Source organism: Nocardia beijingensis NBRC 16342, from assembly GCF_001612785.1.
GTDB lineage: Bacteria > Actinomycetota > Actinomycetes > Mycobacteriales > Mycobacteriaceae > Nocardia > Nocardia beijingensis.
Map to the genome: position 1 here is coordinate 1 of NZ_BDBC01000036.1, position 52,223 is coordinate 52,223.

Sequence of the window (52,223 nt, forward strand, 5' to 3'; positions counted from 1 at the left end):
ATTGGGGACCCAGAATCTGGGTCCCCTTTCGTCGTTTGAGCACCTGATGGAGCTCCGGCGAAGTCGCCGTGACCGCACCCCACCGCAGGTGCGTGATTCAATTTGTGGCGAATACCGACTTTTCGCGGAACAAAGAAAGGGAGCACCGTGCCGGAACAAAACGACGATCGGAAGCCCTTCCGGCGCGGCGCTCCCGATTCCGGGTCCGGCCGGCGAAGCGATAACCAGGACGCGGACCGCCGCGGTGGGGGATTCAACCGTCGAGGTGACTCCGGGGAACGCGGCGGCTACAACCGTCGCGGCGAAGCGGGCGGTTACGGCGGGCGGGAAGGCTCGTCCGACCGGGGGAGTTCTCAGCGCCGCGACAATTCCAGTGGCTTCGATCGTCGCGGAGACAGCGGCGGCGCCGACAAACGCGGCGGCCAGCGCGGTGGATTCGGACGCCGGGACTCCGGCGACCAGACCGGTGACACCGGTGGCTTCCGCCGCGGGGGCGACGCGCCCAAGCGCGGTGGTTTCCAGCGTCGGGACGAGCCCGCGGGCCGTGGTGGGCCGGGAGAGCGCGGCGGTTTCCGACGGTACGACGATTCCGGCGACCGTGGCGGCTTCAAACGCCGCGGCGATTCCGAAGAGCGGCGCGACGAATCGCGCGGTGGTTTCCGTTCGGGCGGTGACTCCGGCGCGCGTGGCGGATACCGTGACGAGCCCGCTGGCCGTGGTGGGCCGGGAGAGCGCGGCGGTTTCAGACGGTACGACGATTCCGCCGACCGGGGTGGCTTCAAACGCCGCGGCGATTCCGAAGAGCGGCGCGACGAATCGCGCGGTGGAAACCGTTCGGGCGGTGACTCCGGCGCTCGCGGCGGGTTCCGTCGTGGTGACTCCCCCCGGGGTGATTCACCACGTGGTGGGTTCGACCGTCGCCGTGACGATTCCGGTGACCGGGGTGAAGCACGCCGCGGTGAGGCGGGCGAGCGCGCTGGATTCAAGCGTCGTGGCGACTTCGATGATCGCGGTGACGCGGGGCGGCGCGGTGAGTCCGGATTCCAGCGGCGCGACGACGATCGCCGTCGCCAGGGATCGGACCGTGACGGCCGGCGCGACGACGATCGCGAAGGTTCGACATCGCGTGGCGAGGATCGGCGCAGGGGCGGCGAAGGAGCCCGGGTGGGCGCGGGCCGTTCGCTCGACCGCCGACCGCCGCGGCCGGAGGAACCCGACCTGCCGGACGAGGTGCAGGCTGCCGATCTCGACTCCGCCGTGCGGCGCGATCTGCTCAGCTTGGACAAAGGCAACGCGGAGACGGTCGCCAGGCACCTGGTGATGGCGGTGCGCCTGCTCGACGACGATCCCGGGCTCGCTCTCGCGCATGCCAGGGCCGCGCGGCAACGGGCGGGGCGGATCGCGGTCGTGCGTGAGACCGCGGGAGTTGTCGCCTACCACGCCGGTGAATGGGCGGAGGCCTTGTCGGAACTGCGGACCGCGCGCCGGATGTCCGGTGGCTCCGGGCTGCTGGCCGTCATGGCGGACTGCGAGCGCGGCCTCGGGCGTCCCGAACGCGCGATCGAACTCGGTCGCAGTGACGAGGCGCGCGCTTTGCGTGGCGATGAGGCCGCCGAACTGCGCATCGTCGTGGCAGGCGCGCGCATGGACCTCGGTCAGTACGACCAAGCCGTCGTCACTCTGCAGACCTCGGATCTCGACCCGTCCCGCACCGGATCCGCCGCGGCTCGCCTCTTCTACGCCTACGCCGATGCCCTCGTGGCGGCGGGGCGCACCGACGAAGGCCTCACCTGGTTCCTCAACGCCGCTTCCGCCGACTTGGACGGAGAGACGGACGCCGAGGAACGCGCCGCCGAACTCACCGGGGACAGCGACATCTGATCGATCCGTGACCCGATTGGCCGCCGATGCCTGATGCGTCGGCGGCCTCGACCGAAAGGGTCTTCCTGGCGGGCAGGTCCGCACCATACGCCGATGCCCCCTTGGCGACGGAACGTGCCGAAGGCCTCACCCGGTTCCTCAACACTGCCTCCGGCGACTTGGACGGAGAGACGGATGTTGAGGAACGGGGCGCCCAACTCACGGGGTACGGCGGCGTCTGTTTTCCGTCGACGGCCGAGGTCCGCCCGCCGCCGCGACGATGGTTATAGAGACCAGGTGACGCACGTGGTGTGCGCGTGCGGTCGATGGTGATTGCCGACCCCGAGAGGGCGGAACAGCGAACGTCGGGTGCACGACGGCCGGACGCAAGTTGGTCGGCGGGCCAGGCCTTGATGAACCTTTCGCTAGAAGCGTGTTCGGTGGCGTGGACGGTGCGGACCATACGCCGATGCCTCGTGGCGGCGGAACGTGCCGACTGAGGCCTCACCTGCTTCCGCGACACTGCCTCCGTCTGTTCGCTGCCCGCTCCTCAGCATCCGTCTCTCCGTCCAAGTCGTAGAACATGTTCGACATCCTGTGAAGGGGTTGCCGACCCGGGGAGCAACAGCGAATGCCGGGCGGACTGTGTGGCCCTTGCCCAGGTGCTCCTGGTCGGGGCACGACGGCCGGACGTGGGTTCGTCGGCGCGCCATGCCTCGATGACAACCTGTGCGGCGAGCGAGGCGGTCGATTTCCGCGCTGATGTGTGCGGAGGTACCGAGGCCGGACCTCTCGGCAGAGCGGGCGCGACAAGCCATCGGTGATCCGGGAACCGCCGTGCGGCGCTTGCACTCCGCTGCCGCGGGAGTGGCTGACGCCACGTCTTTTCGGTCCGCTCGCTGGCGTAGTGTCGATGTCCCGGACTCGGCGGGTCCGGCGGTGACGAGTCGGCACGGCGCCGAACGGTGACACGGAGTGAGAGTGGTGTGACGCGACTACGAGATCGCTACCGAGCCCTGCTGCTGGATCTGGACGGAACGCTGTATCGCGGTCACGAGGTGATCGAGGGGGCGCCGGAAGCGCTGACCGCGGACGGGCAGGCGGGCCAGCGGCTGGTGTATGTCACCAACAACGCCAGCCGCGGGCCGCAGGTAGTGGCCGCCCATCTGTCCGAGCTCGGGTTTCCCGCGTCTGCCGATGAGGTGGTGACCAGCGCGCAGGCAGCGGCGCGGCTGCTGGCCGAGCGGCTCGACCCGGGTGCGCCGGTGCTGGTGGTCGGCACCGACGACTTGGCCGCCGAGGTGGACGGTGTCGGGTTGCGGCCGATCCGGCGCTTCGACGGCGCCGCGCCGGCCGCTGTGGTGCAAGGACATTCGCCGCAGACCTCGTGGCCGGACCTAGCCGAAGCCGCCTACGCTCTGCGCGCGGACGCACTGTGGGTCGCGGCCAACACCGACCGGACCCTGCCGAACGAACGCGGCCTCGCGCCGGGCAACGGTGCGATGGTCGCCGCCCTGCGGGCCGCCTCCGATCGCGAGCCCATCGTGGCGGGCAAACCCTACGCGCCGCTGCTGGAGGACGCGCTCGTCCGGGCCGGTTCCCGCGCCGCTTTGGTGGTGGGCGATCGTCTCGACACCGATATCGAGGGCGCCAACCGCGTCGGTCTCGACTCGTTGCTGGTGCTCACCGGTGTCAGCACGCTGGATGAATTGCGCAAGGCCACGGACGGGCAGCTCCCGACCTATGTCGCCGACTCGCTCGACGCGCTCAATCACGCCGCCGTAGCCGTCGAGCCGGACGCCGATCTCGGCGAATCGCTCCAGCGCAATCCGGGACGAGCTGTGACGGTCCGCGCGTCCGATTCGGAAATCCGATAGCGTTGACGCCACGATGACTACTGCTACGCCTCGTCCGAGCGGCCCCGGTGCACCGGGGCCCCGTCCGGGAGTGCCCCTGCCCGGCCAGCACCTGCCGGGCGCGCACGGACACCAGGAGCCTGCCGACCCGGATCGCATCCGCGGCGAGGTCGACAACTTGCTCGCCGAACTCGACTTCCCCGGCCGAACCGGGGTCGCGACCGACAGCGCCGAGGCCGGAGTCGACATCACCCGTCGCGCTCGCATCCTGGAGCAGGCACATGACGTGCTGGTACAGGCCTTGGCCACGGTGGACAAGATCTGAGGTGGCCAGACGCGCGCGGGTGGACGCGGAACTGGTTCGCCGCGGGTTGGCGAGATCGCGGGAACACGCGGTCGAGCTGATCGGCGCGGGCCGCGTCCTGATAGCTGGAACGGTCGCGGTGAAGCCGGCGACCGCGGTCGAGGCGGGCACGCCGCTGGTGGTCCGCGAGGAGCCGGACGAGGTGTCGTGGGCCTCGCGGGGTGCGCACAAACTGCTCGGCGCGCTGGAGCGGTTCGAGCCGGAAGGGCTGTCCGTAGCGGGCAAGCGCTGCCTGGACGCGGGCGCGTCGACCGGCGGTTTCACCGACGTGCTGCTGGCGCGGCAAGCGCGGGAGGTCGTCGCGGTCGACGTCGGCTACGGCCAGCTGGTCTGGCGCCTGCGCAACGACGAGCGGGTCAGGGTGTTCGATCGGACCAACGTGCGCAACCTGACGCCCGAAACGATCGGTGGCACGGTTGAGGTGGTGGTGGGCGACCTGTCGTTCATTTCGCTGAGCCTGGTGCTGCCCGCGCTGGCCGCGTGCGCCGCGCCGGGCGCCGACCTGCTGCCCATGGTGAAACCGCAGTTCGAGGTCGGTAAGGAACGGGTCGGCTCGGGCGGTGTCGTGCGTGATCCCGCGTTGCGTGCCGACGCGGTGCGCGCGGTGGCGGCGGCGGCCGCGGAGCTGGGCCTGCGCACCGCCGGTGTCGTGGCGAGCCCGTTGCCGGGCCCGTCGGGCAATGTCGAATACTTCTTGTGGCTGCGCAACGACGGGCCGTTCGAGTACGACGGCGAGCGGGTCGCCGCGTTGGTCGAGCGCGCGGTTGAGGAGGGTCCACAGTGAACGCGCCGGCTCAGCCTTGCGGCCGGGAGATTCTGCTGGTGTCGCATCCGGGGCGCGCGGAGATCATCGAGACCGCGCACCGGGTGGCGAAGATCTTCGCGGAGGCGGGGATCTGCCTGCGCGTGCTCGCCGATGAAGCGGACAGCACGCGGTTCGAGGAGGAGCCGGGCGGTTTTCCGGTGCGCGTGGTGGAACACAGCCCGCAGGCCGCGGTCGGCTGCGAGATGGTGCTCGTGCTCGGTGGCGACGGAACGTTCTTGCGCGCAGCCGAGCTGGCCCGCCCGGCCGGGGTGCCGGTGCTCGGCATCAACCTCGGCCGCATCGGGTTCCTCACCGAGGCCGAGGCGGAGCACTTGGACGAGGCGCTCGCCCAGGTGGTCCGGCGCGACTACACGATCGAGCACCGGATGACCATCGATGTCACGGTGCGGATCGAGGACGAGGTCGTCGAGAGCGGTTGGGCGTTGAACGAGGCGAGCATCGAGAACGCTTCCCGCATGGGCGTTCTGGAAGTGGTGCTGGAGGTCGACGGCCGCCCGGTGTCCTCGTTCGGCTGCGACGGCATCCTCATCTCCACTCCGACCGGGTCGACCGCCTACGCCTTCTCCGCGGGCGGGCCGGTGGTGTGGCCGGAACTCGAAGCCTTGCTGGTGATTCCGAGCAATGCCCATGCCCTGTTCGCGCGACCGCTGGTGACCAGCCCGGATTCGCGGATCGCGGTCGAGTCGGTAGCGACCGGACACGATGCGATAGTTTTCCTGGACGGCAGGCGCACGCTCGCACTGCCCAGCGGTGGCCGGGTCGAGGCGGTTCGCGGCGCTCGACCGGTGCGCTGGGTGCGGCTGGACTCCGCACCGTTCGCCGACCGGATGGTGCGCAAGTTCCAATTGCCCGTGACAGGCTGGCGTGGCCGACGGCGAACGGAGAGCACAAGTGCTGACAGAGATCAGGATTGACGGGCTTGGCGTCATTTCCACGGCGACCGCGCAGTTCCACGCGGGACTGACCTGCCTGACCGGCGAGACCGGCGCGGGCAAGACCATGGTGGTGACCAGCCTGCATCTGCTCAGCGGTGCGCGCGCGGACGCGGGGCGGGTCCGGCTCGGGGCGTCCCGCGCCGTGGTCGAGGGCCGGTTCACCATCGACGACGTGAACGACGCCGCCCGCGCCGAGGTCGCGCAGGTGCTGGAGGCGGCCGCGGCCGAGCAGGACGACGACGGCAGTGTCATCGCGATCCGCACGGTCGGCAGCGACGGACGCTCACGTGCGCATCTCGGCGGTCGCGGCGTGCCCGCCTCGGTGCTGGCCGATTTCACCGCACCCTTGCTGACCGTGCACGGCCAGAACGATCAGCTGCGTTTGCAGCGTCCCGACCAGCAGTTGTCGGCACTGGACCAGTTCGCCGGCGACGCGGTGGGCGCGCTGCTGCGGAAATACCAGGTGCTGCGCCGATCGTGGCTCGACGCTCGCACCGAGCTGCTCGAACGGACCGCGCGCAGCCGGGAATTGGCGCTCGAGGCCGAACGGCTCGAGCACTCGCTGCGCGAAATCGACGCGATCGCGCCGGAACCCGGCGAAGACGTGCGCATCGTCGACGAGGTGCGCAGGCTCAGTGACCTGGACTCGCTGCGGGAAGCGGCGGCCACCGCGCACGAAGCGCTGGCCGGGCCCGCCGACGCTCCCGGAGACGGTGCCGGCGCGCTGGAGGCGCTCGGCGCCGCGCGTGCCCGCATCGAGGCCGCCGACGATCCGGCGCTGGTCGCGCTCGCTCCGCGCGTGGCCGACGCCATCGCCGTGGTGGTCGACGTGACCACCGAGCTGAGCGGGTACCTGTCGGATCTGCCTTCGGACCCGGGTGCGCTGGATTCGCTGCTCACCCGCCAGGCCGAATTGAAGACGCTGACCCGCAAGTACGCACCCGACATCGACGGGGTGCTGGCCTGGGCGCAGGAGGCCCGCACCCGGCTCGGGTCGCTGGACGTCTCCGAGGAGGCGCTGGCGAAGCTGGCCGCGGAGGTGGACACCGCCGCCGAGCGGGTGCGGGAGGCGGCGAAGAAGCTGAGCGCGGCGCGGGCCAAGGCGGCGGGCAAACTGGCGGCCGCGGTGAGCGCCGAACTCGGTGGTCTGGCGATGGGCAAGGCGCGTCTGGAGGTGGAGGTGCGGCCGGTGCCCGCGGGTGCGCAGGACTCGGCGCCGCTCACCGTCGACGGCAAGGAATTGCACGCCGGGTCCGCAGGCATCGATGAGGTCGAGTTCCGGCTGGCGGCGCATTCGGGCGCGCAGTCGTTGCCGTTGAGCAAGAGCGCGTCCGGCGGTGAGCTGTCCCGGGTGATGCTGGCGCTGGAGGTGGTGCTCGCCGGGTCCGAGCACGGCGCGACCATGGTGTTCGACGAGGTCGACGCGGGCGTCGGCGGGCGAGCCGCGGTGGAGATCGGTCGCAGGCTGGCGCGGCTGGCGCGCACGCATCAGGTGATCGTGGTGACCCATCTGCCGCAGGTCGCGGCGTTCGCCGACACGCACCTGGTGGTCGACAAATCCGACGACGGCAAGGGCACGGTCAACAGCGGCGTCCGGGCGCTGACCAACGACGAGCGGGTGGTCGAGCTGGCGCGGATGCTGGCCGGTCTCGACGATACCGAGACCGGCCGGGCGCACGCCGAGGAACTACTGGCGACGGCGCGCGCCGAGAAAGCGGGCGCCGAGGTGGCCACGCGCTGAGCGCGCCGGTCAGCGCACCGCCTTCTGCGCGCCCTTGATGAACACGCCGATCAGGTTCTTCAGACCGAATTCGAGCACCTTGGCGGGCACCGGAAGCGACGGGTCGGACTCCATCGTGTAGGAGACCCGGGTGCCGTTGTCGGCGTCGGCGAAGGTGACGATGCCGACGTGCCGCTTCACCGGCGCGCCCTTGACGACCTTGTACTCCATCCGCTCACCGGGCACCAGCTTGGTGATCTCCTCGGTGATACCGACCGGGCCGAGGCCGATCAGGTGCTGCGCGCCGACGCCCTCCCGCTCGGTCAGGCCGGGCTTGACCAGCTTGACCTGGGCGGGAATGTAAGGGCTGATGCTCTCGCGGTCGGCGAAGAGCCGGTAGACGACCTCGCGCGGGGCGGCGATGACGGCGTCGACGGTGGTGCTGGCCATGAATTCTCCTCTTCCAGTTACGTGTGACCGGCAGCATATAGCTACACCGGGCGCGGCTCGGTGATCGTGTCGTCCGCATCACACTCGGGGGCGAGCCGTCCGGGTTGCCGGGTTGTTCCGGCCGCTGCCGCGCTTGCGTGCGGTGTCGAAGTCGATGCTCGGTGGTGCCGCAGGTCAGGCGCACAAAGGTCCGTTCTACTGAGAGTATCCGTGGAAAATTCTGTCCGGTGTGTTGTCTGCTGTGGTCTGACGTGTTCGTCGGAGGTGTGCCTGGGTAGTTCACGGCGGCAAAGCTCGTAACGACCAATGGTTTTCGCGCTCAGAGCTGACACCGTATCCAACTCGTGTCCGTAATGTCCGGTTCATCTTCTACTATTGAAATCAGTAGATTAACGGCGGGTGAATTCCGCCCGCCAGCGGGAAGTGCCGATGCAAAGGGGCCATCATGCGCAGTGTTCTTCCGATGACGTTCGAGACGAGCGGAGCGCGCCTTCGCGGATCGGCGACGGGGCGAGACCGGGGGCGATCGAAGAAGGGCGCGTTCGCGCTGATCATCACCGGGCTCGCCGCGGGAACGGTCGCCGCGGCGGGTGGCGCCGCGGCGGAGTCGTTGTCTCGTTCGGACCACTCGGGACGCTCGGGTTCGCACGGCGACTCGACGGGCTGGCACAAGATCGATCCGTACGGATATCAGCACTCCGACCCGAATCCGTTGCGGCAGAACGAGCATCAGCACGCGTTGCGGGAGTACCACCGGCAGGGCAAGCCGAGGTCCGGCGAGGGCGACGCGGGCAATGGGGCGGGGGAGGCGGCATGGACGCGCACCCAGCGTCCGGACGGCAGTGGCTGGACCGTGTGCCGTCCACGGGCCAAGTGGTGCTGACGATCTCGCTCGATCGAGCCGCGCTCGTGGGCGCTCGGAGTCGCGCCACCTAGCTGATCGCTTCGGCCGCTAGGGTAGCTATCAATTCGCCGTCGGCTGCGAGAGGTGCCGGGATCGACCGCGAATGAGATTCGAAGAGGAATTCGCGAATTGATTGCTGCGAACGGTCATATGGTCGCGGGCGAAGTCGGTGTTCAGTCGAATCGCGTGGAAATCTCCAGATCGGTATATGAGGTCGGGGATCGAACTGCGGAACAAGGCAGGGCTGATCGTTGAGCGGGTTTGATTGCCACGATGTAGCGGTATTTCGAATCGGGTCTCTCGGTGACGGCGCGCCTCCATCAATGGTTGAGAGTTTGCGGTCATCATCGCTCCATGAAGATGCCGGCGCTGTTGTCGCGGAACACCGAAACGCTTCCTGGTCTGATCGGGACGGCCCGGGTGGATCGCAACACCCGGCGGCTGCTCGGCCGGGTCGGGCCGGGGGACATCGTCGTCCTCGACGAGATGGACCTGGACCGGATGACCGCCGACCGGCTGGTCGAGGCGCGCGTCGGCGCGGTGATCAACACCTCGCCGTCCATCTCCGGCCGCTACCCGAATCTCGGCCCCGAGGCGCTGGTGTCCCACGGCATCCTGCTGCTGGACACGGTGAGTTCGGATGCGTTCAAGAAGATCAAGGACGGCGTCAAGGTCCGCGTCGACGGCGGCGTGGTCTACGCCGACCGGCTGATCAAGAAGGACCCCGAGGTGCTCGTCGAAGGCATCGAACTCACCGAGACCGCCATCGCCGAGCGGATGATCGAAGCGCGCAACGGCCTCGCCGATCACCTCGAGGCCTTCGCGGGCAACACCATCGAGTTCATCCGGACCGAGAGCGCGCTGCTCATCGACGGGTTCGGCGTTCCGCAACTGGACCTGGTGATGAGGCAACGGCATGTGGTCGTCGTCGCCGACGGTCCAGACCACGCCGAGGACCTACAGCGGCTCAAGCCGTTCATCCAGGAGTACGCCCCCATCCTGATCGGCGTCGGCCGTGGCGCGGACACCCTGCGCAGGCGCGGGTACCGGCCCGACGTCATCGTGGGCGACCCGGAGGAGATCACCACCGCGACGATGAAGTGCGGCGCCGAGGTGATCCTGCCCGCCGACACCGACGGTCGCGCCAAGGGGCTCGAACGCATCCAGGATCTCGGCATCGGCGCGACCACGTTCCCGTCCTCGGGCTCGGCGGCCGATCTGGCGTTGCTGCTGGCCGACCATCACGGCGCCGCGCTGATCGTCACCGCGGGAGCGCCCGCCTCCCTCGACGACTTCTTCGACCGGGGACGCCGCGACAGCAACCCGGCCACCTTCCTGACCCGGCTGAAGGTGGGCACGAAGCTGATGGACGCCAAGGCGGTGGCCACCCTGTACGGCAACCGCGTGTCCGGGGTCGCCGTCGCGCTGGTGGTGCTCGCCGCGCTGGTGGCGGTGATCGTCGTGGTGCTGGCCTCCAACAGCGGCGGGGACGTCCTGGACTGGGGTGTGGACACCTGGAACCGCCTCGCGCGGTGGGCGCAGGGGCAGATCACAGCTCGGGAACTCTGAAGGAGAACGATGATTTCGCTGCGCCAGCACGCCATCTCGATCGTCGCGATCTTTCTCGCGCTCGCGATCGGTGTGGTGCTCGGATCCCAGACCCTCGCGGCCGATCTGCTGTCGGGGTTGCGCGCGGACAAGGCGGATCTGCGTCAGCAGGTGGACACTCTGACCGAGCGGAACCGGCAGCTCGACGAGCAGACCGCGGCGGCCGACCGTTTCATCGCCGGCTCGTCGGGCCGCATTCTCGGCGGTACGCTGGCCGACCGCGGCGTCGTCGTATTCACGACCCCCGACGCCGACCCGGCGGACGTCGAGGCGGTGAGCAGAGCGCTCGCGGCGGCGGGCGCCGCCGTCACCGGCCGGATCGCGCTCACCGAGGCGTTCGCCGACGCCACCGAGGGCGATCGGATGCGCACGGCCCTGACGAACGTCATCCCGGCCGGGGCGCAGCTGCGGACCGGCGCGGTGGATCAGGGCAGTATGGCCGGTGATCTGCTCGGCTTGGTGCTGCTGCTCGATCCGGCCAGCGGGCAAACTCGGAGCACCCCGGAGGAGCTCGGGCTGGCACTGGAGACGCTGCGCGGCGGCGGCTTCCTCGCCTACGGCGACACACCGGTGCGGCCCGCGCAGCTCGCGGTCGTGATCACCGGGGACGCCGCCGCGGCCGGGGACGGCGCGGGACCGAACATCGCGCGCTTCGCGGGCGCGCTGCGCGGCCGCGGCGCGGGAGTGGTGCTCGCCGGTCGCGCCGGCGCCGCCGACGGGCAGGGGCCGATCGCCGTGGTCCGCGCCGACGCCGCGCTCGCGGCCCAGGTGAGCACGGTCGACAACGTCGAACGCGAGCTCGGCCGGGTCACCACCGTGCTCGCGCTGGGCGAGCAGCTCAACGGCGGCGCCGGGCGCTACGGCACCGGCGCGAAAGCGGCCTCGCTCACCCTGGCCGTGGTGCCGGGCTGACCGGTCGCCAACGGCATCGCCGGTCGACCCGCAGGGTTCCAGCCCCTGGCCTCGAACGATCGCTGTCGCGGCGCCGACTCTCGACGCACACCGGCGACCGAAGAGACCCGCCCCACACTCCGGACGCGCGGGCTCTCATCGACCTCCCGCGATCGGCGGGCAAACGCGCGTGGCAGTCGAACGGACGGGCGGATTCGTGTTACCGTGAAGACCCGTGGGTCAAACACGGATTCAGGCGCGAACGGACACGAAGCACATCTTCGTCAGCGGTGGTGTCGCCTCCTCATTGGGTAAAGGTCTTACCGCCTCCAGCCTCGGTCAGCTGCTGACGGCGCGTGGGCTGCGCGTCACGATGCAGAAACTCGACCCGTACTTGAACGTCGATCCCGGCACGATGAACCCCTTCCAGCACGGCGAGGTGTTCGTGACGGAGGACGGCGCGGAGACCGACCTCGACGTCGGCCACTACGAGCGTTTCCTCGACCGGGACCTGTCCCGCGACGCGAACGTGACCACCGGGCAGATCTATTCGTCGGTCATCGCCAAGGAGCGCCGCGGCGAGTATCTCGGCGACACGGTGCAGGTGATCCCGCACATCACCGACGAGATCAAGCACCGGATCCTCGCGATGCGCGGCCCCGATCTACAGGGGCAGACCCCGGACGTGGTGATCACCGAGATCGGCGGCACCGTCGGCGACATCGAGTCGCAGCCGTTCCTGGAGGCCGCCCGCCAGATCCGCCACGACGTCGGCCGCGACAACGTCTTCTTCCTGCACGTCTCGCTGGTGCCCTACCTGGCGCCCTCCGGTGAGTTGAAGACCAAGCCGACCCAGCACTCGGTGGCGGCGCTGCGCAATATCGGCATCCAGCCCGACGCGCTGATCCTGCGCTGCGATCGCGAGGTCCCGCAGTCGCTGAAGAGCAAGATCGCGCTGATGTGCGACGTCGAGGTCGACGCCTGCATCTCCACCCCGGACGCGCGGTCGATCTACGACATCCCGCGCGTGCTGCACCGGGAGGGCCTGGACGCCTACGTGGTGCGCAGGCTCGGCCTGCCGTTCCGCGACGTGGACTGGACGGTGTGGGGCGATCTGCTCGACCGGGTGCACTCGCCGCGCGAGACCGTCGAGGTCGCGCTGGTCGGCAAGTACGTCGATCTGCCCGACGCCTACCTCTCGGTCACCGAAGCGCTGCGCGCGGGCGGGTTCGCCTCGCGGGCCAAGGTGAACATCCGCTGGGTGCCCTCCGACGAGTGCGAGACGCCCGCGGGCGCGCAGCACGCGCTGCGCGACGTGGACGCCGTCTTGATCCCCGGCGGCTTCGGCATCCGCGGCATCGAGGGCAAGGTCGGCGCGATCCACTACGCGCGCACCCGCGGCATTCCGCTGCTCGGCCTGTGCCTCGGGTTGCAGTGCGTGGTGATCGAGGCGGCGCGCCGGGTGGGGCTGGTGGAGGCCAACTCGGCCGAATTCGAGCCGGACACGCCGCACCCGGTCATCTCCACCATGGCCGACCAGGAGCAGGCCGTGGCCGGGGAGGCCGATCTCGGCGGCACCATGCGGCTCGGCGCCTACCCGGCGACCCTGGAGAAGGGCTCGGTCGTCGCCCAGGCCTACGGCAGCGAGCACGTCTCCGAGCGTCATCGCCACCGGTACGAGGTGAACAACGCTTACCGCGACAAGATCGCCGAGAGCGGCCTGAAGTTCAGTGGCACCTCGCCGGACGGCCACCTGGTCGAGTTCGTCGAGCTGCCCGCCGACGTGCATCCGTTCTTCGTCGCCACGCAGGCGCACCCGGAGTTGAAGAGCAGGCCGACCCGCCCGCATCCGCTGTTCGCGGCGCTCATCTCGGCGGCGCTGAAATACAAAGCGGCCGAACGTCTTCCGGTGGACATTCCCGGCGAAGAACTGGCGGGTGCGGCGGAACAGGCGTAGCGGCATGAGCAACGGGGGCGCTGCCGAGCCGGGCAGCCACGATTTCCGGATCGAATCCAGCAGGACCGTCTACAGCGGCGCGATCCTCGCGCTGCGGCTCGACCAGGTGCGCATGCCGGGCGGCAAGGTCGTGGAGCGCGAGGTGATCGAGCACCACGGCGCCGTCGCCGTCGCCGCGATCGACGACGACGGCAATGTGGTGCTGATCAACCAGTACCGCCACCCGATCGGCAGGCGGCTGCTCGAACTGCCCGCCGGGCTGCTCGACGTGCCCGGCGAGGACCCGCTGGTCGCGGCGCGCCGTGAGCTGGCCGAGGAGACCGGGCTGGCCGCGCGGGACTGGGCGGTGCTGGTGGACGTGGCGCTCTCGCCCGGGTTCACCGACGAAGCGCTGCGCGTCTACCTGGCCCGCGGGCTGTACGAAACCGAGCGTCCCGACCCGGAATTCGAGGAGGCGGACCTGGAAGTGGTCCGCATGCCGGTCGACGCGGCGGTGCGCGCGGCGCTGAGCGGCGAGATCGTCAACGCCACCGCGGTCGCGGGCGTGCTCGCCCTGGCGGCGGCGCGGGCGGGCGGCATCGAACCGCGGCCGCCGGACGCGCCATGGGACGGGCAGCCGACGACCTTCCTGCGCCGCAAGGCGGCCGCGAAGTCAGAAGACTGACCGCAGGTGCTCGGTCGCGAACTCGACACCTATCTCGACCACCTCGCCGTCGAGCGCGGCGTCGCGCCCAACACCCTGGGCGCCTACCGGCGTGACCTCGGCCGGTATCTGGAGTTCCTGAGCGGCCGCGGCATCGAATCGCTCGACCGGGTCGACGAGTCCGACGTCGCGGAGTTCACCATGGCGCTGCGCTCCGGCGGTCCAGGACGCCCGCCGCTGGCGGCGAGCTCGGTGGCCCGCGCGCTGATCGCGGTGCGCGGCTGGCATCGCTTCGCCGCCGCGGAAGGGCTCACCGACACCGATGTGGCGCACGCGGTGAAGCCGCCCGCGCCGGGGCGCAGGTTGCCCAAGGCGCTGCCCTACGACCAGGTGCTGAAACTGCTGGAAGCGGCAGGCGGTGGTCAGGGCGACCCCGCCGCGGGCGTGGACGGCGGACCGCGCGGCCTGCGCGACCGCGCGCTGCTGGAATTGCTGTATTCCACCGGCGCGCGGATCTCGGAAACGGTCGGGCTCGACGTCGACGATCTGGACATCGAAGAGCGCGCGGTGGTCCTGCGCGGCAAAGGCGGCAAACAGCGTCTGGTGCCGATCGGACGACCCGCGCTCGCCGCCGTGGACGCCTACCTGGTGCGCGGGCGGCCCGTGCTCGCCGCGCGCGGAAAAGGCAACGCCGGAGCCCTGTTCCTGAACGTCCGCGGCGCGCGGCTGTCCCGACAGAGCGCCTGGCAGGTCCTGCACACCGCCGCCGAACGGGCGGGCATCGCGGCGGCGGTGTCGCCGCACACGCTGCGCCACTCCTTCGCCACCCATCTGCTCGACGGGGGCGCCGACGTGCGGGTGGTGCAGGAACTGCTCGGCCACGCCTCGGTGACCACGACGCAGATCTACACGCTGGTCACGGTCAACACCCTGCGCGAGGTGTGGGCTACCGCGCATCCCCGTGCGCGGTAAATCGTTGCGGATTCGGGGGCTTCGCGCGCGGGCAGGGAACGGAACAAAATGGACTGCGGTCCGGTTGTGCTGGTCGCCGGGTGTGCGACGCTGTCGCCGACGGCCCGGTTCCCGACCACAACGCGAGGTGAATTGCATGGCAAAGTCTTTCATCGTCCACGAGGCCGACGTCGAAGCTATTCCGCTGCCCGGCGGCGGTTCCTTCCGGCTCCTGGAGGACAGCGAGAATTCCGAAGGGCTCTTCGGCGCCAATCGGCTGACCCTGGCCGCGGGTGCGGACGGCACCCGGCCACACCACCACACGAAGTCGACCGAGATCTTCTATGTGCTCGGCGGCACAATGGATTTCCTCGTGGACGGCACCCGCAGCTCGGTGGGCGAAGGTGGCCTCGTGGTGGTTCCGCCGGGCGCGGTGCACGCCTTCGGAGCCGCCGCCGACGGCCCCGCCGAGTTTCTGGCTGTGCTCACACCCGGTATCGTCCGCTTCGAATACTTCCGGCAACTCGGCCGGATCGCGCGCGGGGAGGCGGACTGGGACAGTATGAACGAGTTGCACGACCGGTTCGACGTTCATTTCGATGGCGGACCGCACTGGCGCTGACCAGCGCGGCACGAACACGCCGCGCGGAGGCGCGACACTCGAGTGCCGTCAAGCGGTAGCGTCTATCGAGAGCTGGACCGCACGAAAGCGAGGTCGGCCCATGATCGGCCTCGCTACGCTCGGCGAGGCAACGGGCAGGAACGTATAAGGAGCAGCGGATCGTGACGACAGCCGGCGCGGCAGAGCCGCCGATGGGTGCTGGGGCGGAGCCGCTTACGGGCTCGCGACCGGGTCCGTACTCGCCCGCCGCGGCGGAAACGCTGTGGGGCCACGGAGTGGAACCGGTCCCGGAGGACGCGACGCTCGGCCCGACCGGACGGCCGTTGCGGCTGGTGCCCGACCCGCCGCCGGTCGGCCAGCACGGTGACGCGCTGATCGTGGCCATGTGCAATCAGAAGGGCGGCGTCGGCAAGACCACCTCCACCATCAATCTCGGTGCCGCGCTGGCCGAATACGGCCGTCGCGTCCTGCTCGTCGACCTGGACCCGCAGGGCGCGCTGTCGGCCGGGCTCGGCGTCGCCCATCACGATCTCGACCTGACCGTGCACAATCTGCTCATCGGCTCCAAGGTGTCGATCGACGACGTGCTGATGCAGACCCGGGTCCCGAACCTGGATCTGCTGCCCAGCAATATCGATCTCTCCGCCGCCGAGATCCAGTTGGTCAACGAGGTGGGCCGGGAACAGTCGCTCGGCCGCGCGCTGGAGCCGATCCGCAACCGCTACGACTACATCCTGATCGACTGCCAGCCGTCACTCGGCCTGCTCACGGTCAACGCCTTGGCCTGCTCGGACGGCGTGATCATCCCGATGGAATGCGAGTACTTCTCGCTGCGCGGGCTCGCGCTGCTCAACGACACCGTGGAGAAGGTGCGGGACCGGCTGAACCCGCGGTTGAGCCTGTACGGGATAGTGGTCACCATGTTCGACTCGCGACTGCTGCATTCCCGCCAGGTGATGGCGCGCGTGGTCGAGGTGTTCGGTGACCTGGTCTACGACACCGCCATCGCGCGCACCGTCCGTTTCCCGGACGCCAGCGTCGCGGGCGAGCCGATCACCACCTGGGCGCCGAAATCCAGTGGCGCCGAGGCGTATCGGTCGATGGCTCGGGAAGTCATCCACCGATCGGGCCGGTGACCGGCCGCTCCGACCCCTCGTCCGCGTCCGACCACGACCCGTCCGGCCAGGGGTCTTCCGCGGCCGGACCGACTCCGACGCCGGACGATCAGGCACCCGAGGCCGGTGAGCGGCGCGAATCCAGGCCGGCCGCTCCCGCGCTCGGAAACGCGGCGGCGGCGTTCATCGCCGCGGGCCGCGACGCCGCCCCCCGTCGCCCGAACCCGGCCATCGCCGGAGGTTCCACCGGACGAACCGCGCCGGAGACGGCGGCGGACACCCCGCCTGCGCGGGACCGTGGGGACGAAACCGCCACGAAACCACCCGCGCGGCCTGGTGAGACGATCGTCCCGGAGAGACCGGACGATCGGTCCGTCGACGCACCTGATGTCCCTTCCGCGGCTCACGATGCGGCGGAGGCACCCGGCGATGCACCCGCCCCGCTGAAGGAACCAGGCTCGACGCCCGATGTGCGGGACGCTCGCGGCTCCGCGCCGGATGAACATGGTCTTGCGCGGGACGTGCTGGATGCACGTCGTTCTTCGCCCAGTGCGCCGGATATGCGCGGTTCTTCAGCCAGCGCGGCGGATGAGCCCGGCTCCGAACGGCTGGCGTCGGAACCAAGCGGTGGTTCCTCGCCCAATGCGGCGGATGAGCCCGGCTCCTCGCCCGGCCCGCTGGAAGCACCGGCCCTCTCGCAGAACGCGCCCGGCGCACCGGAGGCCGGAGCGGCACCGTCGCCCGAGCCGCAGGCGACCGGGTTCCGCCTGCGGCTGAGCAACTTCGAGGGCCCCTTCGATCTGCTGCTCACCCTGATCAGCTCGCGCAAACTGGACGTCACCGAGGTGGCGCTGCACAAGGTCACCGACGAATTCATCGCCTACACCAAGGCGCTGACCGCGAACATGGCGCGGCAGAACACCTTGCGGGCGGACAAGATCCTGGACCAGACCACGGAATTCCTGGTCGTCGCCGCCACGTTGCTGGATCTGAAGGCGGCGCGGCTGCTGCCGTCGGGGGAGATGACCGACGCGGAGGACCTGGAGCTGCTCGAGGCGCGCGACCTGCTGTTCGCGCGGCTGCTGCAATACCGCGCGTTCAAGCAGGTCGCCGAACTGCTCGGCGAGCTGGAGGCGGCCGCGCTGCGCCGCTATCCGCGCGCGGTCGGCCTGGAGGAGCGCTACGCCGGACTGCTGCCCGAGGTTAGGCTGGGTGTCGGGGCGGCCGAGTTCGCCGCGATCGCCGCGGCGGCCTTCCGGCCCCGTCCGGTACCCAAGGTCGGGCTCGACCACTTGCACACGCACGCGATCTCGGTGGCCGAGCAGGCGGCGCTGGTGCTGGAGCGGCTCAGACAGCGTGGTGCGGGGGCGTGGACCTCCTTCGGCGAGCTGGTCGCCGATTGTGAGGTTCCGGTCCAGATCGTCGCCCGCTTCCTGGCGCTGCTCGAGCTGTATCGCGGCAAGACGATCGAGTTCGACCAGCCCGATCCGCTCGGTCCCTTGTCGGTGAGCTGGATCGGCGACGAGGCCGCGCAACAAGTGGACACCGTGACGATCGAGGAGGACTACGGGTGAGTGAGCAGAGCGCGAGGGAGCCGAGGCGCGGTCATGAGTGAGGCAGTGGTGGAACTCACCCCCGAACCGCTCGCCGACGCCGATCTCCGTTCGGCGCTCGAGGCCATGCTGCTGGTCGTCGACTCGCCCGCCCCGGCTGACCAGCTCGCGGCCGCTCTCGGCGACAGCGTCGAGCGGGTGGAACGGACCCTGCGCGAGATGTCCGCCGAACTGTCGGCGCGGTCCAGCGGGATAGATCTGCGTTTCGTCGGTGACGGCTGGCGCTTCTATACTCGCAGCGAGTACGCGCCGTATGTGGAGCGGATGCTGCTCGACGGCTCCCGATCGAAACTGACCCGGGCGGCCTTGGAGACCCTGGCGGTGGTGGCATACCGTCAGCCGGTGACCAGGACCAGGGTCAGCGCCGTGCGCGGCGTGAACGTCGACGGGGTGATGCGCACACTGCTGGCCAGGGGCCTGATCGCCGAGGCAGGCGTCGACCCGGAGACCAACGGAACGCTGTACCGCACCACCGAGCTGTTCCTGGAACGGATCGGACTGGCTTCGCTGAGCGATCTGCCGCCGCTGGCGCCCTTGCTTCCGGGCGTCGACCTGATCGATGAGATCAACGAGAGCCTGGAGACGGACCCCCGCTACACCAGGTCGAGGAAACCCGCCGAGGCCGACTTGGACCTCGGCACCGAAGAGTGACAGGACATCATGAATACGCCCGCTCGCCGAGATGGCACACCGGATCGTAGGAAACGCGGCGCACAGCCCGAACGCGGCGGCGCGAGCCGCGGCTCGAGTTCACGCGACGCCCGTTCGGCCCAACGGGGCATCGCCGCCCGTGGCGCCCAGCAGGGTGGTGCGGGCCGGTCGGCCCAGCGCGGATCCGCCGCCCCAAGCCCGCAGCGCCACACGGCCGCAGCGGGCAAGAAGAAGCCCAAACCGCAGCGGCAGGTCGCGCCGCCGCCGCTGCTGAGCAACGCCAAGCCCGCGCGCCATCAGAACGTGGAGCCCGCCCCCTCCGGCGGCCACACCAAGCTGCCCTGGGGTGAGGGGGAGCGGTTGCAAAAGGTGCTCGCCAAGGCGGGCGTCGCTTCGCGCCGGGCCGCGGAGGAGATGATCGCGCAGGGCCGCGTCGAGGTCGACGGCATGATCGTGCGCGAGCAGGGCCTGCGCATCGACCCGCAGCACGCGGTGGTGCGCGTCGACGGCACGCGCGTCGTGGTGCGCGAGGAACTGGTGCACGTCGCGCTGAACAAGCCGAAGGGCTGGCAGTCGACCATGTCCGACGATCTCGGCCGCCCGTGCGTCGGCGACATCGTGGCCGAGCGGATCGCCGCGGGCCAGCGGCTGTTCCATGTCGGAAGGCTCGACGCCGACACCGAGGGCCTGCTGCTGCTCACCAACGACGGCGATCTGGCCCACCGGCTGATGCACCCGTCCTACGAGGTCTCCAAGACCTATCTGGCGACGGTACAAGGCGAGGTCAACAATCGCGCGGTCGGCAAGCGGCTCAGAGAAGGCGTCGAGCTGGAGGACGGTCCCGCGAAGGTCGACCGCTTCCAGGTGCTCGAACTGGGGGAGGGACGTTCCCTGGTGAAGGTGGTGTTGCACGAGGGGCGCAAGCACATCGTGCGCCGCCTGCTCGACGCGGTGGGTCATCCGGTCGTCCGGCTGGTCCGCACCCATATCGGCCCGGTCGCGCTGGGCGACCAACGGCCAGGCACGCTGCGTGTGCTCGGCCGCGATGAAATCGGCAAACTCTACGAGGCGGTGTCGTTGTGAACGGTGTGGAGATCCCGGTGCAGGCGCCGGCGCGGATGGCCGGTACGAGCCCACTGGTGGTCGCCATGGACGGGCCATCGGGTACCGGGAAGTCGAGCGTGTCACGGCGCCTGGCCACCCGGCTCGGCGCCCGCTACCTCGACACCGGCGCGATGTACCGGGTGGCGACGCTGCGCGTGCTGCGCGCGGGCATCGAACTGACCGACACCGCGGCCATCGCCGCCGCGGTCAAAGAGCTGCCACTGTCCATCGGCACCGACCCCAGCCGCGAGGTGATCGAGCTGGACGGCGAGGACGTGCGAGCGGAGATTCGCGGCGACGCCGTCACCAAGGCGGTCTCGGCGGTCTCGGCGGTGCCGGAGGTGCGGGAACTGCTCGTCGCCATGCAGCGCGACATCACGGCGGCCGCGGGCCGGATCGTGGTGGAGGGCCGCGACATCGGCACCGTCGTGCTGCCCGACGCGGACGCCAAGATCTATCTGACCGCTTCCGCCGAGGCCAGGGCGCACCGGCGCAATCAACAGAACATCGACGAGGGGCGCGGCGACGACTACGCGGGCGTGCTCGCCGACGTGCAGCGCCGCGACACGCTCGACTCGACCCGCAAGGTGTCCCCGCTGCGTCCCGCCGAGGACGCGGTACCGGTCGACACCAGCGAACTGTCCATGGACGAGGTCATCGACGAGCTGTATGGCGTGGTCGCGCAGCAGGTCGCCGTGTACGGAGCCGGAGGGGACCGATGAACGGGGACGTGCTGGCGGGCGACGGCGTCTGGAGCGACGAAGCCGACTGGGAACTGACCGACCTCGAGGGCGAGTTCGAGGACTCAGCGCACGTCGCGATGCCGACGCTGGCCGTGGTCGGCCGCCCGAACGTGGGCAAGTCGACGCTGGTGAACCGCATTCTCGGCCGCCGCGAGGCGGTCGTGGAGGACATCCCGGGAGTGACCCGCGACCGCGTGTCCTACGAGGCGAACTGGGCCGGTCGCCGGTTCCTGGTGCAGGACACCGGCGGCTGGGAGCCCGACGCGAAGGGGTTGCAGCAATCGGTGGCCCGCCAGGCCGAGTTGGCCATGCAGACCGCCGACGCGATCCTGCTCGTGGTCGACGCCGTGGTGGGCGCCACCGCCACCGACGAGGCGGCGGTGAAGAAGCTGCGCCGCTCCTCGGTGCCGGTGATCCTGGTCGCCAACAAGGTCGACGACCAGCGGGTGGAAGCGGAAGCGGCGGCGCTGTGGTCGCTGGGACTCGGCGAGCCACGCATGGTCAGCGCCGCGCACGGCCGCGGCACCGGTGACCTGCTCGACGACGTGCTCGCGGTGCTCCCGGAGACCCCGCGCGAAGGGACCGGCGGCGTCGGTCCGCGTCGGGTGGCGCTGGTCGGCAAGCCCAATGTCGGCAAGTCCAGCCTGCTCAACAAGCTGGCCAACGACGAGCGCTCCGTGGTGCACGATGTCGCGGGAACCACGGTCGATCCGGTCGACTCCCTCGTCGAACTGGGCGGCAAGGTCTGGAAGTTCATCGACACCGCCGGGTTGCGCCGCAAGGTGGCCAATGCCAGCGGCACCGAGTTCTACGCCTCGCTGCGCACCAAGTCCGCGCTGGAGGCGTCGGAGGTGGCGATCATGCTGATCGACGCCTCGCAGCCGATCACCGAACAGGACCTGCGGGTGATCAGCATGGTCGCCGATTCCGGGCGGGCGCTGGTGCTGGCGTTCAACAAGTGGGACCTGGTCGACGAGGACCGGCGCCTGCAACTGGAACGCGAGGTCGACCGCGAGCTGGTCCGGGTGCCGTGGGCGCAGCGGGTGAACATCTCCGCCCACACCGGGCGCGCGGTGCAGAAGCTGGTGCCCGCCATGGAGACCGCGCTGGAATCCTGGGACAAGCGCATCCCGACGGGCAGGCTCAACACCTGGCTGAAGGACGTGATCGCCGCGACGCCGCCGCCGATGCGTGGCGGCAGGTTGCCCCGCGTGCTGTTCGCCACCCAGGCGACCACACGACCGCCCACGTTCGTGCTGTTCACCACCGGCTTCCTGGAGGCGGGCTACCGGCGTTTCCTGGAGCGCAGGTTGCGCGAGGAATTCGGTTTCGACGGCTCGCCGGTGCGGATCTCGGTGCGGGTGCGGGAGAAGCGGGACCGCTCGAAGAAATAGGCGACGGCGGCGAGGCCGGGGCATATCCCGGCCTCGCAAGCTAACTATTGGCTCGTAACTCTTCTTCACCGATAATTCGGACAAAAAGCCTAGTCGAGGCCGTAACTTCTCGTATACGTGACGATATGGCCAGTCCTCTTCGCAACCACGGCAAACACCTGGCATCATCCGGGCATGGTCATTCCCAGCGTCCTGCCGGAACCACCGGCCGTCCTGACTCCGTTCGAGACGGGATGGCCCGTGCGCCTCGCCGACACCGATCGTGACCAGCGTCTGCGCCTGGACGGTGTCGCCCGCTACCTGCAGGATGTCGGCTACGACCACCTCGACGTCCTGGAGGACGGCGATATCCATCGCCTCTGGGTGATCCGCAGGACGGTGATCGACGCGCTCAAACCGCTCGGCTTCGGCGAGCGGGCGACGTTGCGGCGGTGGCCGTCGGCGACGTCCACCCGCTGGTGCACGATGCGGGTCCAGATCGGCGGCAGTGCGGGCGGGCTGGTGGAGACCGAGAGTTTCCTGATCCATTTCGGCACCGAATCCGGGGTGCCGACCCGGATGAGCGACCGGTTCCTCGCGCCCATGCTGGCCTGCACGACCGAGCACCGGCTGCGCTGGAAAGCCGAACTCACCGATCCCATGCCCGCGGCGGGCGAGCCCGGCGTGCAGGTGCGGCCATTCCCGCTCCGGGCCACCGACATCGACCTGCTCGACCATATGAACAACGCGGTCTACCTCACCGCGCTCGAAGAAGTACTCGCCGATCACGCCGAATTGAAATCGGGCCCGCACCGCGTGGTGGTCGAGTACGGGAAACCGGTGCGGTCGGGTGAGGACGTCGAACTGGTCGCCCGCCGCACCGACGCGAGCTTGGACGTGTGGTTCGCCGTCGGCGCGGACTGCCGGGCCGTCGCCCGGGTCACCTCACGCTAACCGGCCAACTGTTCGACGGTGGCGCGCGCTCCCCGGCTGCGCAGGCTGTCCAGAGCCGCCAGATAGGCGGTCACGAACCGAGGATGGTCGATCAGGTCGCCGAACAGCGAGCGCTCGCCGAGGAACGCGGTCGGCTGCTCCCGTTGCCGCCGGGCCAAGGGAACCAGCCGGTCGCGGAGCCGGTCCACGACCTCGATCGGTTGCCCCTGCTCGTCGACGCCCTCGGCATAGCGGGCCCAGCTCGCGACCACCGCCGCCGCGCAGTCGATCGGGCCGCCGGTGGCCAGCTGCGCCCGCGCCACCGGTAGCAGCCACTTCGGTATCCGGTCGGAGGATTCCGCGCACAACCGGGCGATGGTGTCGCCGATCGCGGGGTTGGCGAACCGGTCGAGCAGCGTCCGCTTGTAGTCGTCCAGGTCGACGCCGGGTACCGCGCGCAGCGTCGGCGTCGCCTCGGCGTCCATGTAGCGCGTCAGGAAGCGCCGGAAGGCCGGATCCTGGGCGGCTTCGTGCACCAGCCGGTAGCCGCTCAGGTAGCCGAAGTAGCACAGCGCCTGATGGCTCGCGTTCAGCAACCGCAGTTTCATCAGTTCGTACGGGGTGACGTCGGCGACGATCTGCACGCCGACCTCCTCGAAGGCCGGACGCCCCAGTGAGAAGGAATCCTCCAGCACCCACTGTGCGAACGGTTCGGTCACCACCGGCCAGCGGTCGGTGAGCCCGTAGCGCCGCTCGATCTCGCCGGTCGCCCCCGGCGGGGTCACCGGGGTGATCCGGTCCACCATCGAATTGGGGAAGCGCACCTCATCCGCCACCCAGGCCCCGAGCCCGGGATCGCGCAGCGCGGCGAACGCGCCGAACATCCGGCGCGCGACGTTCCCGTTGCCCTCGATGTTGTCGCAGGACAGCACGGTGAACGGCGCGATGCCGCGGGATCGGCGGCGGGTCAGCGCTTCGGTGATGAGGCCGAAGACGGTGCGGGGCGGCGCGTTCCCGGCCAGGTCGGCGCGGATTCCGGGGTCGTCAGGGTCGAATTCCCCGGTAGCGGCGTCGATGTGGTAGCCGCCTTCGGTGATGGTCAGCGAGACGATGCGGGTGGCCGGATCGGCGAGCTTCGCCACGACGGCCTCGGGATCGTCCGGCGCGTACCGGTATTCGACCAGCGAGCCGATCGTCCGGGTGGTCCACGTGCCGTCCGGCGCGACCGTCGACAGCGTGTACAAGCCGTCCTGCGCCCGCAGCACGTCGCGCATGCGGCGATCGCCGGGCAGTACGCCGACTCCGCAGATGCCCCATTCGTGGCCGCGGCCGCGTTCGAGCAAGCGGTCCACGTACATCGCCTGGTGGGCTCGATGGAATCCGCCGACACCGAAATGCACGATGCCCGTGGTGATCCGCGACCGGTCGTAGCCCGGTGTCGAGACGCGATCGGCGAAGCAGGCCATCGTCGCCGCGCGCAAGGGCGTGGCCGTCGGTTCCCGCATCCCGCACCTCCAGTGTCGTGTGGATCACACCCTAGTGCGGCGGTGGTCGGTCGCCGGTCGGCTCGGCGGCGGCGATTCCCGGCTCACCCCGTTTCCGCCGGTGGCGTCGGTCACCGGAGGTTTATCGCCGTGGAGCTGGGTAGACCGTCCGTGACCGGATCGACGGCAGAAAGGCTGAATGCGATGTCTCAACCCATCACCAGTACGCTGGATCAGGAGCAGCAGCGCATCGCGGGCGAAACGCTCCAGGGGACCGTGGTCGACCTGATCGACCTGTCGCTGATCGCGAAGCAGGCGCACTGGAACGTGGTCGGCTCCAACTTCCGCTCGGTGCACCTGGCGCTGGACGAATTGGTGACCGTGGCACGGGACTTCACCGACTCCGCCGCGGAACGCGCCACCGCCGTCGGCGTGAGCCCGGACGGGCGGGCCGCGAGCGTGGCCAAGAGTTCCGGCGCGATCGGCATCGGCGAGGGCTGGCAGCAGGACACCGACATCATCGACGCGATCGTCGGCAACCTCGCCGCCGTCATCAAGCGGCTGCGTGAGCGCATCGCGGCGACCGAGAAGGCCGATCCGGTGACCCAAGATCTGTTCATCGCGATCGCGGCGCGGCTGGAGCAGCTGCACTGGATGTGGCAAGCGCAGCTCGCCACGGCCTGATGCGGGTGATCACGTGCGCGTTCGGCGCGCCTGCCACCGAGACCGCAACGGTCGCGGTGCGAATCCCCGCCGACGCGCGACAGCTCGCCTTGATCCGCGCGATGACCGACACCGTGTGCCTGGTCGCCGAACTGCCCCTCGACGCGGCGTCGGACATCCGCTTGGCGATCAACGAGGCGGCCACGATGCTGCTGGCGGACGCCAGGCCCGGCTCGATGCTCGGCTGCGCGTTCACCCACGGCGCGGGCCGGATGAGCGTGCGCGTCGATGCCGTGGCCGCGGTCGGCGACGACGTGAACGGCGATCCGCTGAGCTGGGAATTGGTCCGCCTGCTCACCCGTTCCCTCTCGATTTCTCGTGACCCTTTTGATTCCGAACTCGGCGGGTACCCGACCGTTATCGAATTCAGTTGGGAACGAGGACCATTTGATGACACGTGAGTTCACGACCGACGGAAATGACGCGGCAGGCCGCGCCCGTGGCGGCGACAGCTACGACAACATCGAGCCCTGGTTCGAGAAGCTGGCCGCGATGGACGAGGGTGATCCGCACCGCGCGGCGCTGCGCGAAGAGGTGACCAGGCGGTGTCTTCCGCTCGCCGAGCACATCGCCAGGAAGTTCTCCGGGCGCGGTGAGGCATATGAGGATCTGCTGCAGATCGCCCGGGTCGGGCTGGTGCTCGCGGTGGACCGTTTCGACGTCTCACGCGGCAGTTCCTTCCTGGGATTCGCGGTCCCCACCATCATGGGCGAGGTGCGCAGGCACTTCCGCGACCACACCTGGTCGCTGCGAGTGCCGCGCCGGCTCAAGGAGATTCAGCTGCGGATCGGCCCGGCCACCGAGACGTTGTCGCACCGCCTCGGGCGGATGCCGACGGCGAGGGAGATCGCCGAGGAACTGGACGTCGACCTCGTCGAGGTCACCCAGGCCCTCATCGCGGGCAACGCCTACCAGGCCAACTCGCTGGACGCGGCGGGTCGGGAGGACGGCGACGGTGCGCCGCAGTCGCTGGCCGACACGCTCGGCGCCGAGGAGCCGTGCTACGACCTGCTGGAGCAGGCGATGGCGGTGCGACCGCTGATCGCGGAGTTGCCGCCGCGCGATCGGCAGGTGTTGATCATGCGTTTCTACGAGTCGCGGACCCAGAGTCAGATCGCCGAAGAACTGGGCGTTTCCCAGATGCAGGTGTCGCGCATCCTGGCCAGGATTCTCAAGGACCTGCGCGAACGAGCGCTCGGCCCCGAGGAACAACTCGTGTCGAGCGCCGCCTGATCGCTCACGGGTTCGTGCGCGCGGCCGAGCCGGTCATCGGGGTGGCGGAGACCTCGCCGGTCCAGCCGCATGGCAGGGCGCAACTGGCGATGACCTTGGTCTCCAGATCGCCGTTGTCGTAGCGCACAGTGGTGGTCGCCGCGTAAGCGGGATATCCGCACGCTCGGCATTTGCCGAAGAAATCGAGGATCTCCTCGGCGCGGGAGTGCGCGATTCGTCGTGCGGGCTTGTCGTCCATAACCTCTCCAGCCAGCGTGCGGTCCTGCCGAGCAGGCGTCTGCGACGTTAGGATCGGGGGCCTTCACCCGCGGGAGTTTCGGTGATAGTTGGGCGGATTCACAGGCGTCGGGCGGGTGATTTGGGCCGGTTCCCAGGCGTAGGTGAATGCCGGGCAATCGCAGCGTATTTCCTGCGTATCGCTGGTAGCGGCGACGCCGTCCCGGCTACTTGACCTCGCTTGTGACTGACGTTACAAAGGAGCTACCCGCCGACCCGAAGTTCTTCGAACCGGCCGACGAGAAGTGCACAAGTTGGTTACCGATGTCATCGACGTAGTCGCCGAATTCCCGATCGCCCGCAAGACCATGTGGAATCTGCTGCTCGAAGCGCAGACCTATCCGCGTATGTTCACCGGCATCGGCGCGTGCGAGCAGATCCAGTCCGCCGACGGCAATGTGGTCTGGCAGATGCGCGTCGGCACCTACGAGTCGGGCATTCGCACTCACCAGATCCGGGTGAGCGTGGGCCGGTGGTACGAGAGTTTCGAGATGCAGTACGCCGCCTTGGGCAGTTTCGCGTCGGTGCGGCTGCACGGTGACGAGGAACGCACCAAGATCACGGTCACCTATTTCGCGCCGAGCCGGGTGCACCCGCGGGTGGCCGAGCTGTCCAATGTGGCGATCGCGGAGTGGACCAAGAGCGGCCTGAAGCGGGTGGCCGACGTCGCCAAGGGCGCGCGGACCTCCCTGGTCGTCAACGGCGAGGATTCGCCGATCCGGCGCAACGCGGGCGTGGCGCGGCAGATGGTGGCCACCGGCGTCGTGCTGCCGGTCCGCCTGGATCGCAGTCTCAAACAGCTTCGTTCGCTGGCGAAGTGGGGCTTCAATCTGGCGGGCGGGTACGCGGCGGGCGCGGCGTACGCCCCGGAGCGGACCGCGATCATCGACGACCGCGGCACCCGGTCCTTCGCCGACATGCACGAGCGGACCAACGCGCTGGCCGGTGCGATGGCCGCGCACGGCCTCGGTCCCGGCGACGCCGTCGGACTGCTGGCGCGCAACCACGCGGCCATGGTCGAATGCATGGTCGCCGCGGGCAAGTTGGGTGTGGACGTGGCCCTGCTGAACGCCGGGCTCGCGGGGCGCACCATCGAGGAGATCGTCCAGCGCGACCGCCTTTCGGCGCTGTTCGTCGACGGTGACCTGGAGGAGTTGGTGCGCTATCTGCACGCCGACATCCCGCGCTACAACACCGACGAGCGCCCTCCGGCGCCGGACCGGACGACCGTGAACCAGCTCGTGGTCGAGGGACACACGACATTTCGCACGCCTGCCCAGCCGGGACGGCTGATCGTGCTCACCTCGGGGACCAGCGGTACGCCGAAGGGCGCGCGCAGGCCGCATCCGAAGGGCTTCGGGTCCATCGCGGCCCTGCTGTCGCGCATCCCGATGCAGATGAACGAGACCATGCTCATCCCGGCGCCGCTGTTCCACACCTGGGGGCTGGCCGGCCTGCAACTGAGCACCGCGCTGCGCGCGACCGTGGTGCTCGCCGAACGATTCGACGCGGAGGACTGCCTGCGCCGCATCGCCGAGCACCAGGTCAACACGGTGATCGTGGTGCCGACCATGGTGCAGCGCATCCTCGATCTCCCCGCGCACGTGCGCGCTCGTTACGACACCTCCAGCCTGCGGCACATGATCAGCTGCGGTGCGCCGCTGGCCGGCGCGACCGTCGAGCGATTCATGGAGGCCTACGGCGACGTCCTCTACAACGTCTACGGCTCCACCGAGGTCTCCTGGGCGACCATCGCCACTCCGGAGGACCTGCACACCTCGCCGACCACGGCGGGGCGGCCGCCGCTCGGCACGAAGGTCGCCGTGCTCGGACCCGACCACCGCAGACTGCCGATCGGCGCCACGGGGCACATCTTCGTCGGCAACCACATGCTGTTCGACGGCTACGTCAACGCGGCGCCGCCGGATGAGGCGCACGGCATGCTCGACACCGGCGACCTCGGCTACCTCGACGCCGCGGGCCGGTTGTTCATCGCGGGCCGGGACGACGAGATGATCATCTCCGGCGGCGAGAATGTCTTCCCGCGCCCGGTCGAGGAGGCGCTCGCGCACCTGCCGCAGGTCAGCGACGTCGCGGTGGTCGGTGTGCCGGACCGCGAATTCGGTCAGCGACTGGCGGCGTTCGTGGTGAAACGCGAAGGCTCCGGCCTCGATTCGGACATGGTGCGCACCTACATCCGCAATCGCCTGAGCCGCTTCTCGGTGCCGCGCGACGTCACCTTCCTCTCGGCGCTGCCGCGCGGCGACACGGGCAAGATCCTCAAGCGTCTGCTCGCCGGTCCCGGCGCGTCCGAGCCGGAGCTGCCACCGTCGATCAACGGTCTCGGCACCGCGGGCTCGCCATGACCTTCCGGCGGCGCTCCCGCTCGCCGGGCCGTGCGGCGGGAGCTCAGTAGACGGTGTCCTCCAGATCGGTCAGCGCGGCTTCCAGGTGATCGAGCAGTCTGGCCACATCCGGCACGCCGCGGCGGCAGGCGACGATGCCGATGTCCAGGCTGTCGGCGTTGCTGGTGAGGGTGATGTTCACCGCCTGTCCGTCGAGCGGGATCGACAGCGGATAGCTGGCCGCGACGCGCGCACCGTTCCAGTACTGCGGTTCGCGTGGCCCGGGAATGTTGGAGATGACGATGTTGAACGGCGGACTGGTCAGCGCGGCCGTCGCGGGAAGCAGCAGCGACAGGGCGAGCGGACTGAGCGTCAGCGCCGACAGTGAGACCGCCTGGACGGGGGAGAGCGCGCGGTAGATCTCTTTGCTGCGATGCATCGAGGTGCTGATCGCCGCCAGCCGCGCGGCCGGATCGGGCAGGTCGGTGGCGAGATTGCACAGCAGCGCGGCCACGGCGTTGCCCCCGCCGTCGCCGTCGTCGGATTCGGGACGCAGCGAGACCGGCACCATGGCGATCAGCGGCTTGTCCGGCAGGGCGACGTGTTCGAGCAGGTAGGCGCGTAGCGCGCCCGCCGACATGGCCAGCACCACGTCGTTGAGCGTGGTGCCGGTCATCTTCTTGACCTGCCGGATCCGGTCCAGCGGCCAGGAGCGGGCGGCGCAGCGGCGAGCCCCGCCGATCGGGACGTTGAACATGGTGCGCGGCGCGGCGAAGGGCAGCGTCAGCTGCTGCTCCAGCAGCGCGGTACGGGCCAGGCGCAGGGCCGATGGCGCCGAGCCCGCCGCGGCGAGCAGGGCGCGCGCCCGGCCTGCGAGGGTCTGCCGCTCGCGCGGTGCGTGCGCGCGGCGGCCGGTCGACGGCGGGAGATGCCAGGGCACCAGCGCTTCGCCGGAATCCGGATCGGTGGTGAGCGTTCGCTGCAACAGGCGCTGGGCGCCGACGCCGTCGATGAGGGCGTGGTGCATCTTCGCGTACAAGCCGACCCGGTCGCCTGCGAGCCCTTCGATCAGATGCGCCTCCCACAGCGGCCGGTGGCGGTCGAGCAGCGTGCTGTGCAGTGCCGCCGCCACCTCCGTCACCGCGTCCAGGCCACCCGCTTCCGGCAGCGCCCATCGCTGCACGTGATAGTCGAGATCGACAGCGCTGTCCACGGTCCAGGCCAGCTGCGGAGTGCCGAACAGGCGAGCAGGGCGCTTACGGAACGTGGGGTGGAAGTGCTGGTCGGCCGCCAGCGTGGCGTACGCGCGCCGGGCGAATTCGGGTCCGGTGCCGTCGACGGGGTCGAAGATCGACAGCGAACCGACGTGCATCGGATGCTCGCGGGATTCCGCGATGAGGAACAGGGCGTCCACCGGCGAGATGAATTCCATGGGCAGTTCCCTCCTGGCGACGCCGCAGCTGCGCCACGGTTCGGTTGCGGACCGTGGAAGGTCGCCGGACTGCGCGCGGCGCGGAGAACTACGCCGGTCGGACGACGATCCACCACCGATTGATTCGATGCCGAATCCGGACCGGCTGGGCGGTTCGTCGCGGAATTGTGCGGGCTGGCCTCAGGACAGGCGGCTGACCGGCCAGTCCTGCGGCAGTGCGAGGCGTTCGCTGATCATGCTGATCGCCGTGTGCAGCGCCTGGATCTCGTCGACGCCGCTGGCCAGCGCCGCGCCCTGCTTGCTGATGTGGAATCGGCACAGGTGCTCGCGCCGGTCGGCCGCCAGATACGGCCTGCCGATGATGATCGACAACGAGCTGTCGGCCTCGTGCAGGGTGCGAGCCGCGATGAGCGCCTGCGGCTCGCTGGTCACGGTCGTGGCGGCGCGGGAGGGACGGGTGGGTGCGGCGGGGAACCCGGGATCGGACGGATCGGTCACCGGGAAGTGCGCGCCGTGGCTGTTCGCTTGCCGCAACTCGTGCGCGATCTCCTGGAACGCCCGGTAGAGCGCGGCGATGGAATCGACGCCGTGCGCCCATCGTTCGCCGATGCCCTGGATGCGGAAACCGCACACCACACCGGTGTCGCCCGGCGCCATCTGCGGTTTGCCCACCTCGATGGAGACTTCTCGCGTGGCATCGGAGACGGTGCGGGTGGCGATCACCTCTCTGATCCGCCGCCATTTCATGCTCGCGATCGCTGCGCTGTGCTCGGATTCGCGCACTGCGAACGTGGTCGTGTCACCAGTGACCCGCGCCGGTATCGCTCTCATGAATTCTGGAGTACCCAAGTTCGGCCCCGGTTTATCCTGCGGTTCGAGGTGACCTGGAACGCAGCGAGGAGACACGCCGTATCGGCAAAAGGGCTACCGGACGGTTAACGCGCCGCGCGTTTGGCAGGCTGTCGCCGAGGGTGTGATGGTGGGGCCGCGACGATGAGGAGGGGCGGACGAAGTGGTAACGATTGCGCAGTTGCGAGCGGTTTTGTCGATCTTGCGCGTCGACCCGGACGAGGTCGGCGCACGCGCGGGCGAGACGGGTCTGCACGGTCCTGACGCCGAACGCGTCCTACTGATCGGTTTGCTACACCGGATCGCGAGCAGCGAACTGCGCCACGTGGTCACCACGACGATGGACGACGAGGAGGCCGCACGGGCCGCCGCGGTCAGCACCCTGCCGGTGAACGGCGAGAACCCCACCGAGCAGGTGCGTTTCGACGCGCACTGGCTGCACGACCGCATCGGCGCGCTGGCGGCGGGCACGACCGTGGACCCGGTGCCGGTCCTGCTCGACGCCGCCGCGCGGTCGGCGGACGCCGCAGAGGTCCTGCTGCTGCTCAGCCGCAATCCCCGCGGCCGGGACGCGGATACCAGGTGGGAGCGTGCGCTCGACGACCTGGGGCGCGCCTATCACTTGATCAACGACGAGCGGGTGGGTCGCTCGAACACGACGACCGCGCCGCTGTAACGGCGCGGTCGGTCGGAGGCCTTCGCCCGGCGGCATGCGGCGCCGCCGGGATCTCGCTACTTGGCGGGTTGGGCCGGAGCGGACTGGACGGGCTTGTCGGCGAAGCGGGTGGTGCCGTCGGCCGCCTGCAGCGTGGTGAGCAGATCGACACCGGCCACGACGAGCGTGGGGCCGCCGACCGCGATGGTTCCGAGAATGCCGCCGAGGCTGGCTCCGGTCAGCAGACCGGCCACGCAACCGAGGGCGATGGTCACCAGGCAGCCGATCGTGGCGCCGATGGCGGTGCCGACGAAACCGCCGATGGCGGTGGCGAGTCCGAACTGGCTGGCGAATTCGTCCCTGGCGCGCTGATTCTCGGTCATCGACGCGACCGGCTTGGCCACCAGCGGCTCGCTGATCGCGATGCCTTCGGGCCTGGTCGGCTTCAGCTCGAGCACCGTGCTGTCCTTCTTCAGCTCCGGGCGCACCGGGATGGCGGTCCCCGCGACCCGGAAGTCGAGCGGCAACGTCATCGCGACGTGGCCGTCGCGGTCCCGGATGTCGACCACGTCGATCACGTGCGCGATGTCGGCCGGGGCGCCGGTGCGGTCGACGAGCACCCCGTCGCGCTCAATCAGTCGAGCGTTCTCGTCGCCCGCGGGCTGATCCCGCAGGGCCTTGGACAACTCGAAGGTTCCGCCCCTGAGCGCGGCGACGACCGTCTGATCGACGATCTTGGCCGAGTAGGTGATGTCGGGGGTGGGCTCGGCGTGAGCGACACCCGCGCCGACGGTCAGCGAGCCGATGGCGAGTATCGCTGCCGCAGTGATGCCGCGGAGTTGCATGTTTCGTCCATTCCTTCATCGGGTTCACACCTGCGTCCAGCACGGCCGGACCCGCGCACTCCGGCGGCGCAAGAGCAGTCGTCCAGGGTCGCTGAGCAGCCTAGCAGCGCCCACAGCAACCTATGAGCGTTCCGGCTCGGCCGGTCGGAGATCTCGAAAAATTCTCCGACCGGCCGGGATTCGGATCGTCCGGCTCAGCGCGCCGCGGCGAGTTCGCCCGCCTGCTCGGCGCGCAGGATCGTCGCGCTGGTGCCCGGCGGCCATTCGAGGCCGGCGTCGAGCCGGTCGAGGACATCGGCGTCCGGCCGCGGATTGCGGGACCGCTCGATCTCGCTGATCACCTTGGCCGGCGGGCCGCCGTTGCCCGCCACGTCCGCCTGCGTCCACTTCATCTCCCGCCGCCGCGCACGCACGCGCGTGGCCAGCGCGTCGAGGTCGAGCGCGATAGCCGTCTGGACCTGCTGCGGCACCGTTCCCGCTGGTGCGCCGTGCTCGTCGTCCCGCTGCTGTTCCCGCAGCATTCCGCTGGTGATCAGCCGGGACCGTTTCCGCCTACCCATTTTCGCCACACGCTCTCCCATCCTCGGTCGAGTCGATCGATTGCGTCGCACTGCTCCGGCGGGCGGGCGGCGCCCACCGCGCCGGGAACGCTGAACATCATGGGGGAGCGCGGGTGCGGACCTCGCTCGACGCGCCGGGTCAGTCCGAGTGGCCCTCCGGTTGCAGGATCAGCACCGGGATCTCGCGCTCGGTCCAGGATTGGTAGGTGTCGAAGTCCGCGTAGAGGGCTACGAGCAAGGGCCACAAGCGATTCTTCTCCTCCGGGCTCGCCACCCTGGCGCGGACGCGGCGGTGCTCGGCGCCGATCTGCACCCGGGTCGACGGATGCGCCAACAGGTTGAAGTACCACTGCGGATGGTTCGGCAATCCGCCTTGGGAGGCGACTACCACCAGGTCGGGGCCGTCGACGAGGTACAGCAGCGGAACGGTGAACAGCTTGCCCGATTTACGGCCCCGATGCTCGAGCAGCAAGGTCGGCACCGGTTTGCGGAAGCCGGCGCCGATCCGCCAGCGTCCGCCGACGCGCCCTCCGGTCCGGCGGTATATCCAGGTCTGCGCTCTGGACATGTACTTGATGACGGTCGTGACCAGCGGTGCGTCGAGGTTGCGCGGCCGGTTCGGCATCAGCGCTCACCCCCTTCGGGCGGGAGTGCGGCGGTGGCTTCGAGGGCGGTGTCGAATGTTTGATCCATACGTGTGTCCGTAGTATCGTCCAGACAGTTGTCCGGTTAGTATTCCAGTGTCGCCCACGTCGCAGGGGTCGCGGCAACCGGAGAAGAGCGCGGTGGAGGAAACATGGATCGAGTCAGTGGCAAAGTCGTCCTGGTGACCGGCGCCGGACGGGGACAGGGCCGCAGTCACGCGCTCGCCCTCGCCGAAGAAGGCGCCGACATCATCGCCTTCGACATCTGCGCAGACATCGCCAGCAACGAATACGCGCTGGCGACCGAAGCGGATCTGGCCGAGACCGAGCGATTGGTCGCCGAGACCGGTCGCCGCGTGGTGGCCAGGAAAGTGGACGTGCGGGATCGTCCCGCGGTGCACGAGGCGCTCGCGCAGGCCGTGGCCGAACTCGGGCGGTTGGACGTGGTCGTGGCGAACGCCGGAATCTGCCCGCTGGGGCACCACGTGCCCTTGCAAGGTTTCATCGACGTCTTCGACGTCAACTTCGTCGGCGTGGTGAACACCGTGCACGCCGCGCTGCCGCATCTGGGCGCGGGCGCGTCGATCATCGTGACCGGCTCGGTCGCGGGCCTGGTGCCGCAGACCGGATTCAACGGCCAGCAGGCGCTGCAAGGCCCGGGCGGCGACGGTTACGGCCTGTCGAAGAAGATGATCCGTTCCTACACGCAGACTTTGGCGTTGACGCTGGGGCCGAGTTCCATCCGCATCAACGCGGTGCACCCGACGAACGTCGACACCGATATGCTGCACAACCCCGGCATGTACCAGATCTTCCGTCCGGACGTGCGGAATCCGACGCGCGAGGACGCCGAGGTGACCTTTCCCTTCATGCAGGCCATGCCGATTCCCTTCGTCGAATCCTCGGACATCTCGCATGCGGTCACGTTCCTGGCTTCCGACGAATCGCGTTATGTGACGGGCTTGCAGCTGTTCGTCGACGGCGGGGCGTCGCTGAAATTGGGTCTCGCCGGGCAGTGACGCGAACGCGCGCGATCATTTCAGAATGAGCATCGCGGACCGCTCGATGCGGTCCGCGATGTCGGCGTACGATTCGTAACCCATACCGGCGCGTACCAGCGCGCCCGCATAGAGTAATTCGAGCGCTTCGACGATATTCGGGTCCGGATTCCCGGACAGCGCGTGCGCGATCCGCTCGCGGATTTCCAGGCCGATGCGTGCCCGTAAATGTTCCACATCGGGATCGCGGCCGAGCAGCGCGCTGGTGACCGCGCCGGACAATTCCGGTTCGTCGGCGACGAGCAGCGCGATGCCGCGGAGTTCGGCGATCACGCGCACGGTGGCGTCCGGATCCTCGCTCACCGGCGACGGCGTCGCGCGCAGCCTGCGCCAGAAGATCTCCGCGACCAAATGCTCCTTGGAGGAGAAATAGGTGTACGCGGTGGCGGTGCCGACCTTGGCGTTGGCGGCCACCATCCGAATGGTCATGCCCGCGAACCCTTCTCGGGACAGCACTTCCATCGCCGATCTGGTGAGCTTGTCGACGGTGTCGGCCTGCTTTCCGGACAGCCGCCGCCGCGTTGCCTCCACGGATCTGGAATGTGTTTCGGACATGTGTCTAGATGGTAGTGTCGATATTCCGTTCCAGCAACTTCCACGCTGCGGAAATCGCGCGGCCGCGAGGTATTTCCGGGCCGCAGGCGCTACGGATGCGCCGCGCCGAGTGGCAGGCCGATGCCGGTGAGTTCGCCGGACAATCGCTCGAGGTAGGCGAGCACCGCGGGCTCGTCCTTGTCCGGCAATCCGTACACGACGTCGGTGACGCCGGCGCGGTCCCACTCGGCCAGGCGTTCGGCGTCCGGTTTGTAGTCGAGGGCCACCACGCGGGGGCGTCCGGCCCGCCCGGCCCGCCGCCAGATCTCGTGCAGCGCCGCGAGGCGATCGGAGATCTCCGTTTCCCCCGGCGTGGTGATCCAGCCGTCGGCGGACTCGGCTATCCAGCGGAAGGTGCGTTCGGTGCCCGCCGCGCCGATCAGTACCGGCACCGAGCGCCGCACCGGTTTCGGCCACGCCCAGCTCGGGCCGAAGCTGACGTACTCGCCGTCGAAACCGGCCTCGTCCCGGCTCCACAGCGCCCGCATCGCCGCCAGGTATTCGCGCAACACCGTGCGTCGCCTGTGCGCCGGTACGCCGTGGTCGGCGAGTTCGTCGGTGTTCCAGCCGAATCCGGCGCCGAGCAGGACCCGGCCGCCGGACAGGTGGTCGAGGGAGGCGATCGTCTTGGCCAGGGTGATCGGGTCGTGCTCCACCGGGAGCGCGACGGCGGTGGCCAGCTCGATGCGCTCGGTGACGGCCGCCGCCATGGACAGCGCGACCCATGGGTCCAGCGTGCGCAGGTAGCGGTCGTCGGGTAGCGAAGCGTCACCGGTTCGCGGGTGCGCCGCGTGGCGCGCGACCGGGATGTGGGTGTGCTCGGGGACGTAGAACGAGGCGAAACCCGCCTGTTCGGCGGCTCTGGCCGCCGCGGCGGGGGTGATACCGCGGTCGCTGGTGAACAGGACGATGCCGAAGCGCATGGGAATCCTCGCCTTGTCTGGTCGTTCGACGAACGGTCGTGCCCGCGCACGGCAACTCGCGCTGTCTGGACAGGTGTATGGAATATAGTGCGAGTGTCGAATCCATTACAAGAACGTGTTCTTGATTCGCCTCGGGTGCGACCGGCTCCTGGCGAGTTCTCTCATTCGGGATTGTCCTGAAAAACCGTCAGTGGTACCGTCCAGACACATGTCCAGCTATGTGTCTCTCCCGAGCGTCGTGCGGACGATGGCGGTTGAGAACTGGTTATCGGATTCGGAGCGTGGGCGATGACGGCTGTGGTGGCGCCGCTGGTGTTCGGCCCGTACGACCACTCGTATCCGGCGTACCTGCGGCGGCGAGAAGAAGCGCCGCGGTATCCCGATCCGGGCCTCGGACGCCGGGCGTGGTCGCGGCACGGGCACCCGGCGCGCCGCCCATCCGGGCGGATCCGCGAATCGTCGCGCGGATCGGTGCGGAGCAGGTCATGAGAATCCGCGCCGACCTCGATCTGTGCCAAGGGCACGCGGTCTGCCAGGCCGAAGCTCCCGAGGTGTTCACGGTGCCCAAACGCGGCCAGGTCGTAATCCTGCGCGACGTGCCCGACGCCGAACACCGTGCCGCCGTGGCGGACGCGATCCGCTACTGCCCGACCCGAGCCCTGTCGATCGCCGACGACGGCGCGACCGACCCCTCTCCGAAAGGTACCGACTGATGCCAGGTTTCGACCGCGCCGAGCTCGACGAGATGATCCAGCGCTGGATCACCGAGAACCAGCGCTGCGAGGAAAAGGGCGACTGGAAGCCCCTCGCGCAGATGTACACCGAGGACGCCACCTACGGCTGGAACTACGGCCCGACGCAGGAATTCATGGCCGTGGGACGCGACGAGATCCGCGATCTCGCCCTCGGTCAGGAGATGGCCGGGCTGGAGGGCTGGACCTACCCCTACCAGGAATTCGTGGTCGACGACCGCACCGGCACCGTCATCGGGTTCTGGAAGCAGATCAGCGAGGCCAAGCGGCCGGACGGGCGCAACTATTCGCCCGAGGGCATCGGCGGCAGCTGGTTCCGTTACGGCGGTGACTTCCAATGGTCCTGGCAGCGCGACTTCTTCGACTTCGGCAACGTCTCGGCGCTGTTCCTGGACATGATCACGAACAAGGCCCTCACACCCGGCATGCAGAAGCGCATCGAGCGCTCGGTGTCGGGAAAGCCGCTGCCGGGCTGGTATCGCATCGGCGAATCGCCCGTCGCGCTGTGGTGACCGACATGACCGGATCACCGAGCCGATTCGCCGGCCTCGACCGCGAGACGCTGGCCGCGCTGCTGCCCGAACTGCTGCTGTGCGGGCACCTCATAGACCGCTCCGGTATGGCGCACTCGATCGCGGCGTTCGGCCGCGAGGGCATGACCGCGATCGCCATCGAGGAATGGCAGGTGGCCAGCCCGGTCTACACCCGGCGCATGCAGCGGGCGCTCGGCTTCGCCGGCGACGGCGTGGAGACCATCTTCAAGGGCCTGCAACTGGACATCGGCGCTCCACCGCAGTTCATGGACTTCCGGTTCCGAGTCGACGACCACGACCACGGCGAGTTCTGGCTCGACCACTGCGGTGCGCTCGCCGACGTGGAACCGATGGGCGATGACTTCGTCGTGTCGATGTGCCACGACATCGAGGACCCGACCTTCGACGCGACCGCGCTGGCCACCAATCCGCACGCCCAGGTCCGGCCGATCCACCGCCCGCCGCGCCGTCCGGCCGATCGAAAACCGGTATGCGCGTGGACGGTCGTCATCGACCCCGCCCACGTCCCTCCGCCGATGCCGCCGAACGCCGAGTCGGTCGCCGGGTCGGTGGCGGCCGGACTGGAGCTGGCCGCCATCGACCCCGCCGACGAAGGGCGGCCGGACTACTCGGGACCGCTGCTCAGCGATGTGCGCTTCGCGGACTTCTCCCGCTCCGCTCTGGTCCGCCTCGCCGACGAAGTCTGCTTGCAACATCACCTGCTCACCCTCGGTTTCGTGATAGCGGTGCGCGCTCGGGCGGACGCCGACGCGGCGCTGGAGATCGGACGCAAACAGTTCGCGGGTATCGCCGGGCTCACCAGTGAACGCCTGCGCGATTGCCTCGGCCTCGGCGACGACGCCGCCGCGCTGGCGACGGTGCTGCGGCTGCATCCGGCTCTGAATCCGCTGCCCTACACCGGAATCGAGATCGCGCACGCCGGCGACACGGTCACGGTGACGTTCCCGGCCGCCAGCGGCGCGCACACCGACGGCACGTGGCCATCAATGCTCGACCCCGAGCACTTGCAGCCGCTGAACGCGCTGGTCCGCGGCGTGAACCCGCGTTTCTCCGCCGAGGTCGCCGCCGCGGGCGAGGACGGCTGGCGCGCCGCCGTCACGCTCGGTGACACACCCTTCCGGGAGGCGACGGAGGTCGCGCTGACCCGGTTCAGCACCGGCGCCGCCTTCACCTTCACCGACCGGGGGATACCCCTTCCGCTCACCGTCGTCTGACCGCACCCAGAGATGGAACGACATGGCCAACAACTTCGCCGACCTCTTCGAGCACTCCGTCGACGCCATGCCCGAGCGGGTGGCTCTCGTCCAGTCCGGCCGCCGCGTGACCTACCGTGAACTCGATGTCCGCGCCAATCGGCTCGCGCACCATCTGGCGAGCGTCGGCGTCGGCGCCGGGACGCACGTGGGTTTCCAGATGCACAACAGCGTCGAGACGATGGAGACGCTGATCGCGTGCTTCAAACTCGCCGCCGTCCCGATCAACATCAATTACCGGTACGGCGTCGCGGAATTGGCCTACGTCTACGACAACGCGGATCTCCAGGTGCTCGTGCACCACTCCTGTTACGGCGAAGCCGTCCGGGAGGCCCGGCAGCGCACGCCGGGGTTGCGGCACACGATCCGCGTCGCCGACGAATTCACGCCGGAAGTGGACGATGCCGCGGCGACGCCGTACGAGTCGGCCCTCGCCGCGGGAGCGCCGGACCGTCCGGTGGTCGAGCGCAGCGCCGACGACTTGTTCATGATGTACACCGGCGGGACGACCGGCATGCCGAAAGGCGTCATGTGGCGGCAAGAGGACATGTGGCGCGTCCTGGGCGGCGGCATCGACTTCTACACCGGCGAACCGGTCGCCGACGAGTTCCAGCAGTCCCGCACCGGCGCCCAGGTGGATCCCAGCGCCTGGCTGGTGCTGCCGCCGCTGATCCACGCCGCCGCCATGATGCCGACCTTCACCGCGCTGTGGTCGGGCAACACCGTGATCTTCGAGTCCCGTTTCGACGCCGCCCGCGTCTGGCGGACCGTCGCCGAGCAACGCCCGCAGGTCATGGTGATCACCGGCGACGCCATGGCCAAGCCCTTGATCGAGGCGTACCGCAGCGAGCCGGTGGACGCGTCGTCGCTGCTCGCGATCGCCTCCGGCGCCGCGCTGCTGTCCCAGCCGGTGAAGAACACGCTGCTGGAGATGTTCTCGTGGGCGGTCGTCTCGGACTCCATCGGATCGTCGGAAACCGGTTTCGGCGGAATCGGATTCGCCCAGAAGGACGATGATCCGGCACGCGGCCCCCGCGTGCGAACCGGCCGCGGCGCGGTCGTGGTGGACGACGACGGCCGCCCCGTCGCGCCCGGTGCGGAAGGCTGGCTGGCCAAGACCGGCAACGTGCCGATCGGCTACTACAAGGACCCCGGCAAGACCGAGCGGCTGTTCAAGACCGTCGACGGCCTGCGCATGGTCGTCACCGACGACCGGGCCCGCGCCGAGACCGACGGGTCGATCACGCTGATCGGCCGCGGCAACATGGTGATCAACACCGGCGGCGAGAAGGTGTTCGTCGAAGAGGTCGAAAGCGTGGTGAAAGCCCACGACGCGATTTTCGACGCGGTGGTGGTCGGCGTGCCGCACGAACGCTGGGGGCATCAGGTCGCCGCGGTGGTGTCGTTGGCCGGTCCAGGGCCGGTCGAGTTCACGGAACTGCACGCGCACGTGCGCCGCTTCCTGGCCGGATACAAAGTGCCCAAGCAGATCTGGGTCGCCGACGCCATCGTGCGGGCGCCCAGCGGCAAACCCGACTACCGGTGGGCGAAGCAGTACGTCGCCGGGCGCGGGCCCGACCACAAGGCGGACTGACATGATCCGGGTGATCCAATGGGCGACCGGCGGAGTCGGCAGGGCCGCCATCGAGGGCATTCTCGACCATCCGGAGCTGGAACTGGCCGGAGCCTGGGTGCACAGCGCGGACAAGGACGGCATGGACCTGGGCGAACTGGTCGGCCGCGCGCCGATAGGGGTGCGCGCGAGCACCGACGCCGACCGGTTGCTCGCCACGCACGCCGACTGCGTGCTCTACAGCCCGTTCATGGCCGACCCGGAGACGGTGCGCGCGATTCTGCGGTCCGGCAAGAACGTCGTCACACCGCTTGGCTGGTTCCATCCGCGCCGGGCGGAGCGGCAACGCTACGACGAGCTGTGCCGTGCGGCCGGAGTCACGTTGCACGGCACCGGGATACATCCCGGCGGCATCACCGAGAAGATCCCGCTGGTGGTGTCGGCGCTGTCGGGTTCGATCACCGCGGTGCGCGCCGAGGAGTTCTCCGATATCCGCACCTACGGCGCGCCCGAGGTGGTCCGGGACTGGATGCTGTTCGGCGCCACGCCGGAACAGGCCGCGACCAGCGTCATGGCGGACGTGCTCGCCGGCGGCTACAGCCAGTCGGTCCGGATGATCGCCGAAGCGCTCGGCATCGCGCTGGACGACCGGCTGCGGGTGACGCACGACACGGCGGTGGCCACCGCGCCGATCGATTCGCCCATCGGCCCGATCGCGCCGGGGCGTGTCGCCGCACAGCGCTTCCGCTGGGAAGGGACCGTCCGCGGCGCTCCGGTGATCACCGCCGCGGTGAATTGGTTCATGGGCGCCGAGCACCTCGATCCGCCGTGGACCTTCGGACCGGCGGGGGAGCGATACGAGGTCGAGGTCGTGGGTGATCCGGGCGCGACGGTGACGTTCACCGGCATGCACGCGCACAGCGCCGCGGCCGGTCTGGTGCGCAATCCCGGCATCGTCGCCACGGCCATGCACTGCGTGAACTCGATCCCCTATGTGGTCGCCGCCGAACCCGGCGTGCGGACCTATCTCGAACTGCCGCTCGTCGCGGGCCGCGCCGCCGCATGGCTGCGCGGAACCGACGGCGACGCGGCCTGCGCTTCGCCCACCGAGGCGGATACCGGCGTCGCGCGTCGTCCTACGCGCTGACCGGCTCGCCCGTTTCATCCAGGAGGTAGCAATGGCAGCACCGGCATTACCTGTCGGATTCGATTTCACCGACCCGGCGCTGTGGCAGAACCGAAGTCCGGTGCAGGAATTCGCGCAGCTGCGCCGCACCGCCCCGGTGTGGTGGAACGCGCAATCCGACGAGACCTCCGGTGGTTTCCGCGACGGCGGCTACTGGGTGGTCAGCAAGCTCGCCGACATCAAGGAGATCTCCAGACATCCCGAGCTGTTCTCCTCCGAGCGCAAAGGGGCCATCATTCGCCTGCCCGGCGACATCACCCCGGAGCAGATGGCGCTCACCGGCGCTCTGCTGGTGAACATGGACCCGCCCAAGCACTCCAAGATCCGGCGGATCATCGCCAAGGGGTTCACCCCGCGTGCGGTGGAGAGCCTGCGGGCCGCGCTGACCGAACGCGCCGCGCGAATCGTGCACGAGGCAAAGAAGTCCGGCGGCGGCGACTTCGTCGAACAGGTCGCGTGCGAGCTGCCGTTGCAGGCCATCGCCGAGTTGATCGGCGTGCCGCAGGAAGACCGGCGCAAGTTGTTCGACTGGTCCAACCAGATGCTCAACTACGACGATCCCGAGTACGGTGATCCCGCGATGGCATCGGCGGAGATCCTCGGCTACGCCTGGAACATGGCCGAGCAGCGCCGCGCGTGCCCGGTGGGCGACATCGTGAGCGAGCTGGTGCACGCCGACGTCGACGGTGAGGCGCTGGGCTCCGACGAGTTCGGCTTCTTCGTCATCCTGCTCGCCGTGGCGGGCAACGAGACCACCCGCAATGCCATCACCCACGGCATGAAGGCGTTCGTCGACCGGCCCGAGCAGTGGGAGCTCTACCGGCAGCAGCGTCCGCGCACCGCGCCCGACGAGATCGTCCGGTGGGCGACTCCGGTGACCGCCTTCCAGCGCACCGCGACGCAGGATCTGGAACTGGGCGGGCAGCGGATCCGGCAGGGACAGCGGCTCGGATTGTTCTACAGTTCGGCGAATTTCGACGAGGAGGGGTTCGCGGATCCGTTCACCTTCGACGTGCTGCGCGATCCGAATCCGCATGTGGGCTTCGGCGGCACCGGCACGCACTACTGCGTGGGCGCGAACCTGGCCCGGCTGGAGATCGATCTGATGTTCAACGCCATCGCCGACGCGATGCCCGGCCTGCGGCAGGAATCCGAGCCGGTGCGGCTGCGGTCGGGGTGGATCAACGGCATCAAGAGCTGGCGGGTGCGCTACGAATAGCGCGGGGCGCGGGCTGCCCGTCGTCTGACGGGGAGCCCGCGCGTGCCCGGTTCGATCAGAGGTCGGCGTCCTTGCGGCGCCTGCGGTAACGGACGGTGCATGGCTGCGCGAGTTGCACGACCATCTTGGAGTGGTCGTTGCGGTAGCTGTCCGGCGGCTGGGTCATCTCGAACTCCCAGTCGCGCAGCAGCAGCGAGAAGATCGCCTTCAGCTGCATCAGCGCGAACGCCGCGCCGACGCAGCGGTGGCGGCCCGCGCCGAACGGAATCCAGGTCCAGCGGTTGACGAGGTCGGCCTGGTTGGGATCGATATAGCGTCCCGGATCGAAAGCGTCCGGATCGGGGAAGTCCTCCGGGATCCGGTTGGAGATGGCGGGAGTGGCCGCGACGTGGTCGCCGGGTTCGATCCGGTGACCGCAGACGTCGAATTCGCCTCGGGCCACCCGCATCAGGATGATCAGCGGCGGGTGCAGGCGCAACGTCTCCTTGAGCACGGATTCCAGCACCGGGATCTGGCGCAGCGCGCCGAAGCTGATGTCCGAGCCGTCGGCGTAGAGCTCGTCGAGCTCGGCGACGACCCGGTCGAGCACCTCGGGGTGGCGCAGCAGTTCGATGATCGTCCAGGCCGCCGTGCCGGAGGTGGTGTGATGGCCCGCGAACATCATGGAGATGAAGATGCCGGTGATCTCGCTGGCGCTGAAGCGCGGTGCGCCGTCCTCGCCGGGGATCGAGATGAGCACGTCCAGCATGTCCCGATCGTCCTTGCCGGTCGGCGGGTCGGCGGCCCGCCGGTCCATGATCGACTGCACCAGCTCGACCAGCTCGGCCCGCGCCTGATCGCGGCGGCGGAAACTTTCGATGGGCGCGTAGGGGTCGACGTAGGCCAGCGCGTCGGTGCCGCGTTCCAGGTCGTGGTAGAGGTGCGCGAAGCGGTCGTCGAGGTCGTTGCGGAATTTCACGCCGATCAGGCACGCCGAGGAGGTGTAGATGGTCAGTTCGGCGAAGAAGTCGAGCAGGTCGATCTCGCCCTCGTCGCCCCAGCGCGCCAGCATCCGTTCGACCTCGCGGGCGATGGTGGCGGCGTGCCCGCGCATGTGCTCGGCGCGCAGCGCCTGGTTGTGCAGCATCTCCTTGCGGCGTTCCGGACTGGCGTCGAAGACGACGCCCTCCCCGAAGATCGGTTTCATGAACGGGTAGGCGGCGGCCTGATCCAGATCGTCGTCGCCGGAGCGGAAGAAGAATTCGTTGGCCTCCGCGCCCGACAGCAGGATGACCTGGCGCCCGGCCAGGTCGAACGAGCCGACGTCACCGCATTCCGCGCGGACCCGGCGCATCAGCCCGATCGGATCGACGCGGAACTCCTCCAGATGACCGTGCTCGTGGTCGCCTCCGGATACCCGCCGTGGTCTCACCAGAGTCATTGGAAATCCTTCCCCAGATAAGTGTCCGAGTTTTATGATGGACACGTGTCTGGACAGTACTACGGCCAGCGATCGTCCGGCAAGACGCGGACCGCGACCGTGGTCGGATGCCAGGGCCGCGGGCGCCGCCGTCCGCGCACGGCCCACGACGAGAAGTGATCGGTGGTTCGAGAATGTTCGGCAGCGAGGCCTTGCGGGTGACGTGGCGGTTACTGCGCTTGAAAGTCGCCGGAGCGGGGTTGATCCTGCTCGTCGTCGCGGTGGTCGCGGTCGCCGCGGCCATGTATGCCGGGCGCTTCCGCTCGACGGTGGCCGTCACCGTGGAGACGCCCCGCTCCGGCCTGGTGCTCGACACCGATGCCAAGGTGCGGATGCGCGGCGTGGAACTCGGCACGGTGAGCGCCGTCGAGTTCCGTGGCGACCGGGCGCGTCTTCGTCTCACGCTGGATCCCGAACTGTTGCGGCTGGTGCCCGCCAACGCGACGGTGGATATCCGCTCGACCACCGTATTCGGCGCCAAATACGTGAATTTCGTGGTGCCGAGCGCTCCGTCGCCGACGCCGCTTCGCCCCGGCGCGACGATCCGCGCCGAATCCGTCACCGTCGAATACAACACGCTGTTCCAGCGTCTGAGCGATGTGCTGGCGAAGGTCGAGCCAGGTGAGCTCAACGCCACGCTGGCCGCGTTGGACACCGCGTTGCGGGGGCGCGGCGAGCGGTTGGGTGATCTGCTCGCTCGCGCCGACGACTACCTGCGGCGGATCAACCCGAGCCTGCCCGCGCTGCGGCGGGATCTGTCGGCCGCAGGGCAGGTCACCGGGCTCTACGCCGACACCGCCCCCGACCTGCTGCGCACGGCTGCCGACGCCACCGCGACCGGCGGGACGCTCGCCCGCGGCGCGGACGATCTGGACGACGTGCTGCTCAATCTCATCGGTTTGGCCGATACCACTCGGTCGGCGCTGACGGACAACGAGCAAGGACTCACCGCCGCGCTGGCGACCCTGCGACCAACCGGCTCGCTGCTCGATACCTATTCGCCCGTGCTGTATTGCGTGGTCACCGGCATCGCGAAGGCCCTACCGGCGGCGGAAGCCATCATCGGCGGCAACAAACCCGGGGCCATTTTCAACGCGAGTTTCATGTACGGCGCGCAACCCTACGCGTATCCCGGCGACCTGCCGAAGGTGAACGCGACCGGCGGGCCCCGCTGCGACGGGATACTCGACCGGGTTCCCGACAGTCACGCCAAGTATGTGGTCACCGACACCAACGAGGGCGCGCCGTTCACTCCGTCCATGGCGGTGATACCCAACGCTCCCAAGGTGTTTCAGATTCTCTTCGCCGGCATGCCGGGCGTGCCGCGCTAGTCGACGGCGGCTACTTCCGGTTCGGTGGTGTGCCCGCGCAGGACCGCGTGCGGAGCGCCGTGACCGGTGACCCGTCCGTTCCGTAGCAGCAGGCAGTGGTCGGCGCGCAGGGCGTCTTCGCGCCGGTGCGTGGCGTGCACGACCGTTACCCCGTCGGCGCCGACCTGGCGGATGGCGTCGGAGATCTCCTGCTGCGCCGGCGAGTCCAGGCCGGTGGTGGGTTCGTCGAGCAGGAGCAGGTCGGATTCCTGGGCCAGTGCCTGGGCGAGCAGCGCGCGTTGGCGCTGGCCGCCGGAGAGGCTGTCGAGCCTGCGCTCGGCCAGGTCGGCGATGGCCATGCGGTCCAGGCACGCGCGCACCACGGCGCGATCCTCCCGGGTGAGACGCCGCCATGCGCCGCGCCGCGCCCAGCGCCCCATGGCGACCGTTTCGCGGACGGTGATCGGCAGGGTGGCGGGAACGGCGCTGTGCTGCACCACGAATGCCGGTCGCCGCAGATGTTCCCGGCGCACGGTTCCCGCGGTGGGCGCGATGACGCCCGCCAAGACGCCGAGCAGGGTGGATTTGCCGGAGCCGTTGGGTCCGACGAGTGCGGTCACCCGGCCATCCGGGATCGTGGCGGTGAACTCGCGCAGCACCGGATGTCCGCGGTAACCGGCCGTCACCTCGGCGATATGGACAGCGGGCGGCATGCGACTCCGATCACTCATTGAAATGAAAACCGTTATCATTGTAGAGTGCTGCGTCATGGAGTGGTTGGCCCCGTTCGAGGTGTCGTTCGTGCAGCGGGCGTTGTGGGGCGGATTGCTCGTGTCGTGCCTGTGCGCGCTGGCGGGAACCTGGGTGGTGGTGCGCGGCATGGCGTTTCTCAGCGAGGCGATGGCGCACGGCATGCTGCCCGGCATCGCGATCGCCGCGCTGCTCGGCGGAAATCTGTTGCTCGGCGCGGCATGCAGCGCGGCGGCGATGGCCGCCGGAGTCTCCGTGCTCGGCCGGAGCACGCGCTTCGCCGCGGACATCGGCATCGGATTGCTGTTCGTCGGAATGCTGTCGGCGGGTGTGATCATCGTGTCGCGCTCGCCCTCCTTCGCGGTCGACCTCACCGGGTTCCTGTTCGGTGACGTGCTCGCCGTCGGAGAGCGTGATCTGTGGTATCTGATCGCGGCCACGGTGCTCGCGGCGGTGCTCGCGGTGCTCGGCCACCGGTCGTTCGTCGCAATCACCTTCGACCCGCGCAAGGCGCACACACTCGGTTTGCGGCCGCGCCTGGCGAACGTCGCGCTGATCGCCTTGGTGACCCTGGCGATCGTCGCGTCCTTCCATATCGTCGGCACCCTGCTGGTCTTCGGTCTGCTCATCGCGCCCCCGGCGGCGGCCGTCTACTGGACGCATCGCATTCCGTCGATCATGCTCACCGCCGCGGCGCTCGGCGCGGTGGCCACCTTCGCCGGGTTGCTGATCTCCTGGCACGCGCGCACCGCCGCGGGGGCGACCATCGCGGCGACGGCCGTCGCGCTGTTCTTCGTCTCGGCGCTGTCGTCCCGGTTGCGTGATCGGGTCCGATTCTCGCGGGTGCCGCCGAAATTATTGGCCGTCCTGCTGGCCCTGACCACGATCACGCCTCTGATCGGTTGCGCCACGGACGATTCCGCCCGTCCCGCGGAGACGACGCCGCACGGTTATGTGGCGGGCGCGCAGGAGGCCGACGAGACACAGCCGCGACTGGTCGTGGCGGACGCGGCGACCGGTGCCGTGCGGGTGGTCGACCTCATCAGCGAGGAGGTCGTCGACCTCGGACGAGCGGAAGGCGCGGGCCGACTGACCACCGACGGGCGCTTCGCCTTCTTGCCCGCCCGCGACGGGGTGCGCATCGTGGACGCGGGGACGTGGACGGTCGACCACGGCGATCACGCGCACTACTACCGGGCACCGGCACGTGATCTGGGCGCTGTCGCGGGCGGTCCGCTGTCGGCCGCGCACGCCGACAGCGCGGTGACGGCACTGATCTCCGAAACCGGTGGCACCACACTGCTGGATCGGTCCGCGCTGGGCAGCGGCTCGCGGCAGGAGCGCGGCGTGATCGCGGACGCGGCCGCGGTGCCGTACGCCGAGCACCTGCTGGTGGCCGCGCCCACCGGCGACCGGATCGAGGTGCGCACCCGGGACAACGCGCCCGCGGGGGTGCTCGCGCAGCCGTGTCCGCGTCCGCGCGGCTCCGCGGTGACCAGACGCGGCGTCGTCTTCGGTTGCGCCGATGGCGCGTTGGTGGTGACGGCCCGCGACGCGGTGTTCACCGGCGAGAAGATCCCCTATCCGCGAGGCGCCTCCGAGGACGATCGCGCGACCGAGTTCTTCCATCGGCGGGGCAGCGCGACGCTGGTGGCCGAGGCGGGCAGGCACGGCGTGTGGGTGCTCGACGTGCGGCGCAAGACCTGGACCGCCGTCGACACCGGTCCGGTGGTCGCGGCGAACACGGCGGGGGAGGACGCGGCACTGCTGGTCCTCACCGCGGACGGTGTGCTGCACAGCTACGACACCCGGTCCGGCCGGGAGTCAACCCCGGCGCGACAACTCACCGCGCCGGTGCGCGACGGCGCACCCGCGCCGCTGATCCTCGTCGACGAGCACCGCGCCTACGTCAACGATCCCGCGGCGCGAGCCATCCACGAGATCGACTACACCGGCAACCTGCGCACCGCCCGCACCTTCCGCCTCGACATCGCGCCGACGACGATGGTGGAGACCGGCCGATGAGACATCTCGCCCGATTGTGCGCGCTGGTCGCCGTCGCCCTGCTCACCCTGACCGCATGCTCGAATGCCGGCGCCGATCGCGGCGGAATCGTCGTCACCACCAACATTCTCGGCGACCTCACCCGCGCCGTCGCGGGCGACGCGGTCGAAGTCACCGTGCTGATGCAGGCGAACGCGGACCCGCACTTGTTCGCCCTCTCCGCCCAGCAGGCGGCCCGGCTCGAACGCGCGAGCCTGATCGTCTACAACGGTCTCGGGCTAGAGGAGAGCGTGCTGCGCAACGTCGAGGCGGCCGAGAAAGCCGGGGTGGCCGCGGTGTCCGTCGGCGCGGCGATCGATCCGATCGACTACTCCGCGGACGAGGCGAACGGCGGGCCGGATCCACACTTCTGGACCGATCCGCGCCGGGTGCGCAAGGCGGTGGAAGTCATCCGGGACCGGATCGTCGAGCGGGTCGACGGCGTCGACGCCGCGGCCGTGCGCGCCGGAGCCGACCGCTACCTGACCGAACTCGACGGGCTCGACCGCTGGATGACCGAGCGGTTCGCGACGATCCCCGCCGAGCGGCGGAAGCTGGTGACCAACCATCACGTCTTCGGTTACCTGGCACAGCGATTCGGCTTCGAAGTGGTAGGCGCCGTGATCCCCGGTGGGACCACGCTCGCTTCCCCGAGCCCGTCGGATCTCGCCGCCCTCGCCGGAACCGTCCGGGCCGCGGGAGTGAGCGCGATCTTCGCCGATTCCTCGCAACCCGACCGCTTGGCTCGTGTGCTCGCCGAACAGGCGGGCGTGCACGTGCGGGTGATCTCCCTGTATACGGAATCGCTCACCGAACCCGGCGGCGGCGCGGGCACCTACCTGGAGATGATGCGGGCCAACACCGAGTCGATCGTGCGCGGCCTCGCCGCCGCTTAGTACCCGAACACCAGAACGAAAGACGGAGTAACTCATGCCCGTTCGGTCAACCACGAAACCGTCCGCCCTGATCGGTCTGCTGACCTTGGTGCTCGCCGGTTGCGGGGCCGACACTTCCGCCGAACGCGACACCCCTCGGATCGCCGATCCCGTCGCGATCACCTACGACGGCGGCATCCACGTCCTGGACGGCGCCACCCTCGAACTCGCGGGCACGGTCGAACTCGACGGCTTCAACCGGCTCAATCCCGCGGGCGACGACCGGCACCTGATCGTCTCGACGAACGAGGGTTTCCGGGTCTTCGACGCTCGGGCGGCGGAATTCACCGGTGTGGAGTTCCCCGGCCCGCATCCAGGGCACGTGGTCCGGCACGCCGGACGGACCGTGCTGTTCAGCGACGGCACCGGCGAAGTCGTCGCGTTCGACTCGGCCGATCTCGCCGATGGCGCGCCTCGGACCACGACCTATCGCGCGGCCGCCCCGCACCACGGCGTCGCGATCGAACTCGCCGATGGCGACCTCGTCGTCACGCTCGGCACCGAGGAGAAGCGGACCGGCATCGTGGTGCTCGACCGCGACCGCGCCGAGAAGGCGCGCAACGAGAACTGCCCGGGCGTGCACGGCGAAGCGACCGCGGCGGGCGAGGCCGTGGTCATCGGCTGCGAGAACGGTGTGCTCGTCTACCGCGACGGCGTGATCAGAAAAGTCACCAGCCCGACCGAGTACGGCCGGATCGGCAACCAGGCGGGCGCCGCGAACTCGCCCGTCGTCCTCGGTGACTACAAGCAGGACAGGGACGCCGAACTGGAACGCCCGCAGCGGGTTTCGCTGATCGACACGGTCACCGGCACGTTGCGTCTGGTCGATCTGGGTACCAGCTACACCTTCCGCTCGCTGGCCCGCGGCCCGCACGGTGAAGCCCTGGTGCTGGGCACCGACGGCCGCATCCACGTCATCGATCCCGTCGCGGGGGCCGTCGTGCGGACCATCCCCGTGACGGGCTCCTGGCAGGAGCCGCTGGAATGGCAGAAGCCGCGACCAGCGCTGTTCGTCCGCGGCGACATCGCCTACGTCTCCGACCCCGCCGCGAAGCAGTTGCACCGCGTCGACCTGAACACCGGAGCGAAGACGGCGAGCGTCACGCTGCCGGACACGCCGAACGAAGTGAGCGGCGTGTCCGGGCACTGAGGTGCGACCCGCCGATGCGGAACTGGACGTCGAGGAGGTCGTGCCGTCGGGCGAGCTGTCCTATTGGCGGAACGGCAGGTGAACGCGTCGTAGTCGCCGAGACGCGAATCACCGGCGCGCGCGCCGCTACGGTGGGATGGCATGGACACTGCTGTGCTCGCGCCGCCGGGGTCCGCGCGCGTCTCCCGGTGGTCGGCGTGGGTCCGGTTCTCCAGGATCGCGACGGCGCAGCCCGTGGTCGTCGCGGCGGGTTGCCTGGTTGTCCTGCAATTGGCGATCCGCTGGTGGGTGGCCGACAGCGGTTTCTTCTACTGGGACGATTTCATCCTGGTCGGGCGGGCCGCCCGCTACGGGCCGTGGTCCACCGATCTGCTGCTGTACGACCACGATGGGCATTTCATGCCGCTGGCGTTCGTCACGGCGTGGGCGGTGAACGCGGTGGCTCCGCTGGTCTGGGCCGGTCCGGTGGTAACGCTGCTGATCATGCAGCTGGCGGCGTCGGCTGCCGTGGTCCGCATGCTGTTGTTGGTGGCGGGCCCGCGCCTGCCCATCCTGATTCCGCTGGTCTTCTACCTGTTCTGCCCGTTGACGCTCCCGGCGTTCGCCTGGTGGGCTGCCGCCTTGAACGCGCTGCCGCTGCAATTCGCCCTCGCCTGGGTGATCGGGGACGCGGTGCTGCTCGTCCGCACCGGCCGTCGCCGGTACGCGGTGTCGGGGATCGCGGTGCTGGTGGTGGCGCTGCTGTTCTTCGAGAAATCGGCGGTGGTGCCGTTCGTCGCGTTCGCCGTCACCGCGCTGGCCCGCCACGTCGACGGCGACGCGGCCCCGCTCGGTGCGGTGGCGCGCCGCGGTGCGGCACTGTGGATCGGATCGGCCGCCGTGCTCGGCTTCTGGTCCATCGCCTATCTCGCGGTGGTCGACGGCCCGGGTCTGCCCGACGACTGGAACGAGTTGCGCGACCTGCTGCCCACCGCGGCCTCGCTGGGGATCGTGCCCGCGCTGTCCGGCGGGCCGTGGGTGTGGGAGCGGTGGCTGCCGTCGACGCCGTGGGCTGATCCGCCGGGATGGGCGGTGGTCGTGGCCTGGCTGGCGCTGGCCGCGGTGGTGGCGCTGACGATGCGCGCCCGGCAGCGGATCGCAGCGGTGTGGCTGACCGCGGCGGTCTACGTCGTGCTCGCTCAGCTGGCCGTGGCGCTGGCTCGTGGCGGCCCGAACACCGCGGCGGAGGTGATGCAGTCGCTGCGCTACTTCGCCGACCTGGCGGTGGTCCTGGCGGCCGCGGGCGCGCTCATGCTGCGG

General features: G+C 69.5%; 47 protein-coding genes and 2 pseudogenes. 37 read left to right on the forward strand and 12 right to left on the reverse strand.

Features of this window, described 5'->3' with window-relative positions:
• Positions 1 to 927: 927 nt before the first annotated feature.
• From NB3_RS35935 to recN, 6 genes and pseudogenes are all read left to right on the forward strand, one after another.
• Positions 928 to 1,881, forward strand: a pseudogene (locus tag NB3_RS35935) (tetratricopeptide repeat protein); the annotation flags it as partial.
• Positions 1,882 to 2,846: 965 nt separating this feature from the next.
• Positions 2,847 to 3,737 carry an HAD-IIA family hydrolase gene (locus NB3_RS20985; protein WP_067806091.1) on the forward strand — a complete coding sequence of 297 codons (891 nt, stop codon included), beginning with the start codon at positions 2,847 to 2,849 and terminating at the stop codon, positions 3,735 to 3,737.
• Positions 3,738 to 3,750: 13 nt separating this feature from the next.
• Positions 3,751 to 4,041, forward strand: coding sequence for a hypothetical protein (locus tag NB3_RS20990; protein WP_067806094.1), 291 nt, complete (start codon positions 3,751 to 3,753; stop codon positions 4,039 to 4,041).
• A gap of 1 nt (position 4,042) precedes the next feature.
• On the forward strand, positions 4,043 to 4,864 hold the full coding sequence (locus NB3_RS20995) for a TlyA family RNA methyltransferase (RefSeq protein ID WP_067806097.1): 822 nt from the start codon (positions 4,043 to 4,045) through the stop codon (positions 4,862 to 4,864).
• Positions 4,861 to 5,820 carry an NAD kinase gene (locus tag NB3_RS21000; RefSeq protein WP_067806212.1) on the forward strand — a complete coding sequence of 320 codons (960 nt, stop codon included), beginning with the start codon at positions 4,861 to 4,863 and terminating at the stop codon, positions 5,818 to 5,820. The genes NB3_RS20995 and NB3_RS21000 overlap by 4 nt, the downstream gene beginning before the upstream one ends.
• Complete coding sequence (recN, locus tag NB3_RS21005) at positions 5,798 to 7,582, forward strand: DNA repair protein RecN (protein WP_067806100.1); 1,785 nt, start codon at positions 5,798 to 5,800, stop codon at positions 7,580 to 7,582. The genes NB3_RS21000 and recN overlap by 23 nt, the downstream gene beginning before the upstream one ends.
• A gap of 9 nt (positions 7,583 to 7,591) precedes the next feature.
• Here the strand turns inward: recN and NB3_RS21010 are convergent, their stop codons facing one another.
• Positions 7,592 to 8,011, reverse strand: a complete 420-nt coding sequence (locus NB3_RS21010; RefSeq protein WP_067806103.1) for an SRPBCC family protein — start codon at positions 8,009 to 8,011, stop codon at positions 7,592 to 7,594.
• Between the two features lie 463 nt (positions 8,012 to 8,474).
• Between NB3_RS21010 and NB3_RS21015 the strand changes: the two genes are divergently transcribed.
• The 14 genes from NB3_RS21015 to NB3_RS21080 all read left to right on the forward strand — a co-directional run bounded on the left by NB3_RS21015 (position 8,475) and on the right by NB3_RS21080 (position 23,140).
• A complete protein-coding gene (locus tag NB3_RS21015; protein WP_067806105.1) occupies positions 8,475 to 8,894 on the forward strand; it encodes a hypothetical protein in 420 nt (139 codons plus the stop codon).
• A 375-nt stretch (positions 8,895 to 9,269) separates the two neighbouring features.
• Complete coding sequence (gene steA, locus NB3_RS21020) at positions 9,270 to 10,484, forward strand: putative cytokinetic ring protein SteA (protein WP_067806107.1); 1,215 nt, start codon at positions 9,270 to 9,272, stop codon at positions 10,482 to 10,484.
• Between the two features lie 9 nt (positions 10,485 to 10,493).
• Entirely contained in the window at positions 10,494 to 11,435 is a 942-nt protein-coding gene (locus NB3_RS21025; RefSeq protein ID WP_067806110.1) for a copper transporter, read from the forward strand.
• Positions 11,436 to 11,649: 214 nt separating this feature from the next.
• On the forward strand, positions 11,650 to 13,371 hold the full coding sequence (gene pyrG, locus NB3_RS21030; protein ID WP_067806112.1) for a CTP synthase: 1,722 nt from the start codon (positions 11,650 to 11,652) through the stop codon (positions 13,369 to 13,371).
• A gap of 4 nt (positions 13,372 to 13,375) precedes the next feature.
• On the forward strand, positions 13,376 to 14,035 hold the full coding sequence (locus NB3_RS21035) for an NUDIX domain-containing protein (RefSeq protein WP_067806115.1): 660 nt from the start codon (positions 13,376 to 13,378) through the stop codon (positions 14,033 to 14,035).
• A gap of 6 nt (positions 14,036 to 14,041) precedes the next feature.
• Positions 14,042 to 14,986, forward strand: a complete 945-nt coding sequence (xerD, locus tag NB3_RS21040) for a site-specific tyrosine recombinase XerD (protein ID WP_067806118.1) — start codon at positions 14,042 to 14,044, stop codon at positions 14,984 to 14,986.
• A 136-nt stretch (positions 14,987 to 15,122) separates the two neighbouring features.
• Positions 15,123 to 15,587 (forward strand): cupin domain-containing protein, encoded by a 465-nt coding sequence (locus tag NB3_RS21045; RefSeq protein ID WP_067806121.1) that lies wholly within the window; start codon positions 15,123 to 15,125, stop codon positions 15,585 to 15,587.
• Between the two features lie 161 nt (positions 15,588 to 15,748).
• The gene (locus NB3_RS21050) at positions 15,749 to 16,723 is read left to right on the forward strand and encodes a ParA family protein (protein WP_443093672.1); all 975 of its coding nucleotides are present in this window, start codon (positions 15,749 to 15,751) and stop codon (positions 16,721 to 16,723) included.
• A gap of 539 nt (positions 16,724 to 17,262) precedes the next feature.
• Positions 17,263 to 18,276, forward strand: a complete 1,014-nt coding sequence (locus NB3_RS21055; protein WP_244892011.1) for a segregation and condensation protein A — start codon at positions 17,263 to 17,265, stop codon at positions 18,274 to 18,276.
• Between the two features lie 33 nt (positions 18,277 to 18,309).
• The gene (scpB, locus tag NB3_RS21060) at positions 18,310 to 18,966 is read left to right on the forward strand and encodes an SMC-Scp complex subunit ScpB (protein WP_067806127.1); all 657 of its coding nucleotides are present in this window, start codon (positions 18,310 to 18,312) and stop codon (positions 18,964 to 18,966) included.
• Between the two features lie 9 nt (positions 18,967 to 18,975).
• A complete protein-coding gene (locus NB3_RS21065) occupies positions 18,976 to 20,049 on the forward strand; it encodes a pseudouridine synthase (RefSeq protein ID WP_084823536.1) in 1,074 nt (357 codons plus the stop codon).
• A 35-nt stretch (positions 20,050 to 20,084) separates the two neighbouring features.
• Positions 20,085 to 20,792: a (d)CMP kinase gene (gene cmk, locus NB3_RS21070; protein WP_067806217.1), complete on the forward strand. Its 708-nt coding sequence runs from the start codon at positions 20,085 to 20,087 to the stop codon at positions 20,790 to 20,792.
• Positions 20,789 to 22,207: a ribosome biogenesis GTPase Der gene (der, locus tag NB3_RS21075; RefSeq protein ID WP_067806131.1), complete on the forward strand. Its 1,419-nt coding sequence runs from the start codon at positions 20,789 to 20,791 to the stop codon at positions 22,205 to 22,207. The genes cmk and der overlap by 4 nt, the downstream gene beginning before the upstream one ends.
• Positions 22,208 to 22,381: 174 nt before the next feature.
• Positions 22,382 to 23,140 carry an acyl-[acyl-carrier-protein] thioesterase gene (locus tag NB3_RS21080; RefSeq protein WP_067806134.1) on the forward strand — a complete coding sequence of 253 codons (759 nt, stop codon included), beginning with the start codon at positions 22,382 to 22,384 and terminating at the stop codon, positions 23,138 to 23,140.
• Here NB3_RS21080 and NB3_RS21085 read toward each other — a convergent pair.
• Positions 23,137 to 24,624, reverse strand: a complete 1,488-nt coding sequence (locus tag NB3_RS21085; RefSeq protein WP_084823537.1) for a mannitol dehydrogenase family protein — start codon at positions 24,622 to 24,624, stop codon at positions 23,137 to 23,139. The two genes, NB3_RS21080 and NB3_RS21085, sit on opposite strands and share 4 nt — an antisense overlap.
• A 183-nt stretch (positions 24,625 to 24,807) precedes the next feature.
• Between NB3_RS21085 and NB3_RS21090 the strand changes: the two genes are divergently transcribed.
• Genes NB3_RS21090 through NB3_RS21100 form a run of 3 tightly spaced genes read left to right on the forward strand, consistent with a single transcriptional unit; the run spans position 24,808 to position 26,559 of the window.
• Positions 24,808 to 25,287 carry a Dps family protein gene (locus NB3_RS21090; protein ID WP_067806141.1) on the forward strand — a complete coding sequence of 160 codons (480 nt, stop codon included), beginning with the start codon at positions 24,808 to 24,810 and terminating at the stop codon, positions 25,285 to 25,287.
• Positions 25,260 to 25,727, forward strand: coding sequence for an ATP-binding protein (locus NB3_RS21095; protein ID WP_169810727.1), 468 nt, complete (start codon positions 25,260 to 25,262; stop codon positions 25,725 to 25,727). Before NB3_RS21090 ends, NB3_RS21095 begins: the two co-directional genes overlap by 28 nt.
• A complete protein-coding gene (locus NB3_RS21100; protein ID WP_067806148.1) occupies positions 25,717 to 26,559 on the forward strand; it encodes an RNA polymerase sigma factor SigF in 843 nt (280 codons plus the stop codon). The genes NB3_RS21095 and NB3_RS21100 overlap by 11 nt, the downstream gene beginning before the upstream one ends.
• Before the next feature lie 4 nt (positions 26,560 to 26,563).
• On the opposite strand, the gene NB3_RS21105 is transcribed toward NB3_RS21100, so the two are convergent.
• Positions 26,564 to 26,797, reverse strand: a complete 234-nt coding sequence (locus tag NB3_RS21105) for a hypothetical protein (protein WP_067806151.1) — start codon at positions 26,795 to 26,797, stop codon at positions 26,564 to 26,566.
• A gap of 292 nt (positions 26,798 to 27,089) precedes the next feature.
• On the opposite strand from NB3_RS21105, the gene NB3_RS21110 reads away from it, so the two are divergent.
• Positions 27,090 to 29,201 carry an AMP-binding protein gene (locus NB3_RS21110; protein ID WP_067806222.1) on the forward strand — a complete coding sequence of 704 codons (2,112 nt, stop codon included), beginning with the start codon at positions 27,090 to 27,092 and terminating at the stop codon, positions 29,199 to 29,201.
• Between the two features lie 43 nt (positions 29,202 to 29,244).
• On the opposite strand, the gene NB3_RS21115 is transcribed toward NB3_RS21110, so the two are convergent.
• Both NB3_RS21115 and NB3_RS21120 read right to left on the reverse strand, forming a co-directional pair.
• Positions 29,245 to 30,612 carry a WS/DGAT/MGAT family O-acyltransferase gene (locus NB3_RS21115; protein WP_067806154.1) on the reverse strand — a complete coding sequence of 456 codons (1,368 nt, stop codon included), beginning with the start codon at positions 30,610 to 30,612 and terminating at the stop codon, positions 29,245 to 29,247.
• A gap of 180 nt (positions 30,613 to 30,792) precedes the next feature.
• The gene (locus NB3_RS21120) at positions 30,793 to 31,443 is read right to left on the reverse strand and encodes a DUF6968 family protein (RefSeq protein ID WP_157111928.1); all 651 of its coding nucleotides are present in this window, start codon (positions 31,441 to 31,443) and stop codon (positions 30,793 to 30,795) included.
• Positions 31,444 to 31,642: 199 nt separating this feature from the next.
• Here NB3_RS21120 and NB3_RS21125 point away from each other — a divergent pair, with 199 nt between their 5' ends.
• On the forward strand, positions 31,643 to 32,137 hold the full coding sequence (locus NB3_RS21125) for a hypothetical protein (protein ID WP_157111929.1): 495 nt from the start codon (positions 31,643 to 31,645) through the stop codon (positions 32,135 to 32,137).
• 56 nt (positions 32,138 to 32,193) lie between these two features.
• On the opposite strand, the gene NB3_RS21130 is transcribed toward NB3_RS21125, so the two are convergent.
• From NB3_RS21130 to NB3_RS21140, 3 genes are all read right to left on the reverse strand, one after another.
• The gene (locus NB3_RS21130; protein ID WP_067806163.1) at positions 32,194 to 32,961 is read right to left on the reverse strand and encodes a DUF8020 domain-containing protein; all 768 of its coding nucleotides are present in this window, start codon (positions 32,959 to 32,961) and stop codon (positions 32,194 to 32,196) included.
• A gap of 194 nt (positions 32,962 to 33,155) precedes the next feature.
• The gene (locus tag NB3_RS21135; RefSeq protein ID WP_067806167.1) at positions 33,156 to 33,521 is read right to left on the reverse strand and encodes a helix-turn-helix domain-containing protein; all 366 of its coding nucleotides are present in this window, start codon (positions 33,519 to 33,521) and stop codon (positions 33,156 to 33,158) included.
• A 139-nt stretch (positions 33,522 to 33,660) separates the two neighbouring features.
• Entirely contained in the window at positions 33,661 to 34,146 is a 486-nt protein-coding gene (locus NB3_RS21140; protein ID WP_084823539.1) for a nitroreductase family deazaflavin-dependent oxidoreductase, read from the reverse strand.
• Positions 34,147 to 34,317: 171 nt separating this feature from the next.
• Between NB3_RS21140 and NB3_RS21145 the strand changes: the two genes are divergently transcribed.
• Positions 34,318 to 35,184: a mycofactocin-coupled SDR family oxidoreductase gene (locus NB3_RS21145; RefSeq protein WP_067806173.1), complete on the forward strand. Its 867-nt coding sequence runs from the start codon at positions 34,318 to 34,320 to the stop codon at positions 35,182 to 35,184.
• A 15-nt stretch (positions 35,185 to 35,199) separates the two neighbouring features.
• Here the strand turns inward: NB3_RS21145 and NB3_RS21150 are convergent, their stop codons facing one another.
• Positions 35,200 to 35,778: a TetR/AcrR family transcriptional regulator gene (locus NB3_RS21150; protein ID WP_067806176.1), complete on the reverse strand. Its 579-nt coding sequence runs from the start codon at positions 35,776 to 35,778 to the stop codon at positions 35,200 to 35,202.
• Between the two features lie 89 nt (positions 35,779 to 35,867).
• The gene (locus tag NB3_RS21155) at positions 35,868 to 36,740 is read right to left on the reverse strand and encodes an LLM class F420-dependent oxidoreductase (RefSeq protein WP_067806179.1); all 873 of its coding nucleotides are present in this window, start codon (positions 36,738 to 36,740) and stop codon (positions 35,868 to 35,870) included.
• A 485-nt stretch (positions 36,741 to 37,225) separates the two neighbouring features.
• On the opposite strand from NB3_RS21155, the gene NB3_RS21160 reads away from it, so the two are divergent.
• Genes NB3_RS21160 through NB3_RS21185 form a run of 6 tightly spaced genes read left to right on the forward strand, consistent with a single transcriptional unit; the run spans position 37,226 to position 43,277 of the window.
• Positions 37,226 to 37,453 carry a ferredoxin gene (locus NB3_RS21160; RefSeq protein WP_067806225.1) on the forward strand — a complete coding sequence of 76 codons (228 nt, stop codon included), beginning with the start codon at positions 37,226 to 37,228 and terminating at the stop codon, positions 37,451 to 37,453.
• A complete protein-coding gene (locus tag NB3_RS21165; RefSeq protein ID WP_067806182.1) occupies positions 37,453 to 38,004 on the forward strand; it encodes a Cif family virulence factor in 552 nt (183 codons plus the stop codon). The genes NB3_RS21160 and NB3_RS21165 overlap by 1 nt, the downstream gene beginning before the upstream one ends.
• A 5-nt stretch (positions 38,005 to 38,009) precedes the next feature.
• Positions 38,010 to 39,260 (forward strand): hypothetical protein, encoded by a 1,251-nt coding sequence (locus NB3_RS21170; RefSeq protein ID WP_067806227.1) that lies wholly within the window; start codon positions 38,010 to 38,012, stop codon positions 39,258 to 39,260.
• A gap of 22 nt (positions 39,261 to 39,282) precedes the next feature.
• A complete protein-coding gene (locus tag NB3_RS21175) occupies positions 39,283 to 40,893 on the forward strand; it encodes an acyl-CoA synthetase (protein ID WP_067806186.1) in 1,611 nt (536 codons plus the stop codon).
• Position 40,894: 1 nt separating this feature from the next.
• A complete protein-coding gene (locus NB3_RS21180) occupies positions 40,895 to 42,019 on the forward strand; it encodes an NAD(P)H-dependent amine dehydrogenase family protein (protein WP_157111930.1) in 1,125 nt (374 codons plus the stop codon).
• Between the two features lie 31 nt (positions 42,020 to 42,050).
• Positions 42,051 to 43,277, forward strand: a complete 1,227-nt coding sequence (locus NB3_RS21185; RefSeq protein ID WP_067806189.1) for a cytochrome P450 — start codon at positions 42,051 to 42,053, stop codon at positions 43,275 to 43,277.
• 55 nt (positions 43,278 to 43,332) lie between these two features.
• On the opposite strand, the gene cyp51 is transcribed toward NB3_RS21185, so the two are convergent.
• The gene (cyp51, locus tag NB3_RS21190; protein WP_067806191.1) at positions 43,333 to 44,697 is read right to left on the reverse strand and encodes a lanosterol 14-alpha demethylase; all 1,365 of its coding nucleotides are present in this window, start codon (positions 44,695 to 44,697) and stop codon (positions 43,333 to 43,335) included.
• A 173-nt stretch (positions 44,698 to 44,870) separates the two neighbouring features.
• Here cyp51 and NB3_RS21195 point away from each other — a divergent pair, with 173 nt between their 5' ends.
• Positions 44,871 to 46,067, forward strand: a complete 1,197-nt coding sequence (locus tag NB3_RS21195; RefSeq protein WP_067806194.1) for an MCE family protein — start codon at positions 44,871 to 44,873, stop codon at positions 46,065 to 46,067.
• On the opposite strand, the gene aztA is transcribed toward NB3_RS21195, so the two are convergent.
• A complete protein-coding gene (gene aztA, locus NB3_RS21200; RefSeq protein WP_067806200.1) occupies positions 46,064 to 46,777 on the reverse strand; it encodes a zinc ABC transporter ATP-binding protein AztA in 714 nt (237 codons plus the stop codon). The two genes, NB3_RS21195 and aztA, sit on opposite strands and share 4 nt — an antisense overlap.
• A 37-nt stretch (positions 46,778 to 46,814) precedes the next feature.
• Between aztA and aztB the strand changes: the two genes are divergently transcribed.
• The 4 genes and pseudogenes from aztB to NB3_RS21220 form a co-directional block, all read left to right on the forward strand.
• Positions 46,815 to 48,821 (forward strand): zinc ABC transporter permease AztB, encoded by a 2,007-nt coding sequence (gene aztB / locus NB3_RS21205; RefSeq protein ID WP_067806201.1) that lies wholly within the window; start codon positions 46,815 to 46,817, stop codon positions 48,819 to 48,821.
• Entirely contained in the window at positions 48,818 to 49,735 is a 918-nt protein-coding gene (aztC, locus tag NB3_RS21210; RefSeq protein ID WP_067806204.1) for a zinc ABC transporter substrate-binding protein AztC, read from the forward strand. Before aztB ends, aztC begins: the two co-directional genes overlap by 4 nt.
• 34 nt (positions 49,736 to 49,769) lie before the next feature.
• A complete protein-coding gene (gene aztD, locus NB3_RS21215; protein ID WP_067806206.1) occupies positions 49,770 to 50,924 on the forward strand; it encodes a zinc metallochaperone AztD in 1,155 nt (384 codons plus the stop codon).
• 141 nt (positions 50,925 to 51,065) lie between these two features.
• Positions 51,066 to 52,223, forward strand: a pseudogene (locus NB3_RS21220) (hypothetical protein); the annotation flags it as partial.

Coding starts and splice junctions, on each gene's coding strand:
- NB3_RS21010 (WP_067806103.1), bottom strand. CDS start 8,011: ATGGCCAGCACCACCGTCGACGCCGTCATCGCCGCCCCGCGCGAGGTC.
- NB3_RS21105 (WP_067806151.1), bottom strand. CDS start 26,797: ATGGACGACAAGCCCGCACGACGAATCGCGCACTCCCGCGCCGAGGAG.
- NB3_RS21175 (WP_067806186.1), top strand. CDS start 39,283: ATGGCCAACAACTTCGCCGACCTCTTCGAGCACTCCGTCGACGCCATG.
- NB3_RS21130 (WP_067806163.1), bottom strand. CDS start 32,961: ATGCAACTCCGCGGCATCACTGCGGCAGCGATACTCGCCATCGGCTCG.
- NB3_RS21115 (WP_067806154.1), bottom strand. CDS start 30,612: ATGGAATTCATCTCGCCGGTGGACGCCCTGTTCCTCATCGCGGAATCC.
- NB3_RS21120 (WP_157111928.1), bottom strand. CDS start 31,443: ATGAGAGCGATACCGGCGCGGGTCACTGGTGACACGACCACGTTCGCA.
- cmk (WP_067806217.1), top strand. CDS start 20,085: ATGGCCGGTACGAGCCCACTGGTGGTCGCCATGGACGGGCCATCGGGT.
- aztA (WP_067806200.1), bottom strand. CDS start 46,777: ATGAGTGATCGGAGTCGCATGCCGCCCGCTGTCCATATCGCCGAGGTG.
- aztD (WP_067806206.1), top strand. CDS start 49,770: ATGCCCGTTCGGTCAACCACGAAACCGTCCGCCCTGATCGGTCTGCTG.
- scpB (WP_067806127.1), top strand. CDS start 18,310: ATGAGTGAGGCAGTGGTGGAACTCACCCCCGAACCGCTCGCCGACGCC.
- NB3_RS21195 (WP_067806194.1), top strand. CDS start 44,871: ATGTTCGGCAGCGAGGCCTTGCGGGTGACGTGGCGGTTACTGCGCTTG.
- steA (WP_067806107.1), top strand. CDS start 9,270: ATGAAGATGCCGGCGCTGTTGTCGCGGAACACCGAAACGCTTCCTGGT.
- NB3_RS21135 (WP_067806167.1), bottom strand. CDS start 33,521: ATGGGTAGGCGGAAACGGTCCCGGCTGATCACCAGCGGAATGCTGCGG.
- NB3_RS21100 (WP_067806148.1), top strand. CDS start 25,717: ATGACACGTGAGTTCACGACCGACGGAAATGACGCGGCAGGCCGCGCC.
- NB3_RS21015 (WP_067806105.1), top strand. CDS start 8,475: ATGACGTTCGAGACGAGCGGAGCGCGCCTTCGCGGATCGGCGACGGGG.
- NB3_RS21170 (WP_067806227.1), top strand. CDS start 38,010: ATGACCGGATCACCGAGCCGATTCGCCGGCCTCGACCGCGAGACGCTG.
- NB3_RS21090 (WP_067806141.1), top strand. CDS start 24,808: ATGTCTCAACCCATCACCAGTACGCTGGATCAGGAGCAGCAGCGCATC.
- NB3_RS21140 (WP_084823539.1), bottom strand. CDS start 34,146: ATGCCGAACCGGCCGCGCAACCTCGACGCACCGCTGGTCACGACCGTC.
- NB3_RS21025 (WP_067806110.1), top strand. CDS start 10,494: ATGATTTCGCTGCGCCAGCACGCCATCTCGATCGTCGCGATCTTTCTC.
- NB3_RS21165 (WP_067806182.1), top strand. CDS start 37,453: ATGCCAGGTTTCGACCGCGCCGAGCTCGACGAGATGATCCAGCGCTGG.
- NB3_RS20990 (WP_067806094.1), top strand. CDS start 3,751: ATGACTACTGCTACGCCTCGTCCGAGCGGCCCCGGTGCACCGGGGCCC.
- NB3_RS21045 (WP_067806121.1), top strand. CDS start 15,123: ATGGCAAAGTCTTTCATCGTCCACGAGGCCGACGTCGAAGCTATTCCG.
- cyp51 (WP_067806191.1), bottom strand. CDS start 44,697: ATGACTCTGGTGAGACCACGGCGGGTATCCGGAGGCGACCACGAGCAC.
- NB3_RS21185 (WP_067806189.1), top strand. CDS start 42,051: ATGGCAGCACCGGCATTACCTGTCGGATTCGATTTCACCGACCCGGCG.
- NB3_RS21180 (WP_157111930.1), top strand. CDS start 40,895: ATGATCCGGGTGATCCAATGGGCGACCGGCGGAGTCGGCAGGGCCGCC.
- aztB (WP_067806201.1), top strand. CDS start 46,815: ATGGAGTGGTTGGCCCCGTTCGAGGTGTCGTTCGTGCAGCGGGCGTTG.
- NB3_RS21145 (WP_067806173.1), top strand. CDS start 34,318: ATGGATCGAGTCAGTGGCAAAGTCGTCCTGGTGACCGGCGCCGGACGG.
- aztC (WP_067806204.1), top strand. CDS start 48,818: ATGAGACATCTCGCCCGATTGTGCGCGCTGGTCGCCGTCGCCCTGCTC.
- NB3_RS21155 (WP_067806179.1), bottom strand. CDS start 36,740: ATGCGCTTCGGCATCGTCCTGTTCACCAGCGACCGCGGTATCACCCCC.
- NB3_RS21080 (WP_067806134.1), top strand. CDS start 22,382: ATGGTCATTCCCAGCGTCCTGCCGGAACCACCGGCCGTCCTGACTCCG.
- NB3_RS21055 (WP_244892011.1), top strand. CDS start 17,263: ATGCGCGGTTCTTCAGCCAGCGCGGCGGATGAGCCCGGCTCCGAACGG.
- NB3_RS21035 (WP_067806115.1), top strand. CDS start 13,376: ATGAGCAACGGGGGCGCTGCCGAGCCGGGCAGCCACGATTTCCGGATC.
- NB3_RS21150 (WP_067806176.1), bottom strand. CDS start 35,778: ATGTCCGAAACACATTCCAGATCCGTGGAGGCAACGCGGCGGCGGCTG.
- der (WP_067806131.1), top strand. CDS start 20,789: ATGAACGGGGACGTGCTGGCGGGCGACGGCGTCTGGAGCGACGAAGCC.
- NB3_RS21085 (WP_084823537.1), bottom strand. CDS start 24,624: ATGCGGGAACCGACGGCCACGCCCTTGCGCGCGGCGACGATGGCCTGC.
- NB3_RS21065 (WP_084823536.1), top strand. CDS start 18,976: ATGAATACGCCCGCTCGCCGAGATGGCACACCGGATCGTAGGAAACGC.
- NB3_RS21160 (WP_067806225.1), top strand. CDS start 37,226: ATGAGAATCCGCGCCGACCTCGATCTGTGCCAAGGGCACGCGGTCTGC.